This window comes from Noviherbaspirillum sp. ST9, assembly GCF_048799745.1.
GTDB lineage: Bacteria > Pseudomonadota > Gammaproteobacteria > Burkholderiales > Burkholderiaceae_D > Noviherbaspirillum.
Map to the genome: position 1 here is coordinate 1 of NZ_JBLWFR010000013.1, position 54849 is coordinate 54849.

A 54849-nucleotide genomic window follows, 5' to 3' on the forward strand; every position below is an offset into this window, starting at 1 on the left:
CGACCTGGTGCGACAAGTACCCGATCATCTCGATCGAAGACGGCATGGCCGAGAACGACTGGGAAGGCTGGGCGACGCTGACCAACGCGCTGGGCAAGAAGGCGCAGCTGGTGGGCGACGACCTGTTCGTGACCAATACCAGGATCCTGCGTGAAGGCATCCAGAAGAACATCGCAAACTCCATCCTCATCAAGATCAACCAGATCGGTACGCTGACCGAGACGTTCGCGGCGATCGAGATGGCCAAGCGCGCGGGCTACACGGCCGTGATCTCGCACCGTTCGGGCGAGACCGAGGATTCGACGATTGCGGACATCGCGGTCGGCACCAATGCGCTGCAGATCAAGACCGGCTCCATGTCCCGTTCCGACCGCATGGCGAAGTACAACCAGCTGCTGCGCATCGAGGAAGACCTCGGCGACATCGCCAGCTACCCGGGCCGCAGCGCGTTTTACAACCTGCGTTAACCGGAAGTGACAGTTGGATGAAATTTGGGGGCGTCTGCCCCCAAATTTCTTTAGAATGCACGCATGCGTCTCATCACACTCAGCCTCGCGGCACTGCTCCTGTTGATCCAGTATCCCCTGTGGCTGGGGAAGGGCGGCTGGCTGCGTGTCTGGGATCTAGAGGGACAGGTCGAAACCGCGCAGAAGAAGAACGCCGAGCTCAAGGCGCGCAACGACAAGCTCAATTCGGAAGTGCGGGATCTGCGGGATGGGACGGGCGCGGTGGAAGAGCGCGCGCGCTACGAGCTGGGGATGATCAAGAATGGCGAAATCTTTGTCCAGATCCTTGATCCGGGCAGTTCGATTTCGACGGCGCCGAAGCCTCCAACCGCACCTAAATCCAACTAGATTGAAAAAACGCCGGGACATCCCGGCGTTTTCATTTTCAGTGCCGTGAACTGCCCGCCTGTTGCAAGGCATCGCGGGCATTGTCCGTCGCGAACAGCTGGGCGCAATCGACTTTGTCGAATTCGTAATGCTGCCCGCAGAAATCACAGTTGATCGACAGCTTGCCGAGATCGTCCAGCGCGGCGTCGATTTCCGGCTTCCCCAGCATGATCAGCATGTTGCCGACCTTCTCGCGGCTGCAACTGCAGTGGAAGCTCGGATGCGCCGGTTCGAATACGCGAATCGTCTCTTCCCAGAACAGGCGGCGCAGCAGCGTATTGATGTCGGTTGAAAGCATTTCTTCTTTGCGCAGCGTTGATGCCAGCACCACGGTGTGGTTCCACGCTTCGAGGTCATCGGCCACCTGCGTGCCGGTACCGCCGTCGCGCGGCAGCTTTTGCAGCAGCAGGCCGCGCGCCACGTTCTCGTCCGCCGCCAGCCACAGCTTGGTGTCGAGCTGTTCCGAACGCAGCATGTAATTCTCGATCGCGATCGCCACGGATTCGCCGTCGAGGGGAACAATGCCCTGGTAAGGCTGCTGGCCGGGCAGCTTGTCCGCCGGATCGAGCGTGATCACGAAGCGGCCCTGACCATGGGCATTGACCAGTTGATTGAGTCCTGCGCCTTCCGGAATGACGGCGTCGGCCGCCAGCTTTGCCGTCGCGCGCAGGCGCAGATCGGAGTCGCATTCGATCACCAGCAGCTTCACGGGGCCGTCGCCGTGCATCTGCAGGATCATCATGCCCTTGAACTTCAGGTTCGCCGTCAACAGCGCGGCGGCGGCAAGCAGTTCGCCCAGCAGCGTACGGACGGGGGCGGGGTAGTCCTTGCGCGCCTGGATCTGTTTCCAGGTCTCGGAAATCTCGACCAGTTCGCCGCGTACTGCGGCATTTTCAAAAATAAATCGTTGCAGCGTATCCATCATTACCCAATTCGTTTCAGTTCTTTCTTGAACAGCTGGCCGCGCTTGACGTAGTTCGCGGTGTTGCCATGCATGCGGGCGATGTCTTCCTCGCTCAAGGTGCGGACCGCCTTTGCTGGGGACCCGATAATCAGCGAGTTGTCGGGAAATTCCTTGCCCTCGGTGACAAGCGCGCCCGCGCCTACCAGGGAGTTGCGGCCGATTTTTGCACCGTTCAGGATGACTGCCTGGATGCCGACAAGGGAGCCATCGCCAATTGTGCAGCCATGCAACATCGCTTGATGGCCAACGGTCACGTTCTTGCCGATTGTCAGTGGAAAGCCGGGATCGGTGTGCAACACGCAGCATTCCTGCACGTTGCTGTTTTCGCCCACGGTAATCAGTTCATTGTCGCCACGTATCGTGACCTCGAACCAGACGCTCGCGTTAGCTTCGATACGTGCCTTGCCGATAACGTTCGCGGAGTCCGCCACATAGGCGGAAGGATCGATATGCGGGGCGCTCTCGCCCAATTGGTAGATAGCCATGGATTTCCGTAAAATCGGGAGTTTCGTGTGAATCCGACATTTTACCGCCCATCGCATGAACCCATCGAATGACCAACCCGAGGAACTCCGTGCGCTTGCACTGGATTGGCTCTGCCGAGCCGACCCTCTTGCCAAGGTCGACGGTGTCAAATCACTCCAAACCCGCTGGTCAAAGGGGCAGATCGGTCTCGATGTGGCAGTGCACCTGCTTCCGACGGGGCCGATACCCGGCCGGCCGACACGCCCCGCTCTGGTGTCGCCGCTCGAAGTCAAGCATCGTTCGATGCGAACCGCGGAAGGCCGCGCAGCGATGATTCATGCGCTTGCCCACATCGAGTTCAATGCAATCAACCTGGCGCTGGACGCGATCTGGCGCTTTCCCGGCATGCCCTCCGATTTCTATTCGGATTGGCTGCGTGTCGCTGCGGAGGAGGCCCTGCATTTCTCCCTGCTGGACGCGCATTTGCGCACGCTCGGTTTCGCGTATGGCGATTTCTCCGCGCACAACAGTCTGTGGGACATGGCGGAGAAAACGAATGGCGACCTCCTGGCGCGCATCGCGCTCGTACCCCGCACGATGGAGGCACGCGGACTGGACGCCTCTCCGCCGGTAAGGGCGAAACTGGCGCAGGCCGGTGACCAGGCGGCCGCGGAAATACTCGACATCATCCTGCGCGACGAAATCGGCCACGTCGCTACCGGCAACCGCTGGTACGGGTGGCTGTGCACCGAGCGCGGCCTTGAACCCATCGCTACTTATGCCAGATTGGCGCAGGCGTACAAGGCTCCTCCGTTGAGAGGACCATTCAACCTGGAAGCACGGCGCGCTGCTGGGTTCAGCGAAGCTGAATTGGCCGAACTCCCTATGTGAATTGCACGCTGGTAACTTTGCGGAACCTTGCCCTAACGCGTGAGGTCTTTGTTGACATGGGAATAATCCCGCAAGCACAAGGGAGTGCATTATGTTGTCATCAGGAACCGTTCTTGCACGGCTGTTTGCCGCAGCCTGCCTCATTACCGGGCTTGTCGCGTGCGAAAAAACAAATACCGCGGCCGGAGAAAAAGGGCCCGCTGAAAAAGCCGGCCAACAGCTCGACCAGGCGGCGTCGCGCGCCGGCGAGGAATTGAACAAGGCCGCCGAAGTGGCTGGCAAAGGACTCCAGCAGCTCGGCCAGAAAATCCAGAACGAGGCCGAGCAAGCGCAACAGGCGCAGCCGAAGAAAGAATAAGTACCGTTCTCATCCCATCATGCGTGCGTCCGGCCATGACCGGCGCGCGCGCATGCCTGTGTACGAACAATGCGCGATGATCCTGAATGGGCCGCGCAAGACACGACAGGACATCCATGGAGAAAAAAAGCGTCACACTCGCGCTGCAGGGCGGCGGATCGCACGGTGCCTTCACCTGGGGTGTACTCGACCGCCTGCTTGAAGATGAGCGAATCCAGATCGAAGGCATTAGCGGCGCCAGTGCTGGCGCCATGAACGCCGTGGTGCTGGCACACGGGATGACGGCAGGCGGACGCGATGGCGCACGACAGGCACTGAGGGATTTCTGGGAGGCGGTGGCGAACAGCGCGCCATTCAGCAATGTTCCCGACAATCTCGTCGCACCGTCCAACCTTGCGGCACAGTCCGATCTACCGCCGGCATTCAAACCCTTGCTGTCGTTGCTGCGCTTCTTTTCACCCTATCAGCTCAATCCGTTCGACATCAATCCCCTGCGCGATATCCTCGCAAGGCAGGTCGACTTTGAACGTTTGCGCGCGGAGTGCGACATTCGTCTTTTCATCGCGACGACGCAGGTCAGCACCGGCACTCTTCGACTGTTCCGCACGCGGCAGATGTCAATGGAGGTCCTGCTTGCGTCGGCATGTCTTCCATTGCTGCACCGGGCGGTGGAAATCGAGGGTGAAGCGTACTGGGACGGCGGCCTGACGGCCAATCCGCCGCTTTTTCCGTTGGTTCACAAGTGCGTCGCACGCGACATCGTCGTCGTGCTGCTGCATCCGCAGCCGCATAACCATGTGCCGCGCAGCGCGGACGATATCTGGCACAGGCTGACTGAGATGGGATTCAGCTCGACGTTCTTTACCGAGTTGCAGGGATTGATTCTGGCGCAGCGGGAGGCCAAGCGCAGTTGGTTCTCGCTCGGACGGCTGGAACGCCGCCTGCGGCAGCTCAACATGCATGTCGTCGAGTCGCAGGAATTGATGAGCCAGCTCGGCAGGCACAGCAAGCTCAACGCTCACCCCGCCTTCATCCACGGTTTGCATGAAGAGGGGCGGCGTCGCGCAGAGGCCTGGCTGGAGCGCAATTTCCGGCAGATTGGAGTGCGATCGTCCTTCCAGCTTGCGCGGCTGTTCGGCTAGACCTTATTGCTGTGAAGCGCGCTCCTGTTCCATCATGCGCAACACACGGCGTTGCACCTTTCCCGTGGTGGTCATCGGCAATTCATTGATGAACTCGATTTCCTTCGGATACTCGTAGGGCGCGAGCTTGCCGCGCACATGCGTCTGCAGCTCGGCAATGAGTTTCTCGTCGGCCTCCCTGTTGCGGGGCGTGCCGGCCGTCAGGACGATGAAGGCCTTGACGACGTTGCCGCGCTCCGGATCCGGCTTGGGGACGACGGCAACATTCGCGACCGCCGGGTGCTTGACCAGGCAGTTTTCGATCTCCGACGGGCCGATGCGGTAGCCGGCTGCCTTGAACATGTCATCGGCGCGGCCCTGGTACCAGAGGTAGCCATCTTCATCGACCAGTGCGAGATCGCCGGTGCGGCACCAGTCGCCGGAGTACTTGTTGCGCGTGGCGTCCGGATTCTTCCAGTATTCGATGAAGAAGATCGGGTCCGGATGACCGTGGATATCCGTGCGATTCAATGCGACCTCGCCGATTTCACCTGGCTTGACCGGATTGCCGTCGTCATCGATCACAGCGATACGGTGCCCCGGGTAGGCGCGCCCCATGCTGCCCGGCTTCGCCGGCCACTGGTGCACGCTGTTGCCGACGATATAGTTCATTTCCGTCTGGCCGAACATCTCATTCGGCGCGACATCGAGTGCGGACTGGCACCAGTTGAACACGGCGTCGCCGACCGCTTCGCCGGCGCTCATGATGGCGCGCAGTTTCAGCTTGAACTTGTCCTTCGGCGTCGGATAGGCCTTCATCATCATCTTCAGCGCGGTCGGGAAGAGGAAGGTGTTGGTGACGCCGTATTTTTCGAGGAGGTAGAACGCCGTGTCCGGCGAAAAGCGGCCGCGGAAGCCGACGATCGGCATGCCGAAATACAGCGTCGGCAGCAGCGCATCCCAAAGGCCGCCGGTCCAGGCCCAGTCTGCCGGGGACCAGAACACGTCGCCTTCCTGAGGGAACCAGTTCTGCGAGGCGACGAAGCCGGTCAAGTTCCCGATCATGGCAGAGTGAGGGATCAGCGCCCCCTTCGGCGCGCCGGTCGTGCCACTGGTGTAGATGAGGACGGCCGGATCTGTCGCCAGCGTCGGGGTGGCGTCGAAATGCGTGCGCGCCTTCGACAGCTCGGTGTTCATGTCCAGCGCTTCCGGTGCGTCGCAATCGACCGCGATGATGTGCTTCAGCGCCGGGCAGTTCGGCCTTGCCGCACGGAGGTTGTCCAGGCCGGCCTGGTCGACGATGGCAACTTCCGCTTCGCTGTTCTGCAACCGGTACTCCAGTGCATCGGGGCCGAACAGGATGGACAACGGCATCGCGACGGCGCCCAGCTGGTAGCACGCCATGTGCGCCACGGCCGTCTCGATGCGCTGCGGAAGGATGATGGCCACGCGGGCGCCTTTTTTCACGCCAAGGCGAGCCAGCACATTAGACAGCCGGTTGGTCTGCTCATGCAGCGCCGCGTACGTGAGGGTGGCGGTATTGCCTTGGTCGTCTTCGTAGTAGATCGCGATCCGTGATTTCTCTCCGGCCCAGCGGGTGCAGCAGACCTGCGCAATGTTCAGCGTTTCGGGAACATGCCAGTGGAAATGGTTGTACAGCTCGTCGTAACGATCGGCGCCTGCGGCAGAAGTCATGTCCTCTCCATTATAATTATCGAACGGGCGTTCTATTAATTTGCCTTTCCGGCAACCTGGCTATTATGCCGATTTCCGGAAATTCCATTCTTGATCTGGGTAACCGAAAAAACATGAAGCCATCCCGCTCCGAATTCATCCCCGTACGGGGACTTCAATACCACGTACGGCACTGGGGCAGGGAAGGGGCGCCGAAGCTCTTCATGGTGCATGGATGGATGGACGTCTCCGCGTCGTTCCAGTTCATGGTCGATTGCCTGCAAGGCGACTGGCACGTGATCGCGCCGGATTGGCGCGGTTTCGGACTGACGAAGGCACCGGCTGTCGACTGCTACTGGTTCCCTGACTATATGGGGGACCTCGACGCAATTCTCCAGCACTATTCCCCAGGCCATCCGGTCGATCTTCTCGGCCACAGCATGGGTGGCAATGTCGTGTGCCTGTACGCCGGCGTGCGGCCGGAACGGGTTCGGCGGCTGATCAACCTCGAAGGCTTTGGACTGGCGGCGACCCGGCCCGAGCAAGCACCAAAGCGCTATGCAAAATGGCTGGAAGAGTTGCGCGAGCCGCCTGGCATGCGTCCGTACGCATCGCGCGAGGACGTGATGCGACGCCTGCAGAAGAACAATCGCCGCCTGACGGATGAACGCGCGGATTTCCTGTCGCGGCACTGGTCTGCCGAAAATGAGCGCGGCGAGTGGGACGTGCTCGGCGACCCAGCGCACAAGCTCGTCAGTCCCGTTCTCTACCGCGTGGAAGAGGTGCTCGCGTGCTGGCAGGAAATTGCGGCGCCGGTTCTGTGGGTGGAGGCGGACGATACCGAAGCATGGCGCTGGATGGGGCCGAAGGAAACGGCCCGCATCGAAATCGACCGCCGACTCAGTTTCCTGAAGAATGTCACGACGGCATCGATCGCTGACGCCGGCCACATGCTGCACCACGACCAGCCCGAAGCCCTTGCACGCCTGATCGAGCAGTTCCTCGACGCTCAAGCGGGATAATCCGTGCTCGCCTGCTGTCGAACGGAGTTGCCTGCAGACTCACGCGCACTCGGCGTACAATAGTTCACTCCTGCCAATCCATTCAAAATGCATGCTTAACGTCGACCTTCATTGCCATTCCACCGTATCCGACGGTTCGCTCTCGCCGGCGGCGGTTGCTGCGCGCGCGAAGGCGGGCGGCGTGGATGTCTGGGCTTTGACGGACCACGACGAAATCGGCGGCATTCCGCAGGCACGCGAGGCCGCGCTGGCGCTCGGCTTGCGCTACGTTACCGGTGTCGAGATTTCGGTGACCTGGGCAAGGCATACCATCCACATTGTCGGCCTGAATTTCGACGAGAAGAACGAAGACTTGATCAAGGGGCTCCAGAGCACGCGTTCCGGACGCGAACGCCGTGCTCACGAAATGGCCGAGCAGCTCGCTGCAGTCGGTGTGCCTGACGCCTTCGAGGGCGCGTTGAAGTATGTGGGCAACCCTGACCTCATTTCGCGCACCCATTTCGCTCGGCACATTGTCGAAACCGGCATTTGCAGGGACATTCAGGACGTGTTTTCCAGATTCCTGATCGAGGGCAAGCCGGGCTACGTACCGCACCGCTGGGCAACACTCCAGGACGCGGTCAAATGGATTCGCGGCGCGGGCGGGATTGCCGTGGTCGCCCACCCTGGTCGCTACGACCTGACCGACATGGAACGGGATGTCTTCCTCGCTGAATTCAAGCGTGCAGGCGGAACCGGTGTTGAAGTCGTGACCGGAAGCCACACGGTGGAGGAGTTCGGCATCTATACGCGTGTCGCCCGCGCGCATGGCCTGCTCGCCTCGCGTGGCTCGGATTTCCATGCACCGGGCGAATCGCAGACTGAGCTCGGCTCGCTGCCCCCATTGCCACCCAGCCTCACCCCCGTCTGGCACGACTGGCGCATTTAATGCCCTCGGAGCAGGCTTTGCGCCTTGCTTCTGTGGCATGATCCGCCACTTGAATTTCCGGGAAATAACCCTAACTAGATGTCGCTTTCGAACGGAGGCTTATTCATGAAACGAATCGTCCTTTTCCTGGCGACCAACCTGGCAGTCGTGCTGGTGATGTCGGTGGTGCTGTCCTTGCTCGGCGTCAACCGCTACCTTACCGCGAACGGTCTCAATCTCGGTATGCTGATGATGTACTCGCTCGTGGTTGGCTTTACCGGCGCCATCATTTCTTTGCTCATGAGCAAGCAGATGGCGAAGTGGTCAACGGGCGCGCACGTCATCGATGCACCGTCGACGTCGACTGAACTGTGGCTTGTCGACACGGTAAAGCGACTGGCGGATCGCGCCGGTATCGCCATGCCCGAAGTCGCAGTGTACGAAGGCGAGCCGAACGCTTTTGCCACGGGGGCATTCAAGAATTCCGCGCTGGTCGCCGTCTCGACGGGCCTGCTGCAAAACATGACGCGCGAAGAGGTCGAGGCGGTGCTCGGCCACGAGATTGCCCACGTTGCCAACGGCGACATGGTGACACTCACGCTGATCCAGGGCGTGGTGAATACCTTCGTCGTCTTCCTTGCGCGCGTAGTCGGCTATATGATCGACAGGACGGTGCTGCGCAACAACGACGATCGCGGCCCGGGGATCGGCTACATGGTCACCGTGTTCGTCTGCGAGATCGTGTTTGGCATCCTGGCATCAATGATCGTGGCCTGGTTCTCGCGCTACCGCGAGTTCCGTGCTGACGCGGGATCGGCCAAGCTGCTGGGCAACCCGCAGCAGATGGTCAAGGCGCTGGCGCGCTTGGGAGGGCTGGAGCCGCCAGAAAGCATGCCGCAGAACTTTAAGTCCTTCGGTATTAATGGCGGACGCTCCGGTTTTGCGGCGCTGTTCTCGAGCCATCCTCCGATTGAAGAACGTATTGCAGCGCTTCGCGGCGCGTACTGATAACAAGAAACCTGCAACGGCGGTCGTTCAAGGCCGCCGTTCTTCTTATGAGCCAATTTTTTCAAATCCATCCGGACAACCCCCAACTGCGCCTCATCAAGCAGTCCGCGCAAATCATCCACGGCGGCGGCATCGTCGCGCTGCCGACCGACTCGTGCTACGCGCTGGTCTGCCACCTCGACGACAAGGGCGCGGTTGAGCGCCTGCGCCGCATTCGCGGCGTGGACGACAAGCACCACCTGACCTTGCTGTGCCGCGACCTGAGTGAAATCGCGCAATACGCGCGCGTCGATAACCGCCAGTACCGGATGTTGAAGGCCGCTACTCCAGGACCATTTACCTTCATTCTGGAAGCGACCAAGGAAGTCCCGCGCCGTCTCAGCCACCCGTCGCGCAAGACGATCGGCCTGCGCGTACCGGAGAATACGATTGCCCACGCGCTGCTGGATGAACTGGGGCAGCCGCTGATCGGCACTACCCTGATCCTTCCGGAAGAGGATGATCCGCTGACCGACCCCGACGAGATCCGCGACAAGCTCGAACGCCAGGTCGAGCTCGTGATCGACGGCGGCGCATGCCACCTCGAACCCACCACCGTGATCGACCTCACTGATGCCGAACCGGTACTCGTACGCCAGGGGCGCGGCGACGCGTCCATGTTCGGGCTCTGAGCCCGCACCCGCCCCGAACGGCGGGCATCTTTTCCCCTCTGATAAAATCCCTCAATGGATCAGATTATTCAAACGATTGCAGTGTATGCACTGCCGGTGATCTTTGCGATCACCCTGCATGAGGCGGCACATGCATACGCGGCGCGTTACTTCGGCGATTCGACGGCCTACCTGCAGGGTCGAATGAGTCTCAACCCGATCAGGCATATTGATCCGTTCGGTACGCTGATCATTCCGGCAATCCTTTATATCGCCACCTCAGGTGCGTTTCTCTTCGGCTATGCCAAGCCGGTGCCGATCGACTACGGCAACCTCCGCAAGCCCAAGCGCGATATGGCTTGGGTTGCGCTCGCCGGCCCCGGGGCAAATTTCGTCATGGCCTTGCTCTGGATGATTTTTGCGATCATCCTCAGTGTGGGCGACGTGCACGAACCGTTCTTCCTGCGGATGGCACAAGCGGGCGTCCTGAGCAACCTGGTCATGTTCGCGTTCAACCTGTTTCCAATTCCGCCGCTGGACGGCGGACGCGTCCTGACCAGTGCCTTGCCGAACCGGCTCGCCTACAAGTTTGCGCGCATTGAACCCTATGGTTTCTTTATCGTCATGGGCCTTGTGCTCCTGAAAGTCCTGTATTTCTGGATGGCGCCGGTGATGCTGCTGGCGCATGAGGCCCTGAAACTGATCCTTTTCCCCCTGACTCTTTTTCTGAACTGAACCCTATGTATCCCGACCGCGTAGTTTCCGGCATGCGTCCGACTGGTGCGATGCACCTTGGCCACTTTCACGGCGCGCTGAAGAACTGGATCAAGATGCAATCCGAATTGCCCTGTCTGTTCTTCGTCGCCGACTGGCATGCGCTGACCACCCATTACGACGACCCGAGCATCATCGAAACGAGCACCTGGGACATGGTTATCGATTGGCTCGCTGCCGGTATCGACCCGGCACAGGCCACGCTGTTCATCCAGTCCAAGGTGCCGGAGCACGCCGAACTGCACCTGCTGCTGTCGATGGCGACGCCGCTCGGCTGGCTGGAGCGCGTGCCGACCTACAAGGATCAGCAGGAAAAGCTGGCCGACCGCGACCTTGCCACCTATGGCTTCCTCGGCTACCCGCTGCTGCAGGCCGCCGACGTCCTGATCTACCGTGCCAGCCAGGTGCCGGTCGGGGAAGACCAGATTCCGCACATCGAAATGATGCGCGAAATCGCTCGCCGCTTTAATCACCTGTACGGGAAGGAAAAGGGATTCGAGGAAAAGGCGCAGGAAGCAATCAAGAAACTGGGCAGCAAGCGTGCCCGCATGTACACCGAACTGCGCACTGCTTATCAGGAGCAGGGCAACGCGGACGCACTGGAGCAGGCAAAGGCCATGCTCGACGAAACGCAGAACCTGTCGATGATCGATCGCGAGCGCCTGTTCGGCTACCTCGAAGGCAGCCGCAAAATCATCCTGGTCGAACCCCAGGCGAAACTGACGGAATCGTCGCGCCTGCCGGGTCTCGACGGACAGAAAATGTCCAAGAGCTACGGCAACACGATCACGCTGCGCGAGGACAAGGAATCGGTGACCAAGAAGGTCCGCACGATGCCGACTGACCCGGCACGCGTACGCCGCACCGACCCAGGTGACCCGGAAAAATGCCCGGTATGGCAGCTGCACCAGGTGTATTCGGACCAGGACACCAAAGACTGGGTCGTCAAGGGCTGCAAGTCGGCAGGCATCGGTTGCCTCGAGTGCAAGCAGCCGATCGTCGATTCCATCCTCAAGGAACAGGAGCCGATGCGCGAGCGCGCGCAAAAGTACCTCGACGATCCTTCGCTAGTACGCGCAATTGTTGCCGACGGTTGCGACAAGGCGCGCAAGCTGGCGCAGGAAACGATGCGGGATGTGCGCGACGCGATGGGCCTGGGTTACAACTAAGCGCTTGCCTTGGCCGCTTCACACGCCTCTGCTGATACGCCTTCGGCCTGGGTTGCGCGATTTGCGCCACTCCTTCCCGCGGGCGAGGTGCTTGACCTGGCCTGCGGAGGAGGGCGCCACGCGCGCCTTCTTGCAGGGCTCGGGCATCTCGTAATCGGAGTCGATCGCGACCCCTCGGCGCTGGACGCGACAGCCGGGCCGGGTATCGTTACACATCAGGTGGATCTCGAAGCCGAAGATGCGGTGTGGCCGTTTGACGCGGGCAGGTTCGCCGGTATCATCGTCACCAATTACCTGCATCGGCCACTTTTCCCGCACATCCTTCGTAGCCTTGCCCCCGAAGGTGTCCTTCTCTATGAAACTTTCGCTGTCGGGAATGAGCAATTTGGCAAGCCTTCCAATCCCGACTTCCTGCTTCGCCCAGGCGAGCTACTCGACTTCGCTGCAAAGAGTGACATGCGTGTCATCGCATTCGAGGATGGATACGTTGAAACACCCAAGCCAGCGATGGTCCAGCGCATCTGCGCCGTGAAGTCGCAGGCACGCGAGCACAGCCGGCATAGCCTTTCCTGAGCCCGTTTTCGCCCCGTATTGCCCCACGGGAGCAGGCTATCCGCTACAATCGATCTTTTATTTCTTTACCCGATAACATCATCATGATCCAGGGCAGCATTGTCGCCATTGTCACCCCCATGCACGCAGACGGCAGTCTCGACCTGCCGGGGCTGCGCAAACTGATCGACTGGCATATCGCCGAAGGCACCGACGGCATCGTCATCGTCGGCACCACCGGTGAATCGCCGACCGTCTCGGTCGAAGAGCACTGCGAGCTGATCAAGATTGCCGTCGAACATACCGCGAAGCGTATCCCCATCATCGCGGGTACCGGCGGCAATTCGACGACCGAAGCGATCGAACTGACGCAATATGCCAAGAACGTTGGGGCCGATGCCTCCCTGCTCGTGGTCCCGTACTACAACCGTCCGACCCAGGAAGGCATGTACCAGCACTTCAAGAAGATCGCCGAGTCTGTCGACCTGCCCGCGATCCTCTACAACGTGCCCGGCCGTACTGTCGCCGACATGGCCAATGAAACCATCCTGCGCCTTGCGCAAGTGCCCGGCATCATCGGCGTCAAGGATGCGACTGGCAATATTGCCCGCGGCAGCGACCTCATTCGTCTCGCGCCGAAATCCTTCGCTGTCTATTCCGGCGATGATCCGACAGCCATGGCGCTGATGTTCTGCGGCGCCAAGGGCAATATCTCGGTCACGGCGAACGTCGCACCGCGCGGCATGCATGACCTGTGCCTCGCTGCGATGGCTGGCAAGGTTGCCGAGGCGGTCGCGATGAACAACAAGCTGCTTCCGCTGCACAACAAGCTTTTCGTCGAGCCGAACCCAGTTCCGGTGAAGTGGGCGATGGCAGAGATGGGACTGATCCCGTCCGGCATCCGCCTGCCGTTGGTGCCGCTGGGCGAGGGCTATCAGGATACCGTGCGCGCCGCCCTGCGCGAATCCGGTGTATTACAATAAGCGCCGCATTTCGTCCGGCAGTCACGCAGACTTCACCTCAATCAGCATCGACATGACAATTCGAAAGAACACTCGTATCGCTCAACGTGGGATCATTTTCGGGCTGGCGATTGCCGGCCTGACTGGCTGCAGTACCATTGGATCGGTACTGGAGCCGGACCGCGTCGAGTACAAGAGCGCCGGCAAGGCGCCGTCACTGGAGGTGCCGCCGGACCTGACGCAATTGCAGCGCGAGAACCGCTACGCCATCCCCGACGCCAACCGGGGCACGGCGACGGCGTCGTCCTACAGCCAGCAACAAGCTGCCCGTCCTTCGTCGCCCACTGCCGTAGTTGCGGTCAAAGCGGCAACCGACATGCGCATCGATCGCGCTGGCAACCAGCGCTGGCTCGTCGTCAACCAGGCGCCTGAAGCGCTGTGGCCGCTCGTAAAAGACTTCTGGCAGGAGTCAGGATTCCTGATCAGTTACGAAGTCCCCCAAGCCGGCGTGATGGAGACCGACTGGGCCGAAAACCGCGCAAAGATTCCGCAGGATTTCATTCGCAATACCTTAGGCAAGGCGCTGGATTCGCTGTACTCCACCGGCGAGCGCGACAAGTTCCGTACGCGGCTGGAGCGCACTGCCGACGGCGTAACCGAAATCTACATCAGCCATCGCGGCATGCAGGAAGTACTCGTCGGCCAGCAGAAGGACAGCACGATGTGGACCCCGCGCCAGCCGGATCCTGAGCTTGAAGCCGAATTCCTGACACGCCTGATGACCCGCCTTGGTGCGGAAGCGACTCAGGCGAGGACGACCGTGGCCAATGTTGGCCTGCAGCCGTCGCGCGCCAAGCTGGTCAAAGGCACGAGCGGCGGTTATGTCGAAGTCGATGAAGGTTTCGACCGTGCGTGGCGCCGTGTCGGTTTGGCCCTGGATCGTGTCGGCTTTACAGTGGAAGACCGTGACCGTACGCAAGGCATCTACTTCGTCCGCTACGTCGATCCAGATGCCGACCAGAAGAAGGCATCGGAGAAGGGCTTCCTGTCGCGGCTGTTCACGTTCGGTTCTGATGACAGTGCGAAATCGGCACAGCGATACCGCGTTGCGGTGAAGGCGGCCGGCGGTGCAAGCCAGGTGTCGGTGCTGAACGCCGAAGGGCGCCCTGATTCGTCGCAGACTGCGGACCGGATCCTTTCGCTCCTCAATGAACAACTCAAGTAAGTTCAAGTATTGAAATTTGCAAGTCTTGGAAGCGGCAGTGAAGGAAACGCGCTTCTGATCTCTACCGCATTCGGCACGACAAGCACGACTGTCATGCTGGATTGCGGTTTCCCCATCCGTGAAACCGAGCGACGCCTGCAGCGCAAGGGGTTGGCGCCAGCCGACCTTGCAGGCATCGTCGTCACCCACGAACACAAGGACCACGTCGGCGGCGTGTTCAAGTTTGCGCGCCGGCATCGTATTCCTGTCTGGCTTAGCTTCGGCACCTATCAAGCAGTAGAGAGAGACTGCGACGGGGTTGACGTGCACATTTGCCGCGACGGCGACAGACTTTCGATTCAGGACCTTGAACTCGGTCCATATACCGTGCCGCACGACGCGCGCGAGCCAGTACAGTATGTGGCGAATGACGGGCGGTTTCGTCTCGGCGTCCTGACTGATGCGGGACAATCGACGCCGCATCTTATTCAGGCATTGGGCGGGTGCGATGCGCTAGTCCTGGAATGCAACCATGACCGGCGCATGCTTGCCAACTCATCGTATCCCTACTCATTGAAGCAGCGCATCGGCGGCGCCTTCGGGCATTTGTCGAACGAAATGACCGCGGAGATTCTTGGTGCCCTGGACAAGTCACGGCTCAGAACCGTCGTTGGTGCGCATTTAAGCCAGCAGAACAACACGCCTGAGCTGGCCCGCGAGGCGCTTCACGGAGTGACGAAAGGTACGGGAATCGATGTGACGATCGCCTGTCAGGAGGAGGGCTTCGACTGGATCCACCTGATGCTATAGGGGCAGGGCGAGCGCTTTGACAGGTTGAGTGGGGAAATAAAAAAGCCGACCAGTTGGTCGGCTTTTTCTTGCAGTAATCGCAGATTACTTGGATGCAGCCGGAGCAGCGGCAGCCGGAGCAGCGGCGTCAGCCGGTGCGGAAGCAGCCGGTGCGGATGCGGCCGGAGCAGCAGCGTCAGCCGGTGCGGAAGCAGCCGGAGCAGCGGCCGGAGCAGCAGCGTCAGCCGGAGCGGAAGCAGCCGGAGCAGCAGCCGGAGCCGGTGCAGCAGCCGGTGCCGGAGCAGCAGCTTCTTCTTTCTTGCCGCAAGCAGCCAGAGCAACAGCCAGCAGAGATGCGATCAGCAGAGACTTTTTCATGGATTTCCCTTTACAAAATTTATTATAAAAAAATTATGCGATGAATAATTACCGGTAATTATCGCTCTATAGGCGTTCTCTCACCGCAAAGTGTTGCATTGCGGCATGTCGAAAACATCCTAATCAATAATTATAGCGGGTTTTTTTGCAACAAGTGCTTGCGGCTTTTCTTTTCGGTAAGGAATTTGTAAGCAATCGCAACACACTTTTCACCCCGGCTTTCGAAGGGAAATCCATCCGTCTTCATGCCATGCGTGGAGCGTTTCCCGGACATCCTTGGACGCGTTGGCCACATCTTCCGGTGCGAGTTGCCTGCGGTCGGCGAGCTTTACCAGAGGACGCCGATCGGCCCCTCCTGCGACAAAGGATTCTCCATTGATAAATACGTGCCGCCCGCGATAGAGCATCCTGGTCTTGCGTGAAAGCTGCACGCCGCGTTTGTCTGCCAGCTGAAGGAATCGCGACAGTGACGTCGAGCGTGCCGGGGGATCAAAGAAGACGGTCGGCTTGAGCTCCGAAAGATATTCACCAAGGAAAATAGCGACATCGTCATCCGTAAATTTGATCTTCCGAAGCGTTTCGGCAACGCGGGAAAGCATTGCGTTATTGATTTCAGCCGGCTTTGACGTAACGGGAAGGTCAGGGTCGGCGTATCGTCCCGGAAGCTCAATCGATTCGGCCATGAACTGCAGGAATCCTTCGCCAAGTTCCTGGAAGGAAGGCGTGCGGAATCCGATCGAGTAGGTCATGCACTCGCCAACAGCGATGCCATCGTGCGCGTAATGGGGCGGTAGGTACAGCATGTCGCCCGGTTCAAGGAGGAACTCCTGTTCCGCTTTGAAGTTCTGCAGTATTTTTACCGGCAGCCCTTCTACCAGGGTCAAGTCCTTCTGCGGCCCGATGCGCCAGAGGCGCTGGCCATATGCCTGGAGCAGGAAAACGTCATACGAGTCGAAGTGCGGTCCAACGCCGCCGGTGTCGGTGGCATAGCTGATCATGAGATCATCCAGCCGCGCATCCGGTATGAAGCGGAACTGCTGCATCAGCGCATTCGCACCATCATGATGGAGGTTTACGCCCTGGATCAGCGTCGTCCACGCTTTCTTGTGGAAAGGCGGCAGTTGCGCGAACGGTCCCTTGTGAAGCTGCCAGCGTGATCCGAAGTGGGTGACGAGACGCGATTCGACATCATCCCTCGCCGCCATCGCAACCAGCTCTTCCTTCGCAAGGAGCGGCTTGAAACCGGGAATGGCCTGCCGGATGAGAAGCGGTTTCTTGTGCCAGTATTCCTGGAGAAATTGCTGCGGCGTGAGGCCGCCGAGGAGAGGCAGTTTTTTCATTGTCGTCATTGTATGGGCATGATGATTGCTGAGAGGTCGTCGCGCCGGACGGCTCGATTCGAGAATCTGTCGTGGCGCAAGGTCTTGCGGCACGGGCGAGTATAATCCTGAAATGTTGACACGAAAGGACGGCTCATGAAGATCGCCAAGAATACGGTAGTGACGGTCCACTACAAGCTCTCAGATGCGCAAGGCAATCTGATTGAAGAAAGCCGCGACCCGATGGTGTATCTGCACGGCGGATACGAAAATACGCTGCCCAAGATCGAGGAAGCCCTCGAGGGCAAGGATATCGGCTATGAAACGACCATTCAGGTCGAGCCTGAGGATGCTTTCGGCGAATACGATCCGAACCTGATCAAGATCGAGCCGCGCAATCGTTTGCCAGATCCTGTCGAGGTCGGCATGCAGTTTGAGGGAACGCCGGACGATGCAGCGGGCGGCGAGGAGTCGATCATCTTCACAGTGACCGATATTGCAGACGACCAGGTGGTGCTCGACGGCAATCATCCGCTTGCGGGGATGGCGCTTCGCTTTACCCTGAGCGTTGCTGGCGTACGGGATGCGACAGAGGAAGAAGTGGCCCACCAGCATGTGCACGGTGAACATGGCCACCATCACCATCATGGTGATGCCGAGGGCGAAGGCGACGACCAGTTCCGCAGCTATCCGCTCCACTGATTCCGCGGGCACGTATTACAAACGCCGGTCATTACTTACATGGGAAAGGCGCGTCGCGATCATTCAGCGATGGCCTTCCGCCGACTGCGTGGCATGCGGTTCGATCGAAAAAACCTTTGCCTGCCTGGACGCGATATTGACCTTGGTCCATCCCGCAGGCACCCCATATTCCCCAATATTTCCATTCCATGCAATGGTGTCCGGGCGCGACGCCTGGTTGTGCAGGACCAGGATCTTTCCTGGGAATTTTGCTGCAAGGCTGGACAGCAGCTTTCTCGTCTCCGCGAATCCATCCCTTTGATTGCCAGATAACCGCGCGGACGAGAACGGGTTGCTGTCGCTGAACAGCACAATCCCGATTGCCTTTTCCCGATGGGCAAAAGTGAAGACACGGTTGAGCCAGTCACGATTGGCGATCAACCTGTCCTCGAATTCACTGTTTCTTCCCGCGTCGACGACGAAGTTGTTGTTATTGGAGGGCAGGTTGATGGTGGCGAACATGATGTCGCCGATCTGCCACCGGGCATTTTCGGGAAAGCCCCGGAACTTTGCGATGGTCGATTGCCGGATTACCGGAATGCGGCTCGCGCCCAGAGAGAAATCGTCGAAAAAGAACAAGTCACGCAAGCGTCCGAGGCGACCGATTGCCGAAGACCGTCCGGATTCCGGCGGACATCTCGCCCAATCACTCGCGGCGAGCGAAACAATGACGCCGTTTCGAGCGCCATCCAGTTCGGATTTCTGACGGAGATAGGCCTTGTCCGTGCAGCCGACATTGGGTGGCTTGACGCCCTGTATTACGACGAAAGCAAGATTATCCGAGTCGGTCGCTTCGAGGGCGGATTGAAGGGCGCCATTGTCTTCGGGGTTCGACGTACGCGCATGCGTGATGACGCCGAAGCTGAACTCCGCGGAGTCCGCAATGGCGGGAGCGGCCTGCCACATGGCAAGGCAGAGGGCGAGTGTCTTGATCGCGGTCCGGCTCATTGTTTGCCGGCGAGCGCCTTGAGGCGATAGAGGGCATCCAATGCCTCGCGCGGCGTCATGGCATCCGGATCGATATCGGCAAGCTCTTCCGCCACGGCGTTCGCTGCCGGGTCAGCTGGTGCAAGCCCGGGTTCTTCGACGACCGCTGCCGAGGACGCGAAGAGGTCGAATTGCGGCGTCGCCTGTACGGAATGAGCCTCAAGCGCTGCGAGGTGCTTTCGAGCTGCCTTGATAACCGGTTGGGGAACGCCCGCCAACTGGGCGACCTGCAGGCCATAGCTCTGCGACGCAGGGCCAGCCTGGACCGCGTGCAGGAACACAATGCTGTCCTTGTGCTCAACGGCGGACAAGTGGACATTGGCAGCGGTCGGATGGGTTTCGGGCAGTTGGGTCAGTTCGAAGTAATGGGTTGCGAACAGAGTAAAACTGCGCGTGGCATCAATCAGGTGTCGTGCGATTGCCCAGGCGAGCGCCAGACCGTCGAATGTCGATGTCCCTCGGCCCACTTCGTCCATCAGCACGAGGGAGTGCTCGGTGGCGCCGTTGAGGATCGCGGCCGATTCCGTCATCTCCACCATGAAGGTCGAACGTCCGCCGGCGAGGTCATCTGCGGCGCCGATACGCGTGAAGATCCGGTCGATTGGGCCGATCATGGCCCGTGTGGCCGGGACAAAACTTCCGACATATGCGAGCAGGGTAATTAGGGCAACCTGACGCATGTAGGTTGACTTACCGCCCATGTTCGGGCCGGTGATCAGCAGCAGCTTGCGATCGCTGTTGAGCTCGCAATCGTTGGCAATGAAGCGTTCGATCTGGTTCTCGACGACGGGATGACGGCCCTGCTCGATTGCGATGGTCGGCTCTGGCACGAGATGCGGTGCGCACCAGTTATTACGCAACGCATGATCCGCCAGCGCAACAAGCACGTCGAGCTGAGCCAGCGCATGGGCGATCGACTGCAGGAGCCCGATTTGCGGCGCAAGGTCGTTCAGCAGTTTTTCGTAGAGGTACTTTTCGCGGGTAAGCGCGCGTTCCTGGGCGGACAGCGCCTTGTCCTCGAAAGCCTTCAGCTCTGGTGTGATGTAGCGCTCGGCGTTCTTCAACGTCTGACGCCGGCGGTAATCGTCGGGCACCTTGTCGGTCTGGCCGTGCGTGACTTCAATGTAGAACCCGTGCACCTTGTTGTACTCGACCCGCAGATTGGCAATCCCCGTGCGGGCGCGCTCGCGCGACTCGAGATCCACGAGGAACTGACCAGCGTTCTCGGACAGTGCGCGCAGTTCGTCAAGCTCGGCATCGAAGCCGCGGGCGATGACACCGCCATCGCGCACCATCGCGGCCGGTTCAAGCGCGATGGCACGTTCGAGCAGTTCAAGGCACTCGCCCGGCGTGGCCAGTGCATCCTGGACCGCGCGCAGCAGCGGTGCATCGGCATCCTTGTTGCACATGGCAACGTACGCGCGCAGTGAAGGAAGCTGCTGCAATCCGCCACGCAGACCGGCGAGGTCACGCGGCCGGGCGGAAAGGAGGGCGATGCGCGTCGTGATGCGTTCGATATCCGGTACGGCGGCAAGCGTGGCGGAAAGGCCGGAAGAGGCATCCGCCCGCATGAGGGCGTTCAGGGCGGCGTGGCGCGCGCGGGCGACTTCCTGATCGCGTCGCGCATGATGCAGCCAGTGGCGCAGCAGGCGCGAGCCCATCGCGGTCCGGCAATGGTCGAGTTGCGAGAACAGCGTGGGCGCACTCGAGTTTCCTTCCTGGCCGCGCAACGTTTCCGTCAGCTCCAGGTTGCGTCGTGTGGCGGCATCCAGTCCGATGAATTCATTTTCCGATTCGACGGAAAGGGTTCGCACGTGCTGCAGTCCCTTGCCTTGCGTCGACTGGGCATAGCGCAGGAGGGCGCCGGCCGCGCCGATCGCCGCGCTCAGCCCATCGGCACCGAACCCGCTCAGCGTTGCAACAGACAGCTGTTCAATCAGCGCCTTCTGTCCGGCATTGATATCGAAGTGCCAGTCCGGCACCGTCGTGAACTTGCCGGTGGACGACTGGGAAAACAGGTCTCCATTGTCGATGACCAGAATCTCGGCGGGAGAAATCCGTTCAAGTTCCTGCTTCAGGCGCGCATCGAAGGTCTTCGCGTCGCCGATGAATTCCATGACGCGCAGGGCACCGCTTGCCATCGACAGCCATGCGAGACCAGCTACCACGGATTTGCGCTGCGTGACCACGTGCAGCGCGAGCAGGGGACGTTCGGACTTTTCAGGAAGCAGGTCTGCGTCCGTCAGCGTGCCCGGCGTAATCACGCGCACGACCTTGCGCTCGACCGGGCCCTTGCTGGTTGCCGGATCGCCGATCTGTTCGCAGATCGCGACCGACTCGCCCAACTTGACCAGTTTGGCCAGATACTGTTCCACGGAGTGGAAAGGTACGCCTGCCATCTTGATCGGATTGCCGTTGGAGGCGCCACGCTGCGTCAGAGTAATGCCGAGCAGGCGCGCCGACTTTTCGGCGTCTTCAAAGAACAGTTCGTAGAAATCTCCCATGCGGTAGAACACCAGCATGTCCGGATAATCAGCCTTGATGCGGAGATATTGCTGCATCATTGGCGTGTGCTTTTCCAGCGCGGCGTCGAGGCCGGGCGTCGATACTTCGGGAGCCGGTTTCAGCGCAGGTTTCAATGCCATTCCAGTCTTTGTCGTAGTGCGAGGGGCGTAAGCCGGGTGTAATCCGCCATTTTAATGGGGATTAATGCTGAAAGGAGGGGGCGACGCAGCGTCTTTGACCGCGGCGTCGCTTTGCGGCACGGGGCTTACTGGCTCCCGCGATTGCGATTCGCTGGCGTTTTGTCGCCGCTGAGAAGTTTTCCAGCCGGACGCTTGGGCGGCACCGGTTTTCCTGCAGGAGGATGTGCGGGACGGGATGTCTTGGCGGCGGGCTTCGGCTGAGCCGGACGATTCCTGCCGCCACCGTTGCCGCTGCGAAGCTGGATGGGCTGCGGACGCGCATTCGGATCAGGCTCGAAGCCGGCAATGACCTCCCTGGGAAGCGAGCGTTTGATCAGCTTTTCGATACCCTTGAGCATATCGTGCTCATCCACGCAGACGAGGGAAACGGCTTCGCCACTGGCGCCGGCACGCCCGGTGCGGCCAATGCGGTGGACGTAGTCTTCCGGCACGTTCGGCAAGTCGTAATTGACGACATGCGGCAGCTGGTCGATGTCGATGCCGCGCGCGGCGATGTCGGTCGCAACCAGTACCTGGAGCGATCCGTCCTTGAATTCCGACAGCGCGCGTGTACGTGCGGACTGACTCTTGTTGCCATGGATCGCAAGCGCGCTGATTTCTTCCTTGCCGAGCTGCTCGACCAGCTTGTTTGCGCCATGCTTGGTGCGCGTGAATACCAGTACCTGTGACCAGTTGTTTTCCTTGACCAGATGGGCCAACAACTGGTGCTTGCGGTTGCGATCGACCGGATGGATCTTCTGCGCGATCATTTCGGCCGTCGAGTTTCGGCGGGCGACTTCGATCATGGCCGGCGCGTTCAACAGGCTGTCGGCGAGCTCTTTGATCTCATCGGAGAAGGTTGCGGAGAACAGGAGGTTCTGGCGCTGCTTCGGCAGCAATGCAAGGACGCGGCGAATATCCCGGATGAAGCCCATGTCGAGCATGCGATCAGCTTCGTCCAGGACAAGAATTTCAATGTTGGCCAGGCTGACAGTGCCCTGCTGGACATGGTCCAGCAGACGTCCCGGCGTGGCGACCAGGATATCGACGCCCTTGCTGAGCAGCTGAATCTGGGGATTGATGCCGACACCGCCGAAAATCACGGCGGAGCGGAGTTTCAGGTACTTGCCGTAGACGCGCACGCTTTCTTCTACTTGCGCGGCAAGTTCGCGCGTCGGGGTGAGGATCAGGGCGCGAACCGAGCCGCGAGCGGCGGGCTTGCCACCTTTCAGGCGTTGCAGGATGGGAAGCGTAAAGCCGGCAGTCTTGCCAGTGCCGGTCTGTGCGCCAGCAAGGAGGTCGCCGCCAAGCAGCACGGCGGGAATGGCTTGAGTCTGGATCGGGGTAGGCGTGCTGTAACCCTGTTCGGTAACGGCACGGACGATTTCATCGGATAGACCGAGTTCGGTAAAGGACATGTATTCTCTAAAGTGATCCTGCCGTGCGGCAGGGACGCCGCATGGGCAAAAGGAGGAAGCAGGGGGGGGCTTCGCGCGCACCCTGCTCAGGAGTCGATACTGTAATGATCAGGCAAACGGGGAGAGCAGGTTCACCATCTGTCCGAAGATCTTCGGCGTGCCGGCAATGACGTTACCCTTGTAGAGATAGTCGGATTCGCCCTTGAAATCGGCGACGATGCCGCCGGCTTCGGAGACAAGCAGGGCTCCGGCAGCTGCGTCCCAAGGCTGAAGGCCTTTTTCAAAGAAGCCGTCGAGGCGACCGGCTGCCACATACGCGAGATCGAGTGCGGCGGCGCCAGGGCGGCGCAGGCCCGCGCACTTCTCGGTCATGATCTTGAACATCTTCATGTACTCATCGAGTCCCTCGGTACCTCGGAACGGAAAGCCGGTGCCGATGAGCGCATCCGCCATCTTGTCGCGGCGGCTTACGCGGATGCGTTTCTCGTTCAGGAATGCGCCGGCGCCTTTGGTTGCCGTGAACAGGTCATTGCGGGTCGGGTCGTACACAACAGCCTGGGTGATCTGGCCTTTCTGCTGCAGGGCAATCGACACGCAGTATTGCGGAAAGCCGTGGATGAAATTGGTCGTGCCGTCCAGCGGATCAATGATCCAGACGTTTTCGTTTTCGTCGTGCAGGTTGGACGAGGCGCCGGATTCTTCGGCGAGGATTGCGTGGTCGGGGTACGCGGTTTTCAGAACTTCGATGATCGCCTGCTCGGCGGCCTGGTCGACTTCGGTGACAAAATCGTTATGATTCTTCGTCGTGACCTTGACGCGGTCGACGTCAAACGAAGCACGATTGATGATGGAAGCAGCGCGGCGCGCGGCCTTCACCGCCGTATTCAGCATGGGATGCATAGGGGTTCCGTTAAAATTGCGGTACCGTCGCCTACCGCGCGGAACCACATGAAATAAGATTAATGAGCGATGCGGCAACAATCGGCAACAAGCCGGTTCCCGCGTAATGCCGCTATTTTAAATGAACCAGCCTCAAACCAGTAATTCTCTTTTCAGCCGCCTGCGCTTTGTCCTGGTCGGCACCAGTCATCCCGGTAACATCGGCGCTGCCGCGCGGGCGATGAAGACGATGGGATTTTCACAACTTGTGCTTGTCAATCCTCGGTTTGCCAATGCGACTACGCACGAGGAGGCAGTGGCATTCGCCAGCGGCGCAGTGGATGTACTGCAGTCCGCCAGGATCGTTGAAACGATTGAAGAGGCGCTGGAAGGCTGCAACTTTGCTGCGGCACTCAGCGCCAGATTGAGGGAGTTTTCGCCGCCTGTAACGCAGCCCAGGGCGCTGGCCGCACAGCTTGCAGGGGAGGCGAGCCTGAATGCCGCGCTCGTGTTCGGGAGTGAGCGCTATGGTCTGCCGAACGAGATTATTGAAAGGTGCAACGTGCTCATCAATATTCCGGCAAACCCTGAATACTCGTCGTTGAACCTGGCTCAGGCAGTGCAGCTGCTTGCATATGAAGCGCGCGTGGCTGCCACAGGCGAGGCGCTGCCTGTTTCTCCGATCGGTTTTCAGGGAGTGGCAGCGGATCTGGGTCAGATTGAGGGCATGTATGCGCACCTTGAGCAGGCGCTTGTCGCCGTTGAATTTCTTGATCCATCAAACCCGAAGAAATTAATGCCCCGGCTGAAGCGCCTGTTCTCCCGAGCCCAGCTGGAAACAGAAGAGGTGAACATCCTGCGTGGGATTGCCCGCCAAATCATGAAGAAACTCGGACAGCAGTAATTTCGTGTCCGCGTCGAATTGCCTCTTGCGGGGCTGTAGCGAAGGCGCTTGCGCGACTCAGCTAATTCAGCCCCAGGCGCGCAAAAGGCCCACCGCGAGCCCTTCAAGAGCAAAATTATCTTCCCTACCATCGACAACGATAGGTTCAAAATCCGGGTTTTCGGGAAGGAGTTCAATGACGCTGCCCGTCTTGCGGTAGCGCTTGACCGTCACGTCGTCGCCAAGGCGGGCAACGACGATCTGCCCATTCTTTGCGGAGTCGGCCTTTTTTACGGCCAACAGGTCACCGTCGAGAATGCCGACATCCCGCATCGACAATCCGCGCACTTTCAGCAGGTAGTCCGGCTTTGCAGAAAACAGCGAGGGGTCCACGCTGTACGTGGTTTCAATATGTTCCTGTGCAAGAATCGGCGAGCCGGCGGCGACGCGGCCAACCAGCGGCAGACTCAGTTGCATGAGGCCGGGATGCGGCAAGGCCATTTGTCGCGCCACGCTTGTGCTGTCTTTGCCCATGTCGCGAAGACGAATGCCGCGAGACGTGCCGGGGGATATTTCGATTGCTCCCTTGCGGGCAAGCGCCTGCAAATGTTCCTCGGCAGCGTTCGCTGAGCGGAAGCCGAGCTCGGCGGCAATTTCGGCCCGGGTGGGAGGGAATCCGGTGTTTTCAATGGCTTCCCTGATCAGGTTCAGGATTTGCTCCTGGCGGGCGGTCAGCTTGATCATGGCGATTCACTGGGGTTATCCAGCGCTGTGTGTATAGACAGCCTGTATTTTTATACAGGATTTATGCGAATGCAAGCGTATTTGCTGGTTATTTGGCGGCGCTTGCCTCGAAAATGTCCGATTTCCCGGTTCCTTGCCTTAAGGGCTTGAAAGCATTGAGCTTTCTTTCAGAACGGGTTATTATGGCGGGCTTTCCTCTTCCCACACCCGTCTTGACGCCGGGGTGGGCGATTTTTCAATCCGTCCAAAAGGAGAATTCATGCGTCATTACGAAATCGTATTTATCGTCCATCCGGATCAGAGCGAGCAAGTGCCCGCGATGATCGAACGCTACAAGGGCATCGTTACCGCCCGTAACGGCAAGGTCCACCGTGTCGAAGACTGGGGCCGCCGTCAACTGGCTTACATGATCCAGAAGCTGGCCAAGGCACACTATGTTTGCATGAACATCGAGTGCGACAACGAAACCCTGGCTGAACTCGAAACGGGCTTCAAGTTCAACGACGCCGTCCTGCGCCACCTCACCGTCAAGATGAAGAAGGCTGAAACCGCCCCGTCGCCGATGATGAAGGCTGTCCAGAAGGAAGATGCTGCCAAATCCCAACGTGCAGAGGCGTCCGCTGCGTAATTGCGGCAGCCGAGGAGAGTGAACCAACTTCGCCTGATTGCTGCCATTGCCGAGCGCGACGTAGTGCGCTATACCCCGGCAGGCATCCCGATCGTGTCAGCAAAATTGCAGCACAGTTCGGAACAGGTGGAAGCAAGCATCCCGCGCCAGGTTGACATGGAGATTGCCGCGGTCGCCGCAGGCGAAATCTCCGGAAGATTCAACCGGGCAGCATTAGGGGAAATGTTTCTGTTCACGGGATTCCTGGCACGCAAGAATCGCAATAGCAAAAGCCTCGTGTTCCACGTTACGGATTTCGAGTCAATCACAGATCACTAGATACAGTACAGGAGCCAAACATGGCATTCGGTAAAAAATTCGACAAGAGCAAACTCAAGCAAAAGCGCCAGCAGCAGAACCCGCTGTTCAAGCGCAAGAAATTCTGCCGCTTCACCGCCGCCGGCGTTGAACAGGTCGACTACAAGGACGTCGACACCCTGAAGGACTTCGTCCAGGAAAACGGCAAGATCATGCCGGCACGCCTGACCGGCACCAAGGCACACTACCAGCGTCAGGTTGACACCGCGATCAAGCGCGCACGCTACCTCGCGTTGCTGCCGTACACCGATCTGCACAACGCCTAATTGACGACTGAAGAATAGGAGAAAAACATGCAAGTCATTCTGTTGGAAAAAGTCGTCAATCTCGGCAACCTCGGCGACGTGGTCAAGGTCAAGGACGGTTACGCACGTAACTTCCTGATCCCCCAGCGCATGGCACGCCGCGCTACTGCAAACGCTGTCGCTGAATTCGAAGCAAAGCGCGCTGAGCTCGAAAAGGCAGCAGCAGAGAAGCTGGCAGCAGCCCAGGCTCAAGGCGAAAAGCTGAACGGCATGACCGTTCAGATCGCTCAGAAGGCCGGCGTTGACGGCCGTCTGTTCGGTTCCGTTACCAACGCTGACATCGCAGAAGCGGTGACCAAGCAAGGTTTCGCAGTCGAGAAGGCGCAGATCCGCATGCCGCAAGGCCCGATCAAGACGGTTGGTGATCATACGGTTGCCGTTGCGCTGCACACGGACGTCGTTGTCGATGTGACCGTTTCCGTGCTGGGCGAACAAGCCTGATCGCAGGAATGCAGTTAACCAAGAAAGGCCGGGTTTCCCGGCCTTTTTTGTTGCTCTTTCAAGAGTGCAGGATCGGCATGTTGCTTGAGGAAAAATAAAGCGGTTCAGAGGGGGATGTGCCCCGAAAAGCGGAAGCTTAAACGGGTATAATGCGCGCCATGAATCACCGTGACAACCGCGATAATCGAGACAACCGTGCTTCCGATCCACAGGTAGAAGCACTTCGCATTCCGCCTCACTCCATCGAATCGGAGCAATCCGTTTTGGGCGGATTGCTGCTGGATAACGCCGCGTGGGACCGTATTGCCGACTTCATTACCGAAGACGATTTTTACCGCTACGACCACCGCATCATCTTTCAACATATCGTCAAGCTGATCAACGGATCGAAGCCTGCCGACGTGATCACCGTCTACGAGGCGATGTGCACCAGCGGCAAGGCGGAGGAAGCCGGCGGCCTGACCTATCTTAACGCACTCGCGCAAAATACACCGTCTGCGGCAAACATCCGCCGCTATGGTGAAATCGTCCGTGATCGCGGTGTCCTGCGCAAACTCATTACGGTATCGGATGAAATCTCCGGCCAGGCATTCAATCCTCAGGGCAAGGAAGTCAAACAGCTTCTCGACGAAGCCGAGTCGAAGATTTTCGCCATCGCTGAAGAGGGCTCGCGCGGTGCCGCGGGCTGGATGGCCATCCAGCCGCTGCTCACGCAAGTGGTGGAGCGCATCGACGAACTCTACAACCGTGATAACCAGAACGACATTACCGGGGTGCCGACAGGGTTTATCGACCTTGATCGAATGACCTCCGGCCTGCAACCGGGCGACATGATCGTCGTCGCGGGACGTCCCTCCATGGGCAAGACAGCGTTTTCGCTCAATATCGGTGAAAACGTCGCCATCGACAGCGGGCTTCCAGTCGCCGTGTTTTCCATGGAAATGGGCGGGGCGCAGCTTGCCATGCGTATGTTGGGCTCCGTCGGACGTCTCGACCAGAGCCGTTTGCGTGTCGGTAAGCTCAATGACGAAGACTGGCCGCGCCTGACGCATGCGATTCAGAAGATGAACGAGGCGCAGTTGTATATCGACGAAACGCCGGCGCTGAGCCCGATCGAATTGCGCGCACGCGCGCGTCGTCTGGCGCGCCAATGCGGCCGTCTTGGCCTGATCATCGTCGACTACCTGCAGCTCATGTCCGGCAATGGCGGTGGCGGCGAGAACCGTGCTACCGAGATTTCCGAAATCTCGCGAAGCCTGAAGGGTATCGCCAAGGAGCTCCATTGCCCGGTGATTGCGTTGTCGCAGCTGAACCGCTCCCTTGAACAGCGTCCCAACAAGCGTCCCGTGATGTCCGACTTGCGTGAATCCGGCGCTATCGAGCAGGACGCCGACGTTATCCTGTTCATTTACCGCGACCAGGTTTACAACCCGGATTCGCCGGACAAGGGCACGGCCGAAATCATCATCGGTAAGCAGCGTAACGGCCCGATCGGCACGGTGCGCCTGGCCTTCCTCGGCGAGTACACGAAGTTCGACAATTACACGGGCGGCAACGCGATCTTCGACAACGAGTAAGCGCGAAACAGGGAATTGGATATTTGTCCTTACAAAGGGCGATGTGTGGTTGACGTGAACACCGACAACGAATTAACGATTCAACTTTAAGAGAGCAAAAATATGTTTGGACGATTGATGCCTAACGAGGGCAAGTTCTTTGACCTTTTCGTGCAGCACGGGGAATTGTGCGTCAAGGGGGCGAAGGAAATGGTCGCGCTGATGACCAATTTCGACGACCTGGAAAACCGCGTGCATGCCATCGAAAGTATCGAGAAGCAGGCCGACAAGGTCACCTACGAAACCCTCGACATGCTGCACAAGACGTTCATCACGCCGCTCGACCGTGACGACATCCACAAGCTGATCACCAAGATGGATGACATCCTGGACCTGCTGGAAGACGCAGGGCAGACGATCTCCCTTTATGACATCAAGGCTGTCACACCCGAAGCCAAGCGCCTGGCCGAACTCTGCCTTTCGTGCACGGAGAAGGTTAAGACTGCGGTGGGACTGCTGCACAACATGGACAATTCTGGCCAGATCCTCTCGGTCTGCGAAGAAATCGACCGTCTCGAATCGGACGCAGATCACGTCATGCGTGCTGCGATGTCGAAGCTGTTCCGCGACGAGCCCGATGTCCGCAACCTCATCAAGCTCAAGGCCATCTACGAGATCCTGGAAACGGTAACCGACCGTTGCGAGGATGTGGCCAATATCATCGAGGGCATCATTGTTGAGAATGCCTGAGCAGGATGCTGCGCAGGTCCGGCTGCCGCCATGCTAGAGCGGGCAGTGCGCCGGTCGCTCAAACAAACGAGAACAAAAACTCATGCAAACCCTTGAAATAAGCATCTACACTCTCGCCTTTCTGATCGCGCTTGCGCTGCTGTTCGACTTCATGAACGGCTTCCACGACGCGGCAAATGCGATTGCGACCGTGGTGTCGACGGGCGTGCTGAAACCGCAGCATGCCGTTGCGATGGCAGCGCTCTTCAACGTGGTCGCAATCTTCTTCTTCCAGCTGAAGGTTGCAAGCACCGTAGGCAAGGGAACGGTCGAGCCGGCTATCGTGGACCACTACGTTGTCTTCGGTGCCCTCGTCGGGGCAATATTCTGGAACGTCCTGACCTGGTACTACGGCATTCCGTCTTCTTCCTCGCACGCGCTGATCGGCGGCCTTGTGGGAGCAGCTGTTGCCAAGTCCGGCACCAGTGCACTGATCTCCAGCGGCCTGATCAAGACGATTTCCTTCATCCTGCTGTCGCCGCTGCTCGGTTTTGTCTTCGGCTCGATCCTGATGGTCATCGTCTCCTGGCTGTTCGTCAAATCGACGCCGCGTCGTGTCGATAAGTGGTTCCGTCGCATGCAACTCCTCTCGGCGTCGTTGTACAGCCTTGGCCACGGCGGCAACGATGCGCAGAAGACCATGGGCATTATCTGGATGCTGCTTATTGCCGCCGGCTACTCGACGTCCAAGGATGCCCTGCCGGCGTGGGTAATTATCAGCTGCTATGCGGCGATCGGCCTAGGTACGCTTTTCGGCGGTTGGCGCATTGTCAAGACCATGGGACAAAAGATCACCAAGCTAAAGCCGGTCGGCGGTTTCTGCGCGGAGACGGGCGGGGCAATCACCTTGTTCCTCGCCACCAGCCTCGGTATTCCCGTGTCAACGACCCATACGATTACCGGCGCGATCGTCGGGGTTGGATCGGCGAAGAAGATGTCCGCGGTCCGATGGGGTGTGGCCGGCAATATTGTCTGGGCATGGATTTTCACGATTCCGGCATCCGCTTTCGTGGCGGCTATCGCATGGTGGATCGGGACCAAGATCCTGTAATCGCAAGGTTCGTGCAGAAACGAAAAAGCCGCGCACTGCGCGGCTTTTTCTTTGAGCGGTGGAATTGTCAGAGCACGTCGCTGGCGTGATCCGCGAGGCGGGACCGTTCGCCTCGCGCCAAGGTGACGTGGCCACTGTGGTTCCAGCCTTTGAATCGGTCTACGACATACGTCAGGCCGCTCGAGCCTTCCGTCAGGTAAGGCGTATCGATCTGCGCGATGTTGCCGAGGCAGACGATCTTCGTGCCGGGGCCGGCGCGCGTGACCAGGGTCTTCATCTGCTTCGGCGTCAGGTTCTGCGCCTCGTCAATGATGAGGAACTTGTTTACGAAGGTGCGGCCGCGCATGAAGTTGAGCGACTTGATCTTGATGCGCGAGCGGATCAGGTCCTGCGTTGCGGCGCGGCCCCATTCGCCGGCATCGTTGTCGGACTTGTTCAGCACTTCGAGGTTGTCGTCGAAAGCGCCCATCCACGGCGACATCTTCTCCTCTTCGGTGCCCGGCAGGAAGCCGATATCCTCACCGACCGGAACGGTTACCCGAGTGACGATGATCTCGTTGTAGAGCTTCGTCTCCAGAACTTGCGCGAGACCGGCCGCCAGTGCGAGCAGTGTCTTGCCGGTACCTGCCTGGCCAAGTAGCGTGACAAAGTCGCACTCCGGGTTCATCAGCAGATTGAGCGCGAAGTTCTGCTCGCGGTTGCGTGCGGTGATGCCCCAGACGCTGTTCTTGCCGTGCGTGTAGTCGCGCAGGGTCTGGATGACCGCGGTTTTGCCGTTGATTTCCTTAACCTGACCGTAGAACGGCGCCTCACCGGTACTTGGCTCCATGAAGACGAACTGGTTGACGAGGAAGCCGGGAACCATCGGGCCGGTAAGCCGGTAGAAGGTATAGCCGGTGCCGTGCTTGTTCTCCTGCCACGATTCCATGCCCTTGGCATGCTTGTTCCAGAAGTCATCCTGCAGCTGGAGTATGCCGGAGTAGAGCAGGTCAGTGTCTTCCAGCACGTGGTCATTGAAGTACTCTTCCGCCGGCAGGCCCAAGGCACGGGCCTTGATGCGCATGTTGATGTCCTTGGACACCAGCACGATCGGACGGCCCGGATACTGCGCTTCAAGCGCGCGAACAACACCAAGGATCTGGTTGTCGGCCTTGCCGATCGGCAGACCTTCGGGAAGTTCGCCAATCTGCAGCCTGGTCTGGAAGAAAAGCCGGCCCTTGGCATCTTTGTTCCCCAGCTTCGCGAGGGGAATGCCTTCCTCGATCGCATGTTCTTCGACGCCGGCGACAAGGGCATCGAGCGAGCGCGATACCTGACGCGCGTTGCGGGCAACTTCGGACATGCCTTTCTTGTGGTTGTCCAGTTCCTCCAGCGTCATCATCGGCAGGTAGACGTCGTGCTCGTCGAAGCGGAACAGCGACGTCGGGTCGTGCATGAGCACATTCGTGTCGAGGACGAACATCTTGGTCACGCCCATCTTGTCGCCGATACGGCTGGCGCTGGACTTGATCAGGCTGTCGACTTCCTTGGTTTTGGCGGTGCGTTTGGCTGGAGTCGCTTTCTCGGTTTTTGCGCGCGCCTGCGGTGCCTCAGCAGCCGGGGCCGCGGATTCAACGAGAGTCATCACAGGTTTTGCCGGTTTTCCTTTCTCTACCTTCGGATAGTCTTGGGTTGAGAGCATTGTCGCTGGCTTGGTCGGCAATTTGGGCAGTGGCATCAGTACCTCAATCTAGAAATGTGTTGAATGAACTACGCGCGGGGTACAAACGGAGGTTGGAAGGTTGGACAACGGGGAGGGAGGGGGGATTGCACAAGCAAAAAAGCCGTTTGAGGGGGAGGCTCGGTGCCTCTTCCACAAACGGCCTTCGGTCAGGAAATTCTTTTAAATTCAATGTGTTCTGGTGTTACGCAAGAGCCTTCACAAACTCGAGCACTTCATCGACGTGCCCAGGCACCTTTACTCCACGCCATTCTTTCACCAATTTCCCGTCGCCGTCAATGATAAATGTACTGCGTTCAACACCGCGCACCTGCTTGCCATACATGTTTTTCATCTTCATGACATTGAACATGATGCACAGCGTTTCGTCCGGATCGGAGATCAGTTCGAAAGGCATGTCCAGTTTGGACTTGAAGCCTTCGTGGGAGCGGATGCTGTCCCGGCTGATGCCGAAGATCTCGGCATTCGCTGCCTGGAACTGCGCGTGCAGGTCGCGAAACTGCATGCTCTCCGTCGTGCAGCCGGGTGTGTTGTCTTTCGGGTAGAAGAAAAGGACGAGCGTCTTTCCCTTGTAGTCCGACAGGCGGAATGTTTTGTCGCCGGTCATTGCTGCGCTGAATTCGGGAACAATCAAGTTCAATGCGGATGGGCTTTCTGCCAAGCTCTTCTCCTGGTCTGTGTTGTCGCTTGTGGCGAAGTTGTCGTTGTCTCTTCCCCAAAGTGTGGGGGCATCTGCGATGTTAGCGAATGTTTATCCTGTTGGGAACCTCACTCGCCAGCAGCCATCATGTGTTCCTTTCGCTGCCGTCAAAGATGAGCGCGAGAACAACCTTGCGGCCTTCGCCCATCAGGATATTGTAGGTCCGGCAAGCGGCCTGACTGTCCATGCATTCGACGCCGATGCGCCGCGAGGTCAACGCGCCGATCAGTTTCGGGTGGACGAAGCGCTGCTTCGCGCCAGTGCCGAGGATTACGACATCCGGCGCAGTATCGGCAATTTGAGCGAAATGCTCCGCCGACAGCTCGTCGAAGGTACGCGGAGACCAGGCAGCCGGGGCGACTTCGGGCAGGACGATGAGGCTGTGCGAAAAGCGCACCGCGTTGATTTCAACACCGGTTTCATCGTAGCCGGTGACAGTCTGGTAATGCTGGGTCGAGGTGGCGTGGAGCTTCATGACACTGTAGACACGCGAATAAGCGTGAATTTCCGACAATTAGAGGAAAAAGATGGGGCATTGTAGCGTTTTCCGCGCTAAAAGATCCCCGCGTACATTGATAAAACTACTTGCTTTCGGCAAAATGAGTCTTTTGGCGGTGCACCATTGCATCCCAACTTTTGCGCAACTTCAAGGGATTGCATCAGTGCGACCGATTCAGAAATCCAAAAAACTGGCAGACGTTTGCTATGACATCCGCGGGCCCGTACTCGAAAAGGCCAAGCAGATGGAGGACGAGGGCCACAAGATCATCAAACTGAACATCGGCAACCTCGCCGTCTTCGGTTTTGACGCGCCCGACGAGATCGTCCAGGACATGATCCGCAATATGCCAAATGCGGCTGGTTATACGGATTCCAAGGGCATGTTCGCGCCGCGCAAGTCGATCATGCACTACACGCAGGAAAAGAAGATCACTGGCGTGACGATCGAGGATATCTATATCGGCAACGGCGCGTCCGAGCTGATTGTGATGGGCATGAATGCTTTGCTCAATACGGGTGACGAAGTCCTTGTGCCAGCACCCGATTATCCGCTTTGGACTGCGGCAGTCAGCTTGTCTGGCGGCAAGCCTGTGCATTACATCTGCGACGAGGAATCGGGGTGGTTGCCGGACATCGATGACATCAAGAAGAAGATCACGCCGAACACCAAGGCCATTGTTGTCATCAATCCGAATAACCCGACCGGTGCCTTGTATCCGGTGGAAGTACTGCAGCAGATCGTTGAAGTTGCCCGCCAACATCAACTGATCGTTTTCGCGGACGAGATCTACGACAAGACCTTGTACGATGGCGAAACGCATACGTCCATCGCATCGCTTGCCGACGACGTCTTGTTCATCACGCTCAATGGTCTGTCGAAGAACTACCGCTCCTGCGGTTATCGTTCTGGATGGATGGTAGTGTCCGGCGACAAGAAGGCCGCGCGCGACTACATCGAAGGCTTGAACATGCTCGCGTCGATGCGTCTGTGCGCCAATGCACCGGGACAGTACGCGATCCAGACCGCACTCGGCGGCTATCAGAGCATCGACGACCTGGTCGGCCCGGGCGGCCGCCTGCTGAAGCAGCGCGACCTTGCGCACAAACTCCTGTCGGACATTCCCGGCGTGAGCTGCGTGAAGCCGAAGTCGGCGCTCTACATGTTCCCGCGTCTCGATCCCAAGATTTATCCGATCAAGAACGACCAGCAGTTCGCCTACGAATTGCTGGCCGAGGAAAAGGTCCTCATCGTGCAAGGCACCGGCTTCAACTGGATCGCGCCGGATCATTTCCGCGTCGTGTTCCTGCCGAATTCGGACGACCTGACCGAGGCGATCGGTCGCATTGCGCGTTTCCTCGAGGGATATCGCAAGCGCCACGCGATCGCCGCGTAAAGATTCATCATTGCAGTACCTCCGTGTTCCGGCCTGCGCCGGGCTCCAGCAGCGTTTTATTTTTGAAGACTATGAAACCCATCAAAGTAGGCTTGTTAGGCATCGGTACCGTCGGTTCCGGCACATTCAACGTTCTGAAGCGTAACCAGGAAGAGATTACGCGCCGCGCCGGACGTCGTATCGAGATTACGATGGTGGCCGACCTGAACACTGCCCGTGCCAAGGAACTGACCAACGGCGAGTGCGAGGTCGTCAGCGACGCCAACATGGTGGTGAACAACCCCGAAATCGATATCGTTATCGAGCTGATCGGCGGTTATGGCATCGCCAAGGACCTGGTGATGAAGGCGATCGCGAATGGCAAGCATGTCGTTACCGCGAACAAGGCCTTGCTCGCAACGCACGGCAACGAGATCTTCAAGGCTGCGCAAGACAAGGGCGTGATGGTGGCGTTCGAAGCGGCTGTCGCCGGCGGCATCCCGATCATCAAGGCCCTGCGTGAAGGCCTGACTGCAAACCGCATCCAGTGGATCGCCGGCATCATCAACGGCACCACCAACTTCATCCTGTCCGAGATGCGCGACAAGGGCCTCGACTTCGACGTCGTGCTCAAGGAAGCGCAGCGCCTCGGCTATGCCGAAGCCGACCCGACATTCGACATCGAAGGTGTGGATGCGGCCCACAAGGCGACCATCATGTCGGCAATCGCATTCGGTCTTCCGGTGCAGTTCGACAAGGCGCACGTGGAAGGCATCACCAAGCTGCAGGCTACCGATATCCGCTACGCGGAACAGCTCGGCTACCGCATCAAGCTTCTTGGCATCGCGCGTCGCACGCCGAACGGCATCGAGTTGCGCGTCCACCCGACACTGATTCCGGCCAAGCGGCTGATCGCCAATGTCGAAGGTGCGATGAATGCCGTGCTGGTGCAGGGCGACGCCGTTGGCGCCACGCTGTACTACGGCAAGGGCGCCGGCTCCGAGCCGACCGCGTCCGCCGTCATCGCCGACCTCGTCGACATCACCCGCCTGGCAACGGCCGATCCTGAGCACCGTGTGCCGCACCTCGCCTTCCAACCGGACGCAATGGTTGACACGCCGATCCTGCCGATGAGCGAAGTGACGACCAGCTACTACCTGCGCATGCGTGTGGCGGATCAACCGGGCGTGCTGGCCGATGTAACCCGTATCCTCGCTGACTCGTCGATCTCCATCGATGCCATGCTGCAGAAGGAGCCGGACGAAGGCGAGACCCGCACCGACATCATCATGCTGACGCACCAGACCCAAGAAAAGAATATTGTTTCCGCGATTGCGAAGATCGAAGCGCTGTCGACCGTGGTCGGCGAAGTGACCAAGATCCGCCTCGAGCAACTGAGCTGATGCCGCCGCCTGCAGATCGCAGGCGCGCAATGAAAACGGCCCGAAGACGCCATGTCTTCGGGCCGTTTTCTTTTTCAGTTATCGGTGTGTGACGACCAGCAGTGCTTTTGCTTCCGTCTTGCCGACATTGCGGATTGCGTGGCTGCGATCTGCCTGGTATCGCGCTGTCCCGCCGGCTTTCAGCTTTTTCGTCACGCCATCGACTTCCACTTCCGCGGTACCGTTCAGGAGCGTCAGGTATTCCGTCGTTCCCGGGTCATGCGGGTTCGAGACTAGCGCGCCCTCGGGGGCCAGCGTCAGTTCGTACCACTCGTACTTTCCTGCCAGCTCCATCGGACCAAGGATCCGAAGCACATAACCCGCATGCGCACCCGGGAGGGTAGGGGTTTCGTGGGGCTCCAGCACATGGATCGCCTCTGGCTCCGGCTTTTCGCTGGACAACAATTCTTCAATGCCAATGCCCAATGCGTTCGCCAGACGCCATGCCACGGCGATGGTCGGGTTCGCCTTTTCGCGTTCAATTTGCGAAAGCATGGATTTGGAGACGCCGGCAGCCCGCGACAGGTCGTCCAAGGTCAAACCGCGCTTGAGCCGAAGTTTCTGCAGGGTTGCGCCTACTTCCGGAGGGGAACTTGGCGGACTGGTGTTTTTCATAAGGGGATGCTTGCAAAGTTCAATGGTTGTATTTAATATTCAATATGTTGAACTTAAGTTCTAAATAGTGAATTTATTGGATTATATTGAAATTGCATCGTAACAGATGCGAGGGCGGATGAATACCTGCCAGTGACAAAGGGATCGGGAGAGAAGTGATGAGCGACAGGAATGCAAAGGAATGTTTTTATGCCGGGCTGGAAAGCAATCTTGCGGGCTTGCGCGAGCAGGGCTTGTTCAAGCCGGAGCGGGTGATTGCATCGCGCCAGGGCGCGGAGGTGACCTGCGACGATGGGCGCACACGCATCAACCTGTGCGCCAACAACTACCTCGGTTTGTCCGGCGATGAGGAAACGGTCCGCGCTGCGATCGATGCGACGGAGAAGTATGGCTACGGGCTGTCTTCCGTGCGTTTCATCTGTGGAACGCAGACCGTGCACAAGCAGCTCGAACGCGCGCTGTCCGAATTCCTCGGCATGGAGGATACGATCCTGTACGCGGCCGCTTTCGATGCCAACGGCGGCGTGTTCGAGCCCCTGCTTGACGAGAATGACGCCATCATTTCCGATTCCCTGAATCATGCCTCCATCATCGATGGCATCCGTCTCTGCAAGGCGGCCCGCTTTCGTTACCAGCACAACGACATTGTCGACCTGGAGGCGCAATTGCAGGCTGCCGAAGGAAAGCGGCACAAGCTGATCGTGACCGACGGCGTGTTCTCGATGGACGGCACGATCGCGCAACTCGACCGGATCTGCGACCTGGCGGAAAAGTACGGCGCATTGGTAATGATCGACGAATGCCATGCAAGCGGCTTCATGGGCAGAACCGGGCGCGGAACGCACGAACACCACAACGTGATGGGCCGCATCGACATTATCACGGGCACGCTCGGCAAGGCCCTCGGTGGCGCAATGGGCGGCTTTACTTCCGCGCGCAAGGAGGTCATCGAGACGCTGCGCCAGAAATCGCGTCCCTATCTGTTCTCGAACTCGCTGGCGCCTTCGATTGCAGGAGCCTCCCTGTCCGTGCTGCAACGCATCTCCGCATCGACGGAATTGCGCGATCGCCTGCACGCCAACACGGCGTACTTCCGCGAGGCGATCAGTGCCCTCGGATTCACCATCAAGCCCGGAACGCATCCTGTGGTGCCTGTGATGTTGTTCGATGCCCCGCTGGCGCAGAAATTTGCGCAGCGCCTCTATGAACTGGGCGTGCTGGTGACCGGCTTCTTTTATCCGGTCGTGCCGATGGGGCAGGCGCGGGTCCGTGTGCAGCTCTCTGCGGCGCACACAAAGGAGCAGCTTGAACGCGCCCTGGCCGCATTCCGGCAGGCCGGACAGGAACTTGAACTTTTGAAGAATTGAAGGAGTAGTACGATGGAACGCATTCTCGTGATTGGTGCCAACGGGCAGATCGGCAGCGAGCTGGTCGACGCGCTCGCCGAGCGCTTCGGGCAGGAAAACGTCATCGCGTCGGACATCGGGCCGGGGAGCCTTTTCGGCGTCGAGAATTATGAGCCGCTGGATGTCCTCGATGCAGGCCGTCTCGCCCAGACCATCGACCGCTACGGGATCACGCAGGTATATCAGCTCGCGGCGCTCCTCTCCGTCACGGGCGAGCAGGCACCATTGAAGGCCTGGACGCTCAACATGAACGGGCTGCTCAACATTCTGGAAATCGCGCGCGAACGCGGACAGGCAGGCAAGCCCCTGAAGGTGTTCTGGCCGTCCTCGATTGCCGCCTTCGGGCCGCATACTCCGGCGGTGGATACGCCGCAGCTGGCCGTGATGGACCCGACCACGATTTACGGCATCAGCAAGCAGGCCGGCGAGCGCCTCTGCGAATACTATTTCAGCAAGTTCGGCGTGGACGTGCGCAGCATCCGCTATCCCGGCATCATCAGCCACAAATCGCCTCCGGGCGGCGGCACGACCGATTACGCCATTGCAATCTTCCACTCGGCCGCGCACGGGGAATGCTATGAGTGCTTCCTCGGCCCGGATACCACGCTGCCGATGATCTACATGCCCGATGCCATTCGCGCAACGATCGAGCTGATGGATGCGCCGCCGGAGCAGGTGCGGATCCGCTCCGCCTATAACGTGGCCGGCCTGAGCTTCAACCCGCGCGAACTGGCTGACGCAATCCGCCGGCGCCGTCCGGCGTTCGAGATCCGCTATCGCCCCGACCACCGCCAGGCCATCGCGGACACCTGGCCGCACAGTCTGGACGATACGCACGCCCGCGCCGACTGGGGCTGGAGGGCAACGATCGGGCTCGAGGAACTGGTCGACGACATGCTCGCCCACATCCGCCGCGAACCGCACAAACTCCACCACGCCGCGTAAGGAAAATGCCGCCCCGCCATGGGGCGGCAGTTATAATGCAAGATTCGGCCAGGAAGCCGTTGGCCTTCCGCCATCTCATTATTAAATTTTCAAGAATTTATGCAATACGTTTCCACTCGCGGTCAATCGCCGGCGCAATCGTTTTCCCAAATCCTTTTAGGTGGACTGGCACCGGATGGCGGCCTGTACCTGCCGGTCGAGTATCCGAAGGTCAGCGGCGCCGAGCTGGATGCATGGCGCAAGCTGTCCTACGCCGATCTCGCAGTGGAAGTATTGAAGAAGTTCGCAACCGATATCCCGGAAGCCGACCTGAAGGCGCTGGCACACAAGACCTACACGTCAGATGTGTATCGCAATGCGCGCTCGGGCGAAGACGCGTCGCAGATCACGCCGCTGCGCGTACTGGAAGAAGCGAACGGCACCAGGCTGGTCCTGCAAGCCCTGTCCAACGGCCCGACGCTGGCGTTCAAGGACATGGCGATGCAATTGCTCGGCAACCTGTTCGAGTATGCGCTTGCGAAGCAGCACGCAGAGCTGAATATCTTCGGCGCGACCTCTGGCGACACCGGCAGCGCCGCCGAGTACGCCATGCGCGGCAAGAAGGGCATCCGTGTCTTCATGCTGTCGCCGCACAAGAAGATGAGCGCGTTCCAGACCGCGCAAATGTTCAGCCTGCAAGATCCCAATATTTTCAATATCGCCGTCGAAGGCGTATTCGATGATTGCCAGGACATGGTCAAGGCGGTGTCGAACGACCTCGAATTCAAGACCCGCCAAAAGATCGGCACGGTCAACTCCATCAACTGGGCGCGCGTCGTCGCGCAGGTGGTGTACTACTTCCGCGGCTACCTCAGCGCGACCACGAGCAACGACCAGAAAGTATCGTTCACCGTCCCGTCCGGCAACTTCGGCAACATCTGTGCCGGCCATATCGCCCGCATGATGGGGCTGCCGATCGACAACCTCGTCGCGGCGACCAACGAAAACGACGTGCTCGACGAATTCTTCCGCACCGGTGTCTACCGCGTCCGCAAGTCGTCCGAGACCTATCATACGACCAGCCCGAGCATGGACATCAGCAAGGCGTCCAACTTCGAGCGCTTCGTCTACGACCTGCTTGGCCGTGATGCGGAACGCGTGCGTGCGCTGTTCAAGAAGGTGGACACGCACGGCGGTTTCGACCTGTCCGGCAAGCCGGGCAGTGATGGCGACGAGTTCGCCAAGGTTGTCCAGTACGGCTTCCTCTCCGGCAAGTCGGTGCATGCCGACCGCGTCGCGACGATTCGCGACGTGCACGCAAAGTACGGCGTGACGATCGACACGCATACCGCGGACGGCGTGAAAGTTGCGCGCGAATACCTGACGCCGGGCGTGCCGATGATCGTGCTCGAAACCGCATTGCCCGCAAAATTCAACGAGACGATCCAGGAAGCGCTTGGCCGTGATGCCGAGCGTCCGGCCGGGTTCGAAAACATTGAATCCCTGCCGCAGCGCTACGAAGTAATGCCGGCGGATGTCGAGAAGATGAAGGCATTCATCGCGAAGCAAACGGGTTTGTAACCATCACTGCGATTCGAGGCCCCGGTTGAGCATGACTGAAAAGAAACCCATGTTGAGCGCGCCGGAAGCGCTCGATATCCTGCTCTCGGCAGTGCAGCCGATTGTCGAGACGGAGACCGTGCCGACGCTGGAGGCAAACGGCCGCGTGCTGGCAGCAGACCAGACCTCGCAGCTGAATGTCCCGCCGATGGACAATACGCAGATGGACGGCTATGCGGTCCGCGCGGAAGACTGCGCAAGCGGCAACGCTGTGCTGAAGGTGACGCAGCGCATTCCTGCCGGGCACGTCGGCTCGCCGCTGCAACCTGACACGGCCGCGCGTATCTTCACCGGCGCGATGATTCCGGGTGGTGCGGACGCTGTCGTCATGCAGGAACAATGCGAAGCACAGGGCGACTCCGTCATCGTCCGCCATGCGCCCAAGGCAGGCGAGTGGATTCGCCGTACGGGCGAGGACATCCGGGCGGGCAACATCCTCCTGTTCAGGGGTACGCGTTTGCGCGCTCAGGAGCTCGGCCTGGCGTCTTCGGTCGGGCTGGCCGAACTGCCCGTGGTGCGCCGTCCCCGCGTCGCTGTCTTTTTCACTGGCGACGAACTGGCGATGCCCGGTGAACCGCTAAAGCCCGGCGCCATCTACAACTCCAATCGCTTCACGCTGCGCGGCCTGCTCGAGAACCTTGGCTGCGACATCACCGACTACGGCATCGTGCCCGATTCGCTTGAGGCCACCCGCGACACCCTGCGCACCGCGGCGGCGGAACATGACCTGATCATTACCTCGGGCGGTGTGTCCGTCGGGGAAGAGGATCACATCAAGCCGGCGGTCGAGGCGGAAGGCCGCCTGAACATGTGGCAGATCGCCATCAAGCCCGGCAAGCCGCTCGCGTTTGGCGAAGTCGATCGGGGCGAAGCCGGCAGCGCATTTTTTATCGGCCTGCCCGGGAATCCGGTGTCCAGTTTCGTCACCTTCCTGCTGTTCGTCCGTCCGTTCATCCTGCGCCTGCAGGGCGTGGCGGAAGTGTTGCCGAAGACGTTCGCGATGCGCGCTGACTTTTCCTTGCCGAAGGGCGACCGGCGCAACGAATTCCTGCGCGCGCGCATCAATCCGTCCGGCGGACTCGACCTGTTCTCCAATCAGGGGTCTGCGGTCCTGACCTCGACTGTCTGGGGCGACGGGCTGATCGACAACCCGCCCAGTAATGCCATCTCGCCCGGCGACACGGTACGCTTCCTTCCTTTCAGCGAACTGCTTTACTGAACATGAATATCCAACTCCGCTTCTTTGCGAGCGTGCGTGAAGCGCTCGGCACCAGCCAGGAAAAAGTGACCTTACCCGATACCGTCGCGACCGTTGGCGATGTCCGGTCCTGGCTGCGCGAGCGCGGCGGCGTGTGGGCCGAGGCGCTGGCCGAGGGCAGGGCGCTGCGCATGGCCTGCAACCAGCAAATGACCGATGCGGGCACCCGCATCAGCGAGGGCTGTGAAGTTGCCTTTTTCCCGCCGGTGACCGGAGGCTGAGGAACGTATGACGATTCGTGTGCAGACCCAGGATTTCGATCTCGGTGCCGAGGTCGCGGCGCTGCGGGCCGGGCAGGCGCAGGTGGGCGCCGTCGTGGCCTTTGTCGGCACGGTGCGCGACATGAATGAAGGCGCCGGCGTTAGCGAGATGGAACTGGAACACTATCCGGGGATGACCGAAAAGGCGCTGGAAGACATCGTTGCGCAGGCGAAGGCGCGCTGGAACATCTTCGATGCACTCGTGATCCACCGCGTCGGGCCGTTGAAGCCGCTCGACCAGATCGTCCTCGTCGCCGTGACTTCCGCCCACCGGGACGAAGCGTTTTCCGCTTGCGAATTCATCATGGATTACCTGAAGACCGAGGCGCCGTTCTGGAAAAAGGAAGTCACGCCGCAGGGCGCGCGCTGGGTCGACGCCCGCGTGAAGGACGACGAGGCGCTCGCCAAGTGGGGGATCAAGTCCTCCAATTCCGCTAACGCGGCATGAGCTGGCTGGCTGTCGGCATCGGTGCTGCCATCGGTGCCTGGCTGCGATGGGGCCTGGGCATCATGCTGAATGCGCTGCATCCTCAGTTGCCTTTGGGAACTGTCCTGGCAAATCTCGCAGGCGGATATTTGATCGGGATTTCGGTCGCGGTTTTTTCCGCCTTGCCGAACATCTCGCCCGAATGGCGGCTTTTCGTCGTAACGGGCTTCCTGGGTGGATTGACGACCTTTTCCACGTTTTCAGCCGAATCCATGCAGCTCCTCCAGCGCGGCGACTATGTCTGGGCACTCGGGCATTCCGCGCTGCACCTGATCGGGTCGGTCACCCTGTGTGTCGCCGGATTCGCCACCTACAAGGCGCTTGCCTAGTTCAATACGTGCGAGGCCGGCGCGGCAAGTGCAGCACCGGGCAGCGCAAGATCCAGTTCCCAGTCCGCCTTCGCTGCCGCCTCCCATAACAGGGATGTGAATCCGTGCAGCACCTGCTGTGCGAAGGCGATTTCGAAACCGCTGCCCTCTACCGGCGAAAGATTCAGCCGGATCGGCTGGCCCGCGGCAAGGCTGAAATTCGCATTGGCGACGAGGAGGGGCGCCTCGCCAAGCGGAAAACCGCAGATGTCATCCTTGTAGACGCTGTCGAAGCTTCCGCTGTCGCGAATTGCTTCAACGCTCGCGTGATGTTCCATTTCGACAACATGGCCGCTGGCGTGGGCAGCTTGCGGGTTGTCCAGGGCAACCTGCTTTTCCATCGCTTCCAGCAGGGTTGGCCAGAGCGCCCGGATCATCCGGCGCGTAAGCCAGGTGCGGATTTCCTGGAGCTCGCCGTCGGGCGCCAGGAACGAGGTGCGGCAAAGAATCCGGTCCTCTTCCGCCTGGTAAGTCACCTGAATTTGATGTAGTTCCATCGTCAATTGATTCTGAAGTAACCAGAATCAAACATCCATTCTTGAAAAGTGGTTTTGCGTCCCTACTTAATCGTCAACTCGAATACTGGAGGGTCCTATGCGCCTCGACAAGCTGACAACCAAATTGCAAGAAGCCCTTGCTGACGCCCAGAGTCTGGCAGTCGGCAATGATAACCAATACATCGACCCGGTGCACTTGCTGAGCGCCCTGCTAAGCCAGGACGACGGCGGTGCGAAGTCGCTGCTCCAACGTGCCGGCGTGAACGTCGGTGGCCTTTCATCCGCCCTGAAATCGGCCGTCGACCGCCTGCCCAAGGTTTCCGGCACTGGCGGAGAAGTTCAGATTGGCCGCGAGTCCGTCGCCTTGCTGAACCTCGCCGACAAGGAAGCACAAAAGCGCGGCGACCAGTTCATCGCCAGCGAAATGATCCTGCTCGCGCTGACCGAGGACAAGTCCACGGCAGGCCAGCTCGCGCGCGACAATGGCCTCACCCGCAAGGCGCTGGAAGCGGCCATCACGGCCGTGCGTGGCGGCGGCAACGTGAATTCGCAGGACGCCGAAGGCCAGCGTGAAGCGCTGAAGAAGTACACGCTCGACCTCACCGAGCGCGCCCGCTCCGGCAAGCTAGATCCGGTGATCGGGCGCGATGACGAGATCCGTCGCGCGATCCAGGTCCTGCAGCGCCGCTCCAAGAACAACCCCGTGCTGATCGGCGAACCCGGCGTCGGCAAGACCGCCATCGTGGAAGGCCTCGCGCAGCGCATTGTGAACGGCGAAGTGCCCGACAGTCTGAAGTCCAAGCGCGTGCTCTCGCTCGACATGGCAGCATTGCTGGCCGGCGCCAAGTATCGCGGCGAGTTCGAGGAGCGCCTGAAGGCTGTTCTAAAAGAGATCGCGCAGGACGAAGGCCAGACCATCGTTTTCATCGACGAGCTGCACACCATGGTCGGCGCGGGCAAGGCCGAGGGCGCGATCGACGCCGGCAACATGCTCAAGCCGGCATTAGCGCGCGGCGAGCTGCACTGCATCGGCGCGACCACGCTGGACGAATACCGCAAGTACGTGGAAAAGGATGCCGCGCTCGAGCGCCGTTTCCAGAAGATCCTGGTGGATGAGCCGAGCGTGGAGGCAACCATTGCCATCCTGCGCGGCCTGCAGGAAAAGTATGAAGTGCACCACGGCGTGGACATCACCGACCCGGCGATCGTCGCCGCGGCGGAGCTGTCGCACCGCTACATCACCGATCGCTTCCTGCCCGACAAGGCGATCGACCTGATCGACGAAGCCGCGTCGAAGATCAAGATCGAGATCGACTCCAAGCCGGAAGTGATGGACAAGCTCGACCGCCGCCTGATCCAGCTGAAGATCGAGCGCGAGGCGGTGAAGAAGGAAATGGACGAGGCATCGCAGAAGCGTCTCGGCCTGATTGAAGAAGAGATCCACAAGCTCGAGCGCGAGTACGCCGATCTCGAGGAAGTGTGGAAATCCGAAAAGGCTGCCGTGCATGGCTCTCAGCACATCAAGGAAGAGATCGAGAAGGTCCGCCTGCAGATGGAAGAGGCCAAGCGCAAGGGCGACTGGCAGAAGATGTCCGAACTGCAGTACGGCAAGCTGCCGCAGCTTGAAGCGCAGCTCAACCAGGCGGACACCGGTGAAGCGAAGACGCCGGAACGCAAACTGTTACGCACCCAGGTCGGCGCAGAAGAAATCGCCGAGGTGGTGTCGCGTGCCACCGGCATCCCTGTCTCGAAGATGATGCAGGGCGAGCGCGACAAGCTGCTGCACATGGAAGAAGAACTGCACAAGCGCGTGGTCGGCCAGCACGAGGCGATCGTCGCCGTCTCGGACGCGATCCGCCGATCGCGCGCCGGCCTGAGCGATCCGAACCGTCCGTACGGCTCCTTCATGTTCCTCGGCCCAACGGGCGTGGGCAAGACCGAGCTGTGCAAGGCGTTGGCATCCTTCCTGTTCGATACAGAAGAGGCATTGATCCGGATCGACATGAGCGAGTTCATGGAGAAGCATTCCGTGGCCCGTCTGATTGGTGCGCCTCCGGGATATGTGGGCTACGAGGAGGGCGGCTACCTGACCGAAGCCGTGCGCCGCAAGCCGTACAGCGTGATCCTGCTCGACGAGATCGAAAAGGCGCATGCGGACGTGTTCAACGTGCTGCTGCAGGTGCTGGACGACGGGCGCATGACCGACGGGCAGGGACGCACCGTGGACTTCAAGAACACGGTGATCGTCATGACGTCGAACCTTGGCTCGCACAAGATCCAGTCGATGGAAGAAAGCGATCCGCAGCTGGTGAAGCTGGCGGTAATGGCCGAAGTAAAGACGCATTTCCGTCCGGAGTTCGTCAACCGCATCGACGAAATCGTGGTGTTCCATGGCCTCGACGAGAAGCACATCGGGTCGATTGCGCGCATCCAGCTCAAAGTGCTGGAGAGCCGCCTTGCGAAGATGGACATCAAACTGGAGCTGGCCGACGCCGCCCTGCAGAAGATCGCGGAAGCGGGATTCGATCCGGTGTACGGCGCCCGTCCATTGAAGCGTGCGATCCAGCAGGAAATCGAGAATCCGCTGTCCAAGCGTATCCTTGAAGGGACGTTCGGTCCGAAGGACGTGGTGTCAGTGACTACGCGTGGCGGCGAGCTGGTGTTCGAAAAGGCCGGCACGTTCTGACGTGCGGGATTTGCTGGAGGAAAAGGCCGCTTCGCGCGGCCTTTTTCATTGCATCGGTCACAGTGCCCGGCGCGCGAAGAAGGCACTGGGTGATTGCCCGAACGTTTTCTTGAACATTGACGAGAATGCCGACTGGCTTGCATAGCCGAGTTCGCTCGCAACGTGGGACAGGGGCATACCGCGGGCGATCAGCGGCGCAGCATGCGCCAGGCGCACTTGCTGGCGCCATTGGCCGAAGCTCATGCCAAGTTCGCTTTCGAACAGACGGGCGAGCGTTCGTGCAGATGCACCCACACGTTCAGCCCATTCGTTGAGGGTGAGCGGGGATGCCGGCTCGGCGATCAGCATCTCGCACAGGGCCTTGAGCCGCTTGTCGTCGGGCAGCGCAACCCGGATGGGCATGGTTGTCGAGCGGCCGAGTTCGTCGAGGAGGAGGGCGGCGATCATCGACTCCCGCGCGCCGCCCGCGTCCGCCATGGCCAGCGCGACAACGAGTTCGCGCAGCAAGGTCGACACTTCCAGCACTTCGCAGTCCGCACCGGGAAAAGGGGAGGCGTCCGCGTGGACATAGAGCGCCCGCAAGCGCGCCTGCTCCAGTGTCGCGACCTCATGCAGTGCCTGCGGCGGAATCCAGATCGCGCGCTGCGGCGGTACGATCCAGGTACTTTTCCCTACCGTGACGCGTACCACGCCTTCCAAGGCGTAGGTGACTTGTCCCCAGTCGTGGCTGTGCGCCGCCAGCAGTTCCGATGCCTTTAGGTCGCGGGCGACCATGCGCACCGGCCGCTCTCGAGAAGGGGCGCGGTCGGGAAGATGCAGGCGTGTATGGGTGACGGGAACAGTTGCCATGCGGTCTCCCGAAAGCGTTGGCAGGGTTTCGACAAAGGTTGTCGTTCTATCTTAAAACAGACGGCAAGCTTTTGCATACACTCATCCCATCGAATGTTTCCCGGGGAGTCCCATGAGCACCGCAGTTCCCACTCTTCGCCAGGACGCGCAGGTCATCGGCCTGGTCGGCGTTGCGCACGGCGTTTCGCATTTTTTCCACCTGATCCTGGCGCCGCTGTTTCCATGGCTGAAGGAAGCCTTCGGGCTGTCCTATGCGGAGCTGGGGTTGCTGATGACGGCATTCTTCGTCGTGTCCGGTATCGGACAGGCGCTGGCCGGTTTCGTCGTCGACCGTGTGGGCGCGCGCGCGGTGCTGTTCTCCGGCATCGGATTCCTCGGGCTGTCAGCACTCGTCCTGTCGCAGGCAAACAGCTATTCGATGTTGCTTGCCGGCTCCATGCTGGCCGGCGTGGGCAACAGTGTGTTTCATCCGGCCGACTTCACCTTGCTCAACAAGCGCGTATCGACACCGCGTCTCGGGCATGCGTTTTCGGTGCACGGCATTTCCGGAAACCTTGGCTGGGCGGCCGCGCCGGTCTTCCTGACGTTGATGGCGGGACTGTTCGGATGGCGCTCGGCGTTGCTTGCCGCGGCGCTGATTCCGTTTGCGGTGCTTGCGCTGCTCTTTGTGTATCGCGACCTGCTGCGTACGGACGAGGTCAGCGCTGCCGTTGCCGCTTCGAAGAAGGGCGATGCCGGTGAAGGCCACATCCTCGGCTTCATGCGGCTGCCGGCCGTCTGGATGTGCTTCGCGTTCTTCTTTATCACGGCCATGGCGCTGGGCGGCATCCAGAGCTTTTCCTCGCAGAGCTTGCGCGAGCTGTACGGCATGTCGCTGGCGTCCGCTACCGCCGGGTATACGGCATACATGCTGGCGTCGGCTGCCGGCATGGTGTGGGGCGGCTTTCTCGCCTCGAAGACGTCGCGGCACGACCGCACCATTGCGTTTGCCTTTACTGCCGCGGGTGTGTTTGCTCTCGTCGTCGCGACGGGTGTCGTTCCGCCGCTGGTCGCGGTGGCGTTGATGGGGGCGATCGGTTTCGGCGCAGGCGTTGCTGGTCCGTCGCGCGACCTGCTTATCCGCGCTGCGGCGCCGAAGAATGCAACCGGCCGTGTCTATGGTGTCGTGTATTCAGGGCTGGATATCGGACTTGCCTCAGGACCCGCGCTGTTCGGCGCGCTAATGGATGCCGGACATCCGTCCTGGGTGTTCGTCGGTATCGGTATTTTCCAATGCCTTGCCATACTGACGGCGATCAGTGTCGGCAGCAATACCGCGAGGAACGCCTCCGCCGCGCAGGCGGCCTGAGTCGGACATTGACGCAACCCGGACGCCAAGTCGCCGGGTTGCGGATTCGCACGATCGATCGCTTACAATCCTGAGTTATTTGCCTTTATTTCATCTCGGGAGGAAACGATGACCTTTGCGACCTGTGACATTTGCGACGCGAACGAAGACAAGATTGCGGTCGGCACGCTCTCCGTGCTGCCGCCGGTATTCCAGAAGTTCGGCAAGCGCACAGCGTTCTCGGGACAGGCGGCGACGCTGAAGGTATTTGAAGACAATGTCCTGGTGCGATCGACCCTTGAAACCCCGGGCAACGGCCGCGTGCTCGTCGTCGATGGGGGCGGAAGCCTGCGTTGCGCGCTTGTCGGCGGCAACCTCGGCGTGCTTGCCGAGAAGAATGGCTGGGCCGGCATCATCGTCAACGGCTGCATCCGAGATTCGGAAGAAATCAATGGCTGCGACATCGGCGTGCGCGCGCTGGGCACGCATCCGCAACGCAGCATCCGCAAGGGCGTGGGCGACCGTGAACTGCGTGTGACCATTGTCGGCGTGGCCGTCAATCCCGGCGACTGGATTTACGCCGACGCGGATGGCGTACTGGTCGCCACCCAGAAACTGGACTGAGCGCAGGCAGAGCCATGACGCTAGCAGCGGACGATCAGTCATTCGCGACACAACCCATATTGCAGGCGCTGCCGCCGGCAGTGGCGAAACAGCTTTCGGCACTGCCGGTGCTGGAACTGCCCGGCGGCACGCAGGTGTTCGAAGCGCGGATGAAATGTCCGGGTTTTCCGATCATCCTGTCCGGCACCGTGCGCGTATTCAAACACCTTGCCAACGGACGACGCATCGAGCTTTATCGCGTGACCCCTGACAAACCTTGCATCCTTTCGCTCGGATGCCTGCTTGGAGAAGGGCAGTACCCGGCCGAGGGCATTACTGCCGGCACAACCAGGTTCATCGTCATGCCGCCGGCCCTCTTCAACGAATGTCTGGCATGCGACGAGCATTTCCGCACATCGATCTTTCGCGCCCTGGGCGAGCGGCTCGTGAATACGATGGAGCTGGTGGAAGAGGTCGCCACCCTCAAGCTCGACGTGCGCCTCGCGTCTGCCTTGCTGGAGCACGAAACGTCCATCAGCCGCGGACCGGACGGCCGGTGCGTCATCGCGATTACCCACCAGGAACTTGCTGACGAACTTGGCACGGTGAGGGAAATGATCAGCCGCGTGCTCGACGATTTCGAAGGGCAGGGCATGGTCGAGCTTGGACGAGGACGGATCGCCATTCGCGACGGCGCGAAACTGCAGGCGCTTGCGACGACGCGCTAAGCTGTGTAACCGGGGTTACATACATCTGCCGGCGACAAGAATAAGCTCGCGCTATTCATTCAACCAATGGAGAGCGTCATGAATGCAAACGTCGGTTCCGTCGACAAAATCGTCCGCCTGGTTCTCGCGGCAGCCCTGTTCAGCCTGTTTTTCATTCTTCCCGGCGACCAGAAATGGTTTGGCCTGGTCGGATTCGTGCCCCTGGTCACGGGACTGATCAACTGGTGCCCGCTATATATGATTTTCGGGATCAATACCTGCCGCCGGTAATCCAGGGCAGCTATGCGCCAGGCATCGTTAATGCCGGTGTCGGTGATGGATGTCCGGAAAATGTGGATGCGCATGCGTCAGCGGCGCGTGTTCGTGCGGGTGCACATGCGGCTCTTTCCCATCCCATGGAAAATCATGCGCATGCTGGTGATGTGCGTCGTGGTAATGCGGATGTGCGTGCAGCATGTGTTCATGCGTATGCATGTGGTCGTGCGATTCGGTCACATGCAGCCATATCCCGAGCAGCATCAAGATGGCCGCGAACCAGAAAAAGGTGCCCGGCTGCTCACCCGGCAGCGCCAGTGAAATGGCGGCGCCGATGAATGGCGCTGCCGAGAAGTACGCGCCCGTGCGCGCCGTTCCCAGATGGCGAAGCGCGAGGACAAACAAGACCAGGCTTAAACCGTATCCGCAGAATCCAACCAGTCCCGCAACCGCCAGCTGGCTTGCTTCGGGTAGCGCCACGCCGAGCCAGGCGAGCGAGAAGACGAGGTTGACGCTGCCCGCAACCAGTCCCTTGACCGCCGCAATCTGCACGGCGTCGCTCGCAGATACCTTTCGCGTCAGGTTGTTGTCGATCGCCCAGCAAAGACAAGCCGCGACAATACACAGCACACGCCACACCGTACCGGCGCCGCCCGGTCCTGTTGCAGGACTTATCGAGAGTACGACGCCGCCCGCGATGATGAGCAGCATCCCGATGAAGATCCGTCGGTCGAACTGCTCCCGAAAGACGAACCATGCAAGCATCGCGGTCAGGACGCCTTCCAGATTAAGCAGAAGGGATGCAGTCGACGCCGCGGTCATGCTGAGTCCCGTCATCAGGAAGACCGGCCCCAATATTCCTCCGCTTAGCACGGCGCCGGCGAGCCAGGGCAGGTCTACGGTTGTCAGCGACGCCTCGGACTTTACTTCACGACGCAGCAGTGCTCTCGCTGCGAGCCACGCGCCAAGGCCGAGTCCGCTGCCTGCGTACAGGATGCCAGCCAGCAGGATGGGCGGCATGTCGCCGACGAGCAGTTTGGCAAAAGGCGTGCTCGCGCCAAAGAGGAGCGCTGCCAGGAGCGCATGTACGATGCCTGTTCGCATTGAGGGGGAAGCCGTTGTTGTTTCGCTCATGTTCTCATGCACGGGCTGGGTATGCGCAAAGGAATGGGACAAATGCAGGCAGGGACTGTTCCATCTCAATATTTTCAGAACGAATGCGCGTGCCGGTGGTCGGTAGCACTAGCGAATTGACCCCGGTTCAGCATACGAAATTCCACATCTCGAAATTTCTATTTCGCAATATGAAAAATGGTGCGTTAGTCGCTGTAAATTTATTTCATTTTGAGAAAAAACATTTCGTATCGCGAAAACAAAATATCAAGTCATTGAAAAATAAGAAGAATATTTTACTTATATGTCTTATATAAGACCTTGTTGCCCCGCAAAAAACATCATATGATTCACCCATCGAGTTTTCTTTTTTCTTCATCGCTTTAACTAGGAGAATGACCATGGCATCTCGCGAACAGCAAATCAAAGACTTGGAAAAGGATTGGGCCGAGAATCCGCGCTGGAAGGGTATCAAGCGCAACTACACGGCAGAAGACGTCGTCCGTCTTCGCGGCTCCAAGCCGATCGAGCACACCCTTGCCAAGGAAGGCGCTGAGAAGCTGTGGAAGAAGGTCAACGGCGCAGCAAAGAAGGGCTACGTGAACGCCTTCGGCGCGATCACCGCCGGCCAGGCAATGCAGCAGGCCAAGGCAGGCCTGGAAGCCGTCTACCTCTCCGGCTGGCAAGTTGCCGCCGACGGTAACACGTCCGAAACCATGTACCCCGACCAGTCGCTGTACGCCTACGACTCCGTCCCGACCATGGTTCGCCGCATCAACAACACCTTCAAGCGCGCTGACGAAATTCAGTGGTCCCGTGGCATCAATCCGGGCGACGAAGGCTTTATCGACTACTTCCTGCCGATCGTTGCTGACGCAGAAGCCGGTTTCGGTGGCGTGCTGAACGCCTTCGAACTGATGAAGAACATGATCGCTGCCGGCGCAGCAGGCGTGCACTTCGAAGACCAGCTCGCCGCTGTGAAGAAGTGCGGCCACATGGGCGGCAAGGTGCTGGTTCCGACGCAAGAAGCAGTCGAGAAGCTGGTCGCTGCCCGCTTCGCCGCTGACGTCATGGGCGTGCCGACCATCGTCCTGGCACGTACCGATGCAGAAGCTGCCAACCTGATCACCTCCGACCACGATGCGAACGACAAGCCGTTCCTGACCGGCGAGCGTACCCAGGAAGGCTTCTACCGCGTCAAGAACGGCCTCGAGCAGGCAATCAGCCGCGGCGTCGCCTACGCTCCGTACGCTGATCTCGTCTGGTGCGAAACCGGCACGCCGGACCTCGGCTTTGCCCGTGAATTCGCGCAAGCCGTGCACGCCAAGTGCCCGGGCAAGCTGCTGTCCTACAACTGCTCGCCGTCGTTCAACTGGAAGAAGAACCTCGACGACAAGAGCATCGCCGAGTTCCAGGAAAAGCTGTCCGAACTGGGCTACAAGTATCAGTTCATCACGCTGGCCGGCATCCATATCAACTGGTTCAACACCTTCCAGTTCGCGCACGCTTACGCACGCGGCGAAGGCATGAAGCACTACGTCAACATGGTGCAAGAGCCGGAATTCGCAGCACGCGACAAGGGCTACACCTTCGTGTCGCACCAGCAGGAAGTTGGCGCAGGCTACTTCGACGAAGTCACCACCGTGATCCAGGGCGGTTCGTCTTCCGTGAAGGCACTGACCGGTTCGACCGAAGAAGAGCAGTTCCACTGATCTGCTCCTTCACAGGGGATGGAATGAAAAACCGCACCTTCGGGTGCGGTTTTTTTTTACGCGTCAGATCCAGCGCGGTGTGTGCGCGCAGTAATCGAGGTAGGCAGCGCCATGACGCTGGCGCAGAAAATCCTCTTCCTGCCGCACCTGCATCTGCATCAGCAGTTCGCCGGCAACGGCGAGGACCAGCGTCAGTGCATTCGGGCGAACAAGCAGCAAGCCGAGCAGGCTTGCACGCATGGCGAGGAAAATCGGATTGCGCGACAGCGCGAACAGTCCGTTGCGCACCAGTGCCGTCTCGTTCTTTACATCGATTCCGATACGCCATGACGTACCCATCTGCATTTGTGCGAGCATCACCCACATGAGCGACGCCAACAGGGTGCACCAGCCTGCGAGACGAATCGCACCGGCGACCAGCCAGTCAATCTGCGGGAGCGACGAGTCGGCGTCCGGCCATGCCGCCTGTACCGCGACATACGCAGCCATGGTCAGCAGAACCAGCCGAAATGCTTTCGCGACGTATCCTTGCGCGTCGTCGCTGTGCGGAAGCACGTAGGGATTGACCCCTGTCTTCCGCCATACCTGCCAGGAGCGCCACACAAATGCAGTTGTAAAGTACACGACGAAAAACACAGCGAGCAGCCAACGTTCCATTTTTCTTCCTCTTGTCAGTGATGATGTCCTTCATGCGAGTGTGCGTGCCGCAATTCCGTCCGCCCTGCCATCTCGCCGCGCGCCTGGCGGACCACGGTGAACGACGCATTCAGTGCGAGTGCGCCCATGAGCAGTGCAACCAGCCAGTCAGGCCAGCCGCTGCCTGAGCCGAACACGCCGGCGGCGGCGAGCATGACGGCGACGTTGCCGATCGCATCGTTGCGCGTGCACAGCCAGACCGAACGCATGTTGGCGTCGCCGCTGCGGAACGCATACAGCAACGCGGCGACACCGAGGTTTGCGGAAAGGGCGAGGAGGCCGATGACACCCATCGTCACCGGTTCGGGCACGACACCGGAAGCGATGCTCCACGCGGTCTTGCCCAATACGAAGACGCCGAATGCGCCCATGCACAAGCCCTTGAACAGTGCTGCCCGACTGCGCCAAATGGCGGCCATTGTCAGGACAAGCAGGGATACGCCGTAATTCGCCGCATCACCAAAGAAATCCACCGCGTCCGCGAGCAGGGAGGTGGAGGCCGACTGGAGGCCGCCGAAAATCTCCACTCCAAACATGGACGCATTGACAACTAGCGCGATCCAGAGCGCACGCCTATAGCGTGGATTCTGCGTGGCTTGCGGAGTGCAGGAATGGGTGCAGCAATGGTCGGACATGAAACATCTCCTTCAGCAATGTTTGCCTATTACAGACCCTGTAGCTACTATAGGGTCAAGCATTGCGCGAGAGGATGAAGATGAAAATCGGTGAACTTGCCAAACAATCTGGTTGCGAAGTTGAAACGATTCGTTTCTACGAGCGGGAAGGCCTGATTCCAACGCCCCCGCGCACCGAGGGCAACTACCGGCGTTACAGCGAGCAGGACGCGGAACGCTTGTTGTTCATTCGGCATTGCCGTTCGCTCGGGATGTCCCTGGACGACATCCGCACCTTGCAGCATTTCCAGGCACGACCCGACCTGGCGTGCGACGAAATCAATGCGATGCTCGATCGCCATTTGCAGCAGACGGAGCAGCAGATTTCCTCGTTGTTGCGTCTGCAAACACAGCTGCAAACCTTGCGCAATACCTGCCATTCGCAGCTGGACGCGCAGCACTGCGGGATCCTGCAGAATCTGCAAAGCGCCGCCAGCAGCAGCGAATGCATTTGCCACGGCGGGCTTGAACA

General features: G+C 59.8%; 58 protein-coding genes and 1 pseudogene (1 of these 59 only partly in view). 40 read left to right on the forward strand and 19 right to left on the reverse strand.

Annotation, left to right across the window (positions count from 1 at the left end):
* Together eno and ftsB are read left to right on the forward strand one after the other, a co-directional pair.
* Nucleotides 1-467, forward strand: a pseudogene (gene eno / locus ACNOHI_RS23030) (phosphopyruvate hydratase); the annotation flags it as partial.
* A 63-nt stretch (nucleotides 468-530) separates the two neighbouring features.
* Entirely contained in the window at nucleotides 531-854 is a 324-nt protein-coding gene (gene ftsB, locus ACNOHI_RS23035) for a cell division protein FtsB (protein WP_420477059.1), read from the forward strand.
* 37 nt (nucleotides 855-891) lie between these two features.
* Here ftsB and hslO read toward each other — a convergent pair whose 3' ends face one another.
* On the reverse strand, nucleotides 892-1818 hold the full coding sequence (hslO, locus tag ACNOHI_RS23040) for an Hsp33 family molecular chaperone HslO (RefSeq protein WP_420477060.1): 927 nt from the start codon (nucleotides 1816-1818) through the stop codon (nucleotides 892-894).
* Nucleotides 1818-2342: a gamma carbonic anhydrase family protein gene (locus ACNOHI_RS23045; RefSeq protein ID WP_420477061.1), complete on the reverse strand. Its 525-nt coding sequence runs from the start codon at nucleotides 2340-2342 to the stop codon at nucleotides 1818-1820. Before ACNOHI_RS23045 ends, hslO begins: the two co-directional genes overlap by 1 nt.
* A 55-nt stretch (nucleotides 2343-2397) precedes the next feature.
* Between ACNOHI_RS23045 and ACNOHI_RS23050 the strand changes: the two genes are divergently transcribed.
* The 3 genes from ACNOHI_RS23050 to ACNOHI_RS23060 all read left to right on the forward strand — a co-directional run bounded on the left by ACNOHI_RS23050 (nucleotide 2398) and on the right by ACNOHI_RS23060 (nucleotide 4713).
* Nucleotides 2398-3213 carry a ferritin-like domain-containing protein gene (locus ACNOHI_RS23050; protein WP_420477062.1) on the forward strand — a complete coding sequence of 272 codons (816 nt, stop codon included), beginning with the start codon at nucleotides 2398-2400 and terminating at the stop codon, nucleotides 3211-3213.
* A 91-nt stretch (nucleotides 3214-3304) separates the two neighbouring features.
* Nucleotides 3305-3571 (forward strand): hypothetical protein, encoded by a 267-nt coding sequence (locus ACNOHI_RS23055; protein ID WP_420477063.1) that lies wholly within the window; start codon nucleotides 3305-3307, stop codon nucleotides 3569-3571.
* A 116-nt stretch (nucleotides 3572-3687) separates the two neighbouring features.
* The gene (locus ACNOHI_RS23060) at nucleotides 3688-4713 is read left to right on the forward strand and encodes a patatin-like phospholipase family protein (protein ID WP_420477064.1); all 1026 of its coding nucleotides are present in this window, start codon (nucleotides 3688-3690) and stop codon (nucleotides 4711-4713) included.
* A gap of 3 nt (nucleotides 4714-4716) precedes the next feature.
* Here ACNOHI_RS23060 and ACNOHI_RS23065 read toward each other — a convergent pair whose 3' ends face one another.
* Nucleotides 4717-6387 (reverse strand): acyl-CoA synthetase, encoded by a 1671-nt coding sequence (locus tag ACNOHI_RS23065; RefSeq protein WP_420477065.1) that lies wholly within the window; start codon nucleotides 6385-6387, stop codon nucleotides 4717-4719.
* Between the two features lie 113 nt (nucleotides 6388-6500).
* Between ACNOHI_RS23065 and ACNOHI_RS23070 the strand changes: the two genes are divergently transcribed.
* The 10 genes from ACNOHI_RS23070 to ACNOHI_RS23115 all read left to right on the forward strand — a co-directional run bounded on the left by ACNOHI_RS23070 (nucleotide 6501) and on the right by ACNOHI_RS23115 (nucleotide 15424).
* Nucleotides 6501-7388, forward strand: a complete 888-nt coding sequence (locus tag ACNOHI_RS23070; RefSeq protein WP_420477066.1) for an alpha/beta fold hydrolase — start codon at nucleotides 6501-6503, stop codon at nucleotides 7386-7388.
* A gap of 91 nt (nucleotides 7389-7479) precedes the next feature.
* A complete protein-coding gene (locus tag ACNOHI_RS23075) occupies nucleotides 7480-8316 on the forward strand; it encodes a 3',5'-nucleoside bisphosphate phosphatase (RefSeq protein ID WP_420477067.1) in 837 nt (278 codons plus the stop codon).
* Nucleotides 8317-8421: 105 nt separating this feature from the next.
* On the forward strand, nucleotides 8422-9303 hold the full coding sequence (htpX, locus tag ACNOHI_RS23080) for a protease HtpX (protein ID WP_420477068.1): 882 nt from the start codon (nucleotides 8422-8424) through the stop codon (nucleotides 9301-9303).
* Between the two features lie 47 nt (nucleotides 9304-9350).
* Nucleotides 9351-9974, forward strand: coding sequence for an L-threonylcarbamoyladenylate synthase (locus ACNOHI_RS23085; protein ID WP_420477069.1), 624 nt, complete (start codon nucleotides 9351-9353; stop codon nucleotides 9972-9974).
* A gap of 54 nt (nucleotides 9975-10028) precedes the next feature.
* Nucleotides 10029-10688 (forward strand): site-2 protease family protein, encoded by a 660-nt coding sequence (locus ACNOHI_RS23090; RefSeq protein WP_420477070.1) that lies wholly within the window; start codon nucleotides 10029-10031, stop codon nucleotides 10686-10688.
* Nucleotides 10689-10693: 5 nt separating this feature from the next.
* Nucleotides 10694-11896, forward strand: a complete 1203-nt coding sequence (locus ACNOHI_RS23095) for a tryptophan--tRNA ligase (protein ID WP_420477071.1) — start codon at nucleotides 10694-10696, stop codon at nucleotides 11894-11896.
* 9 nt (nucleotides 11897-11905) lie between these two features.
* Nucleotides 11906-12469 carry a class I SAM-dependent methyltransferase gene (locus tag ACNOHI_RS23100; RefSeq protein ID WP_420477072.1) on the forward strand — a complete coding sequence of 188 codons (564 nt, stop codon included), beginning with the start codon at nucleotides 11906-11908 and terminating at the stop codon, nucleotides 12467-12469.
* An 83-nt stretch (nucleotides 12470-12552) separates the two neighbouring features.
* Nucleotides 12553-13431 carry a 4-hydroxy-tetrahydrodipicolinate synthase gene (gene dapA, locus ACNOHI_RS23105; protein ID WP_420477073.1) on the forward strand — a complete coding sequence of 293 codons (879 nt, stop codon included), beginning with the start codon at nucleotides 12553-12555 and terminating at the stop codon, nucleotides 13429-13431.
* A 52-nt stretch (nucleotides 13432-13483) separates the two neighbouring features.
* Nucleotides 13484-14635, forward strand: coding sequence for an outer membrane protein assembly factor BamC (bamC, locus tag ACNOHI_RS23110; protein WP_420477074.1), 1152 nt, complete (start codon nucleotides 13484-13486; stop codon nucleotides 14633-14635).
* Between the two features lie 9 nt (nucleotides 14636-14644).
* Nucleotides 14645-15424 (forward strand): MBL fold metallo-hydrolase, encoded by a 780-nt coding sequence (locus ACNOHI_RS23115; protein ID WP_420477075.1) that lies wholly within the window; start codon nucleotides 14645-14647, stop codon nucleotides 15422-15424.
* A gap of 84 nt (nucleotides 15425-15508) precedes the next feature.
* Here ACNOHI_RS23115 and ACNOHI_RS23120 read toward each other — a convergent pair whose 3' ends face one another.
* On the reverse strand, nucleotides 15509-15781 hold the full coding sequence (locus tag ACNOHI_RS23120) for a hypothetical protein (protein WP_420477076.1): 273 nt from the start codon (nucleotides 15779-15781) through the stop codon (nucleotides 15509-15511).
* Nucleotides 15782-15990: 209 nt separating this feature from the next.
* Complete coding sequence (locus ACNOHI_RS23125) at nucleotides 15991-17121, reverse strand: JmjC domain-containing protein (RefSeq protein ID WP_420477077.1); 1131 nt, start codon at nucleotides 17119-17121, stop codon at nucleotides 15991-15993.
* 135 nt (nucleotides 17122-17256) lie between these two features.
* Between ACNOHI_RS23125 and ACNOHI_RS23130 the strand changes: the two genes are divergently transcribed.
* Entirely contained in the window at nucleotides 17257-17802 is a 546-nt protein-coding gene (locus tag ACNOHI_RS23130) for an FKBP-type peptidyl-prolyl cis-trans isomerase (protein ID WP_420477078.1), read from the forward strand.
* A 63-nt stretch (nucleotides 17803-17865) separates the two neighbouring features.
* Here the strand turns inward: ACNOHI_RS23130 and ACNOHI_RS23135 are convergent, their stop codons facing one another.
* The 4 genes from ACNOHI_RS23135 to ACNOHI_RS23150 form a co-directional block, all read right to left on the reverse strand.
* A complete protein-coding gene (locus ACNOHI_RS23135) occupies nucleotides 17866-18789 on the reverse strand; it encodes a hypothetical protein (protein WP_420477079.1) in 924 nt (307 codons plus the stop codon).
* On the reverse strand, nucleotides 18786-21392 hold the full coding sequence (gene mutS, locus ACNOHI_RS23140) for a DNA mismatch repair protein MutS (protein ID WP_420477127.1): 2607 nt from the start codon (nucleotides 21390-21392) through the stop codon (nucleotides 18786-18788). Before mutS ends, ACNOHI_RS23135 begins: the two co-directional genes overlap by 4 nt.
* Before the next feature lie 206 nt (nucleotides 21393-21598).
* A complete protein-coding gene (locus tag ACNOHI_RS23145) occupies nucleotides 21599-22930 on the reverse strand; it encodes a DEAD/DEAH box helicase (protein ID WP_420477080.1) in 1332 nt (443 codons plus the stop codon).
* A gap of 108 nt (nucleotides 22931-23038) precedes the next feature.
* On the reverse strand, nucleotides 23039-23830 hold the full coding sequence (locus tag ACNOHI_RS23150; protein WP_420477081.1) for an inositol monophosphatase family protein: 792 nt from the start codon (nucleotides 23828-23830) through the stop codon (nucleotides 23039-23041).
* Between the two features lie 121 nt (nucleotides 23831-23951).
* Between ACNOHI_RS23150 and ACNOHI_RS23155 the strand changes: the two genes are divergently transcribed.
* Nucleotides 23952-24713, forward strand: coding sequence for an RNA methyltransferase (locus tag ACNOHI_RS23155; RefSeq protein ID WP_420477082.1), 762 nt, complete (start codon nucleotides 23952-23954; stop codon nucleotides 24711-24713).
* A 66-nt stretch (nucleotides 24714-24779) separates the two neighbouring features.
* Here ACNOHI_RS23155 and lexA read toward each other — a convergent pair whose 3' ends face one another.
* Complete coding sequence (lexA, locus tag ACNOHI_RS23160; RefSeq protein WP_420477083.1) at nucleotides 24780-25436, reverse strand: transcriptional repressor LexA; 657 nt, start codon at nucleotides 25434-25436, stop codon at nucleotides 24780-24782.
* A gap of 259 nt (nucleotides 25437-25695) precedes the next feature.
* Between lexA and rpsF the strand changes: the two genes are divergently transcribed.
* The 7 genes from rpsF (at nucleotide 25696) to ACNOHI_RS23195 (ending at nucleotide 30563) form a co-directional block, all read left to right on the forward strand.
* Nucleotides 25696-26064 (forward strand): 30S ribosomal protein S6, encoded by a 369-nt coding sequence (gene rpsF, locus ACNOHI_RS23165; protein ID WP_420477084.1) that lies wholly within the window; start codon nucleotides 25696-25698, stop codon nucleotides 26062-26064.
* Between the two features lie 18 nt (nucleotides 26065-26082).
* Nucleotides 26083-26382 carry a primosomal replication protein N gene (gene priB / locus ACNOHI_RS23170; protein WP_420477085.1) on the forward strand — a complete coding sequence of 100 codons (300 nt, stop codon included), beginning with the start codon at nucleotides 26083-26085 and terminating at the stop codon, nucleotides 26380-26382.
* Between the two features lie 20 nt (nucleotides 26383-26402).
* A complete protein-coding gene (gene rpsR / locus ACNOHI_RS23175; protein ID WP_007882558.1) occupies nucleotides 26403-26687 on the forward strand; it encodes a 30S ribosomal protein S18 in 285 nt (94 codons plus the stop codon).
* Between the two features lie 27 nt (nucleotides 26688-26714).
* On the forward strand, nucleotides 26715-27167 hold the full coding sequence (rplI, locus tag ACNOHI_RS23180) for a 50S ribosomal protein L9 (protein WP_420477086.1): 453 nt from the start codon (nucleotides 26715-26717) through the stop codon (nucleotides 27165-27167).
* Between the two features lie 158 nt (nucleotides 27168-27325).
* Nucleotides 27326-28744 (forward strand): replicative DNA helicase, encoded by a 1419-nt coding sequence (locus ACNOHI_RS23185; protein ID WP_420477087.1) that lies wholly within the window; start codon nucleotides 27326-27328, stop codon nucleotides 28742-28744.
* A 102-nt stretch (nucleotides 28745-28846) separates the two neighbouring features.
* A complete protein-coding gene (locus tag ACNOHI_RS23190) occupies nucleotides 28847-29473 on the forward strand; it encodes a DUF47 domain-containing protein (protein ID WP_420477088.1) in 627 nt (208 codons plus the stop codon).
* A gap of 82 nt (nucleotides 29474-29555) precedes the next feature.
* On the forward strand, nucleotides 29556-30563 hold the full coding sequence (locus tag ACNOHI_RS23195) for an inorganic phosphate transporter (RefSeq protein ID WP_420477089.1): 1008 nt from the start codon (nucleotides 29556-29558) through the stop codon (nucleotides 30561-30563).
* Between the two features lie 67 nt (nucleotides 30564-30630).
* On the opposite strand, the gene ACNOHI_RS23200 is transcribed toward ACNOHI_RS23195, so the two are convergent.
* The 3 genes from ACNOHI_RS23200 to ACNOHI_RS23210 form a co-directional block, all read right to left on the reverse strand.
* The gene (locus ACNOHI_RS23200; RefSeq protein WP_420477090.1) at nucleotides 30631-32280 is read right to left on the reverse strand and encodes a PhoH family protein; all 1650 of its coding nucleotides are present in this window, start codon (nucleotides 32278-32280) and stop codon (nucleotides 30631-30633) included.
* A 187-nt stretch (nucleotides 32281-32467) separates the two neighbouring features.
* A complete protein-coding gene (locus ACNOHI_RS23205) occupies nucleotides 32468-32944 on the reverse strand; it encodes a peroxiredoxin (RefSeq protein ID WP_420477091.1) in 477 nt (158 codons plus the stop codon).
* 124 nt (nucleotides 32945-33068) lie between these two features.
* On the reverse strand, nucleotides 33069-33458 hold the full coding sequence (locus ACNOHI_RS23210; RefSeq protein ID WP_420477092.1) for an Mth938-like domain-containing protein: 390 nt from the start codon (nucleotides 33456-33458) through the stop codon (nucleotides 33069-33071).
* 187 nt (nucleotides 33459-33645) lie between these two features.
* Here ACNOHI_RS23210 and ACNOHI_RS23215 point away from each other — a divergent pair, with 187 nt between their 5' ends.
* Both ACNOHI_RS23215 and ACNOHI_RS23220 read left to right on the forward strand, forming a co-directional pair.
* Nucleotides 33646-34878, forward strand: a complete 1233-nt coding sequence (locus ACNOHI_RS23215; protein WP_420477093.1) for a pyridoxal phosphate-dependent aminotransferase — start codon at nucleotides 33646-33648, stop codon at nucleotides 34876-34878.
* A gap of 71 nt (nucleotides 34879-34949) precedes the next feature.
* Nucleotides 34950-36260 (forward strand): homoserine dehydrogenase, encoded by a 1311-nt coding sequence (locus tag ACNOHI_RS23220; RefSeq protein ID WP_420477094.1) that lies wholly within the window; start codon nucleotides 34950-34952, stop codon nucleotides 36258-36260.
* 78 nt (nucleotides 36261-36338) lie between these two features.
* On the opposite strand, the gene ACNOHI_RS23225 is transcribed toward ACNOHI_RS23220, so the two are convergent.
* Nucleotides 36339-36914 (reverse strand): helix-turn-helix domain-containing protein, encoded by a 576-nt coding sequence (locus tag ACNOHI_RS23225; RefSeq protein ID WP_420477095.1) that lies wholly within the window; start codon nucleotides 36912-36914, stop codon nucleotides 36339-36341.
* Between the two features lie 158 nt (nucleotides 36915-37072).
* Here ACNOHI_RS23225 and kbl point away from each other — a divergent pair, with 158 nt between their 5' ends.
* The 7 genes from kbl (at nucleotide 37073) to crcB (ending at nucleotide 43198) form a co-directional block, all read left to right on the forward strand.
* Nucleotides 37073-38281, forward strand: coding sequence for a glycine C-acetyltransferase (kbl, locus tag ACNOHI_RS23230; RefSeq protein WP_420477096.1), 1209 nt, complete (start codon nucleotides 37073-37075; stop codon nucleotides 38279-38281).
* 12 nt (nucleotides 38282-38293) lie between these two features.
* Nucleotides 38294-39265 carry an NAD-dependent epimerase/dehydratase family protein gene (locus ACNOHI_RS23235; RefSeq protein WP_420477097.1) on the forward strand — a complete coding sequence of 324 codons (972 nt, stop codon included), beginning with the start codon at nucleotides 38294-38296 and terminating at the stop codon, nucleotides 39263-39265.
* Nucleotides 39266-39364: 99 nt separating this feature from the next.
* Nucleotides 39365-40825 (forward strand): threonine synthase, encoded by a 1461-nt coding sequence (gene thrC, locus ACNOHI_RS23240; protein WP_420477098.1) that lies wholly within the window; start codon nucleotides 39365-39367, stop codon nucleotides 40823-40825.
* 31 nt (nucleotides 40826-40856) lie between these two features.
* Nucleotides 40857-42083, forward strand: coding sequence for a gephyrin-like molybdotransferase Glp (glp, locus tag ACNOHI_RS23245; RefSeq protein ID WP_420477099.1), 1227 nt, complete (start codon nucleotides 40857-40859; stop codon nucleotides 42081-42083).
* Nucleotides 42084-42085: 2 nt separating this feature from the next.
* The gene (gene moaD, locus ACNOHI_RS23250; protein ID WP_420477100.1) at nucleotides 42086-42343 is read left to right on the forward strand and encodes a molybdopterin converting factor subunit 1; all 258 of its coding nucleotides are present in this window, start codon (nucleotides 42086-42088) and stop codon (nucleotides 42341-42343) included.
* A 7-nt stretch (nucleotides 42344-42350) separates the two neighbouring features.
* Nucleotides 42351-42830, forward strand: coding sequence for a molybdopterin synthase catalytic subunit MoaE (gene moaE, locus ACNOHI_RS23255; protein WP_420477101.1), 480 nt, complete (start codon nucleotides 42351-42353; stop codon nucleotides 42828-42830).
* Complete coding sequence (gene crcB, locus ACNOHI_RS23260) at nucleotides 42827-43198, forward strand: fluoride efflux transporter CrcB (protein ID WP_420477102.1); 372 nt, start codon at nucleotides 42827-42829, stop codon at nucleotides 43196-43198. The genes moaE and crcB overlap by 4 nt, the downstream gene beginning before the upstream one ends.
* Here crcB and ACNOHI_RS23265 read toward each other — a convergent pair.
* The gene (locus tag ACNOHI_RS23265) at nucleotides 43195-43734 is read right to left on the reverse strand and encodes a hypothetical protein (RefSeq protein WP_420477103.1); all 540 of its coding nucleotides are present in this window, start codon (nucleotides 43732-43734) and stop codon (nucleotides 43195-43197) included. The genes crcB and ACNOHI_RS23265 overlap by 4 nt on opposite strands.
* A gap of 97 nt (nucleotides 43735-43831) precedes the next feature.
* On the opposite strand from ACNOHI_RS23265, the gene clpB reads away from it, so the two are divergent.
* Entirely contained in the window at nucleotides 43832-46420 is a 2589-nt protein-coding gene (gene clpB, locus ACNOHI_RS23270) for an ATP-dependent chaperone ClpB (RefSeq protein ID WP_420477104.1), read from the forward strand.
* Nucleotides 46421-46477: 57 nt separating this feature from the next.
* Here clpB and ACNOHI_RS23275 read toward each other — a convergent pair whose 3' ends face one another.
* Complete coding sequence (locus ACNOHI_RS23275) at nucleotides 46478-47269, reverse strand: AraC family transcriptional regulator (RefSeq protein WP_420477105.1); 792 nt, start codon at nucleotides 47267-47269, stop codon at nucleotides 46478-46480.
* A gap of 112 nt (nucleotides 47270-47381) precedes the next feature.
* Here ACNOHI_RS23275 and ACNOHI_RS23280 point away from each other — a divergent pair, with 112 nt between their 5' ends.
* The 4 genes from ACNOHI_RS23280 to ACNOHI_RS23295 all read left to right on the forward strand — a co-directional run bounded on the left by ACNOHI_RS23280 (nucleotide 47382) and on the right by ACNOHI_RS23295 (nucleotide 50197).
* Complete coding sequence (locus ACNOHI_RS23280) at nucleotides 47382-48617, forward strand: MFS transporter (RefSeq protein WP_420477106.1); 1236 nt, start codon at nucleotides 47382-47384, stop codon at nucleotides 48615-48617.
* Nucleotides 48618-48725: 108 nt separating this feature from the next.
* Nucleotides 48726-49220 carry a ribonuclease E activity regulator RraA gene (gene rraA / locus ACNOHI_RS23285; RefSeq protein ID WP_420477107.1) on the forward strand — a complete coding sequence of 165 codons (495 nt, stop codon included), beginning with the start codon at nucleotides 48726-48728 and terminating at the stop codon, nucleotides 49218-49220.
* Between the two features lie 14 nt (nucleotides 49221-49234).
* Entirely contained in the window at nucleotides 49235-49927 is a 693-nt protein-coding gene (locus ACNOHI_RS23290; protein ID WP_420477108.1) for a Crp/Fnr family transcriptional regulator, read from the forward strand.
* A 78-nt stretch (nucleotides 49928-50005) separates the two neighbouring features.
* A complete protein-coding gene (locus tag ACNOHI_RS23295) occupies nucleotides 50006-50197 on the forward strand; it encodes a YgaP family membrane protein (protein ID WP_420477109.1) in 192 nt (63 codons plus the stop codon).
* Nucleotides 50198-50224: 27 nt separating this feature from the next.
* On the opposite strand, the gene ACNOHI_RS23300 is transcribed toward ACNOHI_RS23295, so the two are convergent.
* Nucleotides 50225-51316, reverse strand: coding sequence for a DMT family transporter (locus tag ACNOHI_RS23300; RefSeq protein WP_420477110.1), 1092 nt, complete (start codon nucleotides 51314-51316; stop codon nucleotides 50225-50227).
* 374 nt (nucleotides 51317-51690) lie between these two features.
* Between ACNOHI_RS23300 and aceA the strand changes: the two genes are divergently transcribed.
* On the forward strand, nucleotides 51691-53007 hold the full coding sequence (aceA, locus tag ACNOHI_RS23305; protein ID WP_420477111.1) for an isocitrate lyase: 1317 nt from the start codon (nucleotides 51691-51693) through the stop codon (nucleotides 53005-53007).
* A 63-nt stretch (nucleotides 53008-53070) separates the two neighbouring features.
* Here aceA and ACNOHI_RS23310 read toward each other — a convergent pair whose 3' ends face one another.
* Together ACNOHI_RS23310 and ACNOHI_RS23315 are read right to left on the reverse strand one after the other, a co-directional pair.
* Nucleotides 53071-53664 (reverse strand): methyltransferase family protein, encoded by a 594-nt coding sequence (locus tag ACNOHI_RS23310; RefSeq protein ID WP_420477112.1) that lies wholly within the window; start codon nucleotides 53662-53664, stop codon nucleotides 53071-53073.
* A gap of 14 nt (nucleotides 53665-53678) precedes the next feature.
* Nucleotides 53679-54338 (reverse strand): cation transporter, encoded by a 660-nt coding sequence (locus ACNOHI_RS23315; protein ID WP_420477113.1) that lies wholly within the window; start codon nucleotides 54336-54338, stop codon nucleotides 53679-53681.
* An 80-nt stretch (nucleotides 54339-54418) separates the two neighbouring features.
* Between ACNOHI_RS23315 and cadR the strand changes: the two genes are divergently transcribed.
* Nucleotides 54419-54849: the 5' portion of a Cd(II)/Pb(II)-responsive transcriptional regulator gene (cadR, locus tag ACNOHI_RS23320; protein ID WP_420477114.1), read on the forward strand. The gene runs 7 nt beyond the window's last position; only the first 431 of its 438 coding nucleotides appear in the window; it begins with the start codon at nucleotides 54419-54421; the stop codon falls past the right edge of the window.

What these genes read in the sequence shown, in the direction of transcription:
- ftsB (WP_420477059.1), top strand. Translation starts at nt 531, where the DNA reads ATGCGTCTCATCACACTCAGCCTCGCGGCACTGCTCCTGTTGATCCAG.
- hslO (WP_420477060.1), bottom strand. Translation starts at nt 1,818, where the DNA reads ATGATGGATACGCTGCAACGATTTATTTTTGAAAATGCCGCAGTACGC.
- ACNOHI_RS23045 (WP_420477061.1), bottom strand. Translation starts at nt 2,342, where the DNA reads ATGGCTATCTACCAATTGGGCGAGAGCGCCCCGCATATCGATCCTTCC.
- ACNOHI_RS23050 (WP_420477062.1), top strand. Translation starts at nt 2,398, where the DNA reads ATGAACCCATCGAATGACCAACCCGAGGAACTCCGTGCGCTTGCACTG.
- ACNOHI_RS23055 (WP_420477063.1), top strand. Translation starts at nt 3,305, where the DNA reads ATGTTGTCATCAGGAACCGTTCTTGCACGGCTGTTTGCCGCAGCCTGC.
- ACNOHI_RS23060 (WP_420477064.1), top strand. Translation starts at nt 3,688, where the DNA reads ATGGAGAAAAAAAGCGTCACACTCGCGCTGCAGGGCGGCGGATCGCAC.
- ACNOHI_RS23065 (WP_420477065.1), bottom strand. Translation starts at nt 6,387, where the DNA reads ATGACTTCTGCCGCAGGCGCCGATCGTTACGACGAGCTGTACAACCAT.
- ACNOHI_RS23070 (WP_420477066.1), top strand. Translation starts at nt 6,501, where the DNA reads ATGAAGCCATCCCGCTCCGAATTCATCCCCGTACGGGGACTTCAATAC.
- ACNOHI_RS23075 (WP_420477067.1), top strand. Translation starts at nt 7,480, where the DNA reads ATGCTTAACGTCGACCTTCATTGCCATTCCACCGTATCCGACGGTTCG.
- htpX (WP_420477068.1), top strand. Translation starts at nt 8,422, where the DNA reads ATGAAACGAATCGTCCTTTTCCTGGCGACCAACCTGGCAGTCGTGCTG.
- ACNOHI_RS23085 (WP_420477069.1), top strand. Translation starts at nt 9,351, where the DNA reads ATGAGCCAATTTTTTCAAATCCATCCGGACAACCCCCAACTGCGCCTC.
- ACNOHI_RS23090 (WP_420477070.1), top strand. Translation starts at nt 10,029, where the DNA reads ATGGATCAGATTATTCAAACGATTGCAGTGTATGCACTGCCGGTGATC.
- ACNOHI_RS23095 (WP_420477071.1), top strand. Translation starts at nt 10,694, where the DNA reads ATGTATCCCGACCGCGTAGTTTCCGGCATGCGTCCGACTGGTGCGATG.
- dapA (WP_420477073.1), top strand. Translation starts at nt 12,553, where the DNA reads ATGATCCAGGGCAGCATTGTCGCCATTGTCACCCCCATGCACGCAGAC.
- bamC (WP_420477074.1), top strand. Translation starts at nt 13,484, where the DNA reads ATGACAATTCGAAAGAACACTCGTATCGCTCAACGTGGGATCATTTTC.
- ACNOHI_RS23120 (WP_420477076.1), bottom strand. Translation starts at nt 15,781, where the DNA reads ATGAAAAAGTCTCTGCTGATCGCATCTCTGCTGGCTGTTGCTCTGGCT.
- ACNOHI_RS23125 (WP_420477077.1), bottom strand. Translation starts at nt 17,121, where the DNA reads ATGAAAAAACTGCCTCTCCTCGGCGGCCTCACGCCGCAGCAATTTCTC.
- ACNOHI_RS23130 (WP_420477078.1), top strand. Translation starts at nt 17,257, where the DNA reads ATGAAGATCGCCAAGAATACGGTAGTGACGGTCCACTACAAGCTCTCA.
- ACNOHI_RS23135 (WP_420477079.1), bottom strand. Translation starts at nt 18,789, where the DNA reads ATGAGCCGGACCGCGATCAAGACACTCGCCCTCTGCCTTGCCATGTGG.
- mutS (WP_420477127.1), bottom strand. Translation starts at nt 21,392, where the DNA reads ATGATGCAGCAATATCTCCGCATCAAGGCTGATTATCCGGACATGCTG.
- ACNOHI_RS23145 (WP_420477080.1), bottom strand. Translation starts at nt 22,930, where the DNA reads ATGTCCTTTACCGAACTCGGTCTATCCGATGAAATCGTCCGTGCCGTT.
- ACNOHI_RS23150 (WP_420477081.1), bottom strand. Translation starts at nt 23,830, where the DNA reads ATGCATCCCATGCTGAATACGGCGGTGAAGGCCGCGCGCCGCGCTGCT.
- ACNOHI_RS23155 (WP_420477082.1), top strand. Translation starts at nt 23,952, where the DNA reads ATGAACCAGCCTCAAACCAGTAATTCTCTTTTCAGCCGCCTGCGCTTT.
- lexA (WP_420477083.1), bottom strand. Translation starts at nt 25,436, where the DNA reads ATGATCAAGCTGACCGCCCGCCAGGAGCAAATCCTGAACCTGATCAGG.
- rpsF (WP_420477084.1), top strand. Translation starts at nt 25,696, where the DNA reads ATGCGTCATTACGAAATCGTATTTATCGTCCATCCGGATCAGAGCGAG.
- rpsR (WP_007882558.1), top strand. Translation starts at nt 26,403, where the DNA reads ATGGCATTCGGTAAAAAATTCGACAAGAGCAAACTCAAGCAAAAGCGC.
- rplI (WP_420477086.1), top strand. Translation starts at nt 26,715, where the DNA reads ATGCAAGTCATTCTGTTGGAAAAAGTCGTCAATCTCGGCAACCTCGGC.
- ACNOHI_RS23185 (WP_420477087.1), top strand. Translation starts at nt 27,326, where the DNA reads ATGAATCACCGTGACAACCGCGATAATCGAGACAACCGTGCTTCCGAT.
- ACNOHI_RS23190 (WP_420477088.1), top strand. Translation starts at nt 28,847, where the DNA reads ATGTTTGGACGATTGATGCCTAACGAGGGCAAGTTCTTTGACCTTTTC.
- ACNOHI_RS23195 (WP_420477089.1), top strand. Translation starts at nt 29,556, where the DNA reads ATGCAAACCCTTGAAATAAGCATCTACACTCTCGCCTTTCTGATCGCG.
- ACNOHI_RS23200 (WP_420477090.1), bottom strand. Translation starts at nt 32,280, where the DNA reads ATGCCACTGCCCAAATTGCCGACCAAGCCAGCGACAATGCTCTCAACC.
- ACNOHI_RS23210 (WP_420477092.1), bottom strand. Translation starts at nt 33,458, where the DNA reads ATGAAGCTCCACGCCACCTCGACCCAGCATTACCAGACTGTCACCGGC.
- ACNOHI_RS23220 (WP_420477094.1), top strand. Translation starts at nt 34,950, where the DNA reads ATGAAACCCATCAAAGTAGGCTTGTTAGGCATCGGTACCGTCGGTTCC.
- ACNOHI_RS23225 (WP_420477095.1), bottom strand. Translation starts at nt 36,914, where the DNA reads ATGAAAAACACCAGTCCGCCAAGTTCCCCTCCGGAAGTAGGCGCAACC.
- kbl (WP_420477096.1), top strand. Translation starts at nt 37,073, where the DNA reads ATGAGCGACAGGAATGCAAAGGAATGTTTTTATGCCGGGCTGGAAAGC.
- ACNOHI_RS23235 (WP_420477097.1), top strand. Translation starts at nt 38,294, where the DNA reads ATGGAACGCATTCTCGTGATTGGTGCCAACGGGCAGATCGGCAGCGAG.
- thrC (WP_420477098.1), top strand. Translation starts at nt 39,365, where the DNA reads ATGCAATACGTTTCCACTCGCGGTCAATCGCCGGCGCAATCGTTTTCC.
- glp (WP_420477099.1), top strand. Translation starts at nt 40,857, where the DNA reads ATGACTGAAAAGAAACCCATGTTGAGCGCGCCGGAAGCGCTCGATATC.
- moaD (WP_420477100.1), top strand. Translation starts at nt 42,086, where the DNA reads ATGAATATCCAACTCCGCTTCTTTGCGAGCGTGCGTGAAGCGCTCGGC.
- moaE (WP_420477101.1), top strand. Translation starts at nt 42,351, where the DNA reads ATGACGATTCGTGTGCAGACCCAGGATTTCGATCTCGGTGCCGAGGTC.
- crcB (WP_420477102.1), top strand. Translation starts at nt 42,827, where the DNA reads ATGAGCTGGCTGGCTGTCGGCATCGGTGCTGCCATCGGTGCCTGGCTG.
- ACNOHI_RS23265 (WP_420477103.1), bottom strand. Translation starts at nt 43,734, where the DNA reads ATGGAACTACATCAAATTCAGGTGACTTACCAGGCGGAAGAGGACCGG.
- clpB (WP_420477104.1), top strand. Translation starts at nt 43,832, where the DNA reads ATGCGCCTCGACAAGCTGACAACCAAATTGCAAGAAGCCCTTGCTGAC.
- ACNOHI_RS23275 (WP_420477105.1), bottom strand. Translation starts at nt 47,269, where the DNA reads ATGGCAACTGTTCCCGTCACCCATACACGCCTGCATCTTCCCGACCGC.
- ACNOHI_RS23280 (WP_420477106.1), top strand. Translation starts at nt 47,382, where the DNA reads ATGAGCACCGCAGTTCCCACTCTTCGCCAGGACGCGCAGGTCATCGGC.
- rraA (WP_420477107.1), top strand. Translation starts at nt 48,726, where the DNA reads ATGACCTTTGCGACCTGTGACATTTGCGACGCGAACGAAGACAAGATT.
- ACNOHI_RS23290 (WP_420477108.1), top strand. Translation starts at nt 49,235, where the DNA reads ATGACGCTAGCAGCGGACGATCAGTCATTCGCGACACAACCCATATTG.
- ACNOHI_RS23295 (WP_420477109.1), top strand. Translation starts at nt 50,006, where the DNA reads ATGAATGCAAACGTCGGTTCCGTCGACAAAATCGTCCGCCTGGTTCTC.
- ACNOHI_RS23300 (WP_420477110.1), bottom strand. Translation starts at nt 51,316, where the DNA reads ATGAGCGAAACAACAACGGCTTCCCCCTCAATGCGAACAGGCATCGTA.
- aceA (WP_420477111.1), top strand. Translation starts at nt 51,691, where the DNA reads ATGACCATGGCATCTCGCGAACAGCAAATCAAAGACTTGGAAAAGGAT.
- ACNOHI_RS23310 (WP_420477112.1), bottom strand. Translation starts at nt 53,664, where the DNA reads ATGGAACGTTGGCTGCTCGCTGTGTTTTTCGTCGTGTACTTTACAACT.
- ACNOHI_RS23315 (WP_420477113.1), bottom strand. Translation starts at nt 54,338, where the DNA reads ATGTCCGACCATTGCTGCACCCATTCCTGCACTCCGCAAGCCACGCAG.